The following is a 54,438-nucleotide window of genomic DNA, read 5'->3' as shown; positions in this document are numbered from 1 at the left end:
GTCGAGTACGCCGAGCTGGCGACCGTCCGCGCCACGGATGGGTGCGCAGTAGCAGACCCAGCCGTGCAGTGCGGCGACCAGGTGCTCGGCGGAGAACACCGTGTGCGGCTGTTCGGTGCGCAGCGCCAGCGAGAGCGCGTTCGTGCCCATGTGCGCCTCGTCCCAGCGACCGCCCGGCGCGAAGTTCACCTGTTCGGCGCGGCGGCGCATCACCGGACCACCGTGCGACCAGAGGATGGTTCCGGTCTCGTCGGTGATCGCCGCGACGTAGCCCGCGCCCTCGGTGATGTCGCGCAACTGATCGGTCAACTCGGATACCGGTGTGCGCAAAGAAGACGCGGCCCAGCGCGCGGTCACGTCGGCGTCGGCGACTGGCGCGTGCTCGCAGGACGGATCGACGGTGCGCAGCGACCGCAGCCATGATTGCGCCACCTCGCTGCGCAGCGCGGAATCACCCTGCGGTGTCCCGGCCGGTATCCATCGGGACCACTCTTGTTCCAGTGCAGCGCGCCGCTGCGAGAGGGAACTGCGCTGTGCCATCTCGCGGATCCTGTGTCTCGCTCCGATCGTCTCCGTGCCATCCCATCATGCCCCAGCGCACGGCCGGGCATTTGGTTTTGGCTCGCGGTCCACGGGGCTGGACGGCAACCATCGACGGTCGGATCGCCGCGTCCCCCTCGGCGAGTGGCGCGCGAGCGCACGCGCCAGGGAATCCCGGCGGTTCGACCGGCGATCGGTGTGCGGTCGCCCTGCGGCGGCCGCACACCGAACCGGCCGACTACGGCGTGGAGAAACCGATCAGCGCACCGATGCCCGCGCCGATCGGGATGGTGACCAGCGCGCCGACCCCGCCGAGGAAGAAGCCGAGCACGGCGCCGATCCCCGCGCCGATGAGGGCGCCGATCCCGGCGTTGTACTGCTTGCGGGCGAGCGTCTCGTCCTCACCGACGAACTGGTTGAGGCGCTCGGTGGTGGCGGGCGAACCCACCGGTGTCACCGTGAGGGTGCGGCCCGCGTCGGTGATCGCGGGGGCCAGCCCGTGGGTCGCGCCGGAGGCCTGGAACGCCAGCGGCAGCGTCGCGACGACCTGTCCCGTTTCGCTCCGCAGCTCGACCGCCGCGGCGTCGGCCGTCAACGCGAAGGTGCCCGCGTCGAGGGTGGTGACCACCCCTGTCCCGTCGGCGGCTGGAGCCGAGGTGAAACCGAGGCCCTGCTCGACACCGTGCACACTGACCTGCGCGGGCGTCGCGGGCTGGGCGTGCGCGACGCCCGTCGCAATTCCGGTGGCCCCGACCGCGAGTAGGGCGGTTGCGGCGAATCTATTGACTCTCATCGTATTTCCCCACTTAGTCGTGTCGGCCACGAGTGCCGACGAATCCCCAAGTTGCCGGTTCTCGGCCCCACCATTCTGGCCGCAGTGGATTCCCGAAGCAATCGTTCTGCGAATTCCGTGGAAAAATCCGTGCCGCGCTCGCGACGAATGCGCGCATGAATTATGCGGGGACACTGGTGGTTTCGTCGATACGATGCTGCCGATTGCCGAATATGTGCTATTGGCCTGCGGCGCAGCAAAATTGGTCAAGCGCGTGGGGCGATTTCAGCAAAAAGTCCTGGTTCCGAGAGCGATTCAGTCAATAGCGACAGCTGGGCGCTGCGGGGATGCTGCGTCAATGCCCCCACTGCACTCAGGTGAGCGGTGGCCGCGGCGCCGGTAGTGCGCCGGGTCCGGTGTCGTAGCCGGTGACCGGGTCCAGATGTGGTCGGCGAGATAGCGCCCGCGCTGCGGCCGCCAGCCGTCTCGCCCACGGCGGCAGATGATTCCGGTTCCGCGCTCGTGATGCCGCGCGGAGCCGGGATCACCTGGCCGACTGTGCGGATCGTTGGTCTCAGAACGCGCTACCGGAGCCGGGCAGCAGCCAGGCGATGCCGGGCCAGACGCCGAACGGGCTGCCCCAGTAGCCGAACGGGCTACCCCAGTAGCCGCCGTAGCCGCCCCATCCGCCGTAGCCACCCCAGCCGCCGTAGCCGCCGTGGCCCCACCCGCCGTGGCGGTGCCAGCCGCCGTGGATCTCGTCGGCCTGGGCCGTCTGTGTAACGGTCGGCTGCGCCACAGCGGGTGCGGCGACCGCGGGCACGGCGGCCGCGGCAACGGGGGTCAGTGCGAGCGCGGCGACCATCGCCACGCGGACAACCGCTCGCCGGGCGCGTCCGGTCTCGACGTCGTGAATCATCGGTACTTCCTCACTTCGGTACGTCATCGTCCGGTCGGTGACCGATTCGGAAGGTCATCGACCCAATCTCACCACCACGCATCGTACCGTTGAATAACGGTACGTTCAATGTGGTTCGGTCGTGCGAAAATTCGCGGCACGTATGTCGGCGCTCGTGCCGGGCGGTCACGCTGGGTACCGTCGGGTCAGCGGACACTCGAGAGGAGTCGACTGATGGCGACCAGTGCCGACGTGCTGACCGACGCTTACGAGCGGATCAGGGAGGTGGTGCACGAAGCGGTCGACGGACTGGGGGAGGACATCCTCGCTCACCGGATCGATGCCGGCGCCAACTCGATCGCGTGGTTGATCTGGCATCTGACTCGTGTGCAGGACGACCACATCGCGGATGTGGCCGGTATCGAGCAGGTCTGGACCGCCCATGGCTGGTACGACCGCTTCGGGCTACCCATCGACAAAGGCGCGACCGGCTACGGCGACCAGCCCGCCGACGTGGCGGCGGTCCGAGCGCCCGCCGAGTTGCTCACGGGGTATTACGACGCGGTGCACGAACAGACGCTGCGCTTCGTCCGGGGACTGGTGGACGGCGATCTGGACCGCGTCGTGGACACCCGATGGGATCCGCCGGTGACCCTGGGTGTGCGGCTGGTCAGCGTGATCTCGGACGATCTGCAGCATGCGGGTCAAGCGGCATTTCTGCGCGGCGTGCTGGAACGAACGAGATAACCGGCACCGGGAAGTCGCCGGCTCTGCGCGGCCCGCGCTGTGACGTAAGTTGATGCCGCGCAAGCCGAATGTTCACAGAGAGTGCCGCCGTGGTCGTGAAGAGTGTTCTGGTCGGTGTCGCCGTGCTCGTTCTCGTGGGAGTCGTCGTGCTCACGGTGGTCGGCGCGCACTGGTATATATGGCGGCGACTCGTGCGGGACACGACCACAGCGGGTTCCCGCACGCGTCGCGTCGGCACCGCCGTTGTTTTGGCAGGACCCTTGCTGCTGTTGGGCACGACGGTGGCGGAGTTGGCGTCCGCTCCGTTCGCGTTGATCCGGATCATCGCCTGGCCCGGCTACCTGTGGGGCGCGTTGTTCATATACCTGCTGCTCGCGCTGGTGGCCGGCGAGCCGATTCGAGCTTTGGCGCTGCGCTGGTCTGATCGAGGCCGGGTGCCACGCGAACCGAAGACACATGCGGAAACCGGGTTCGCGTCGGAGTCCGTGGCGGGAGCCGGGTTGGGACCGGGTTCCTCGGCGGGAGCCGTGCAGGAGTCGTTGGCGGGGGCCAGGTCTGAGCTGGAGTTCCCAGCGGGAGTCGGGCTGGGGCCCGAGTCGTCGGCGAGGCCGGAGTCGTTGGCGAGGGCCGGGTCTGAGCTGGAGCTCTCAGCGGGAGTCGGGCTGGGGCCCGAGTCGTCGGCGGGGGCGGGGTCTGGGGCGGAGGCCCCAGCGGGCCCGGAGTCGTTGGCGGGGCCCAAGTCTGGGCTGAAGCCGTCAGCGGGAGCTGGGTCAGCGCTGGATTCGTCGGTTGGAGCTGGGGCTGGGCTGGATTCGTCGGTTGGAGCTGGGGCTGGGCTGGATTCGTCGGTTGGAGCTGGGGCTGGGCTGGATTCGTCGGTTGGAGCTGGGGCTGGGCCGGAGTCGCTGGCGAGGGCCGGGTCTGAGCTGGAGTCTTCAGCGGAAAGCGGTTCCACCTCGGCGAGAACCGTCTCCGCTCCGGAGTCCCCGCGGGGCACGACCGCTCCGGCCGAGTCCTCGCTGACCCGGGTGCCGCGCCGTGTCTTCGTCGCGCGGGTGATGGGTGGCGCCGCCGTCGCGGCGGCCGCGACCACGGTCGGCATCGGCGCCCATGACGTGCTGGACGGACCCAGTGTGAAGCGGGTCGCCGTGCCGCTGGCGAAGTTGCCGCGCCGAGCGGACGGGTTCCGCATCGCGGTGGTGAGCGACGTGCATCTCGGCCCGACCCTGGGACGCGGCTTCGCCGAACGCGTGGTGCGCACCGTCAACGACACCCGGCCCGACCTCATCGCGGTCGTCGGCGACCTGGTGGACGGCAGCGTCGAACACCTCCGCTCGGCCGTCGAGCCGCTGGCCGGACTGCGTGCCCGCCACGGTGCGTTCTTCGTGACCGGGAACCACGAGTACTTCTCCGGCGCCGAGCAGTGGGTGGAGCATGTTCAGGAACTCGGCATGCACCTGCTCGCGAACGCCCGTACCGAACTGCCCGGCTTCGACCTGGCGGGCGTGAACGACGTGCAGGGCGAGCGAACCGGACAGGGCCCGGACTTCGGCAAGGCGCTCGGCGACCGCGACCGCACGCGCACCGCCGTGCTGCTGGCGCACCAGCCCGTGCTGATCGAGGACGCGGTGGCGCACGGCGTCGACCTGCAGCTGTCCGGCCACACCCACGGCGGCCAGCTCTGGCCGGGCAATTACCTTGCGGGCCTGGCGAATCCGACCGTCGCCGGGCTGGAACGGTACGGCGACACCCAGCTGTACGTCACGAGAGGGGCCGGGGCGTGGGGCCCGCCGGTGCGGGTCGGCGCACCGTCGGACATCACCGTCGTGGAACTCGTATCGCTCCAGGCTTGAACGCCGAACTCGCGGGTCAGCCGAACAGGCCGCCCAGCACACCGCCGCTCTGGCCGGCCTCCTGCCCGCCGCCGGTGCCTCCGACGAAACCGCCCGGCGGCAGCTCCGACGGCTGCACGATGACGAAGCCGCGTCCGGAGAACGACAGCGTCATCCCCTCGCCGGTGCTGCGGCCCATCAGCCTGCCCAGCCCGAACGAATCATTGCGTTTGATGCCGGTCTGCAGGCTCGACGACCACGCCACCGCCGCCTGCGGATCGGCGTAGGTCGGCTGGTCGACGTTGAGCACCACGGGCGTACCGTGCGTGGTGATGGCGATGCGGCCGCGGCCGGTGAAGACGCAGTTGAACAACCCGGCGTTGCTCGCGAATCCGGCGGCGCCCTGCACCATCCGGATGTCGTAGCGTAGGCCGGAATCGAAGGCGAGCACATTGGCGCCGTTGATGGTGAGGCCGTCGGTGCCGTCCAAATCAATGGTGTGCACGTCGGCGGCGCCGTTGGCGACGAACAGGTCGCCGCGCCCGGACACCTTCATCAGCGGAACGCCCTCACCGGTCAACCGCTGCTGGATCGCTCGGCCGATCCCGCCCGCGCCGAGCGCCTGGAACTGCAGATCGCCCTGGTAGGCGACCATCGATCCGGCCCGAGCCATGACCTCGCCGTTGACGGCCACCTTGATCATCTTGCCGCCCTGCTTCTGGATGCCCGCGCCGGTGACTTCGGCGTGGCTGGGGGCGAACAGTTCGCTCTGCATCGGCAGCGCTCCTTGCTGAGGTGAGGGCATCGGTGGTGGCGGCACCGCGGCGGCCGGCGCGGAATAGGCCGGTTGCGGTGGATAGGCGGGCGGGGGCGCGGGCTGGTACGCGGGAGGTGGCGCAGGTTGTTGTGCCGGGGGCGGCGCAGGTCGGTATGCCGGTGCGGGAGCGGGTGACGAGGTCGGCTGGGCCGGTTCATCATCGATGTTCACACCGAAAGCCGTTGCGATACCAGCCAAACCGTTGTCGTACCCCTGGCCGACCGCACGCACTTTCCATCCGCCGCCGCGGCGGTAGATCTCCACGCACACCACGGCGGTCTCGGTGCTCAAGCCCGTCATCGGAAAGGCGAGTGTGCTCGACGAAGACGCGATGGTCGCGCGCAGCGAGCCCGCGGCGGCGAAAGTCGGTGGCCCGCTGCCGTCGAGGCTCGCGGTGACCACGACGCGGTCCACGTCGCTGGGCAGCGCGCCGGTCTGGATGTCCACCACGTCGCCCCCGCCCTGGCCGTGCCGGTAGGTGACGCCAGGGGCGACCGGTTGATTGAAGAACACGAAATCGGCATCGGAGCGCACGCGCCCCGCCGAGTTCAGCAGCAGCGCCGATACGTCGACGGGAGCCGAGCAGGTGACGGTCACCGCCAGCCGGTCGCCGGGCGCGGGGCGGTTCTCACCGCGGGCGAGATCGGTCACGGCAGGCCGTCCGATCCGCGGCGGTGTCGGGTTGACATGCGATTCACGGGCTCCAGTGTGTCGTGCGCCCGCAACCCGCGCCACACGCGTACCCGAAATGGGCGGCCACCAGGCATTTTCTTGTCACGCAGCCCCATTCGCTCGGGCCGGGCTTGCTGGTCGGGTGCGGTACCGGCAACTGCTGCCGACCGGACCGAACAGGGACAACAGCGTCGCATGGCGCCCGCGTCGACGTGAGCCGGCGCGAGGTCGCCACGACGCGGGCGGATCGCCATCTGTGCGCGAGCGGCAGGGAACGTATCCGCGCCTTCATCGCGTGATGGGGGAGCGCGCGGTAGTGATCGAGCGGAGGTGCCGAATCCGCCTGGCTGCTACGGCGAATCCCCGTGACCCGGAAGAGCCCGGCCGGGTCTGCCGGGCTCGAGGCTGGTCAGAGGACTTCGGCGTACATGGTGCCGTCGAGGATGCCGAACTCGACCTGTCCGGGGAACAGGGGCAGCGCGCCGGTGGCGTGCTTGGTGTGGTTGAGGGCGATCGTTTCGGTGGCCCACCGGTGCAACGGCTCGGGTAGCCGCAGAACCCGGTGGTCGGTGCAGCGAACATAGGGATAGGTGATCTCGCCCGGCCGGGCGAGCGGGTTGTGGATGTCGAGCGCGGCGATGTCCAGGACCAGGCCGGTCTGCTTGGCGGAGGCGACGGTCGGTGGCTGCAGTTCGATGTCGTCCATGACCGAAGACGGTAGCTCGAAGGATGCCCAATGCGGGTGATTCCCACTGAATGTCCTTCGGATTTCATAGAAAATGGGGGACGGCGAGGTTCATCTATTCGGGTGAACCCCACCGCTACCACCAGCGATCGCGGCACGCTTGGGCGTGCGGTGCCGCGCCGGATGTCCCGGAGCCACCGGGACGGTGACGAGCCTAAGCGACGCTGAAGATTCGCGGAGGCGTTTCCGCGGATTCGGCAGGAGTTGCCGACCGGCCCGCATCCGGGGGCGACCGGTCGGTAACCGCCGTCGGAATGTCCGGTTTCCGGCAGCCAGGCTTACTATGCCAGCGGCGTGAAACAAGCTGTGCGCGTTGCTTATCCGGCACGGCTGCGTGCTGTTCGGTCTACTTCAGGAGGGTGGAAGACGTGCTCTATGTAGTCATCGCGGCAATTGTCGTGACCTTGTTGGCCGTGTCGGCCGTGGCGATGGTGTGGGATCCGCGCCGCCGTGCGGAGTCGGACGAATACGACTACGAGTACGACATGAACGAGGAGGACGCCCTGGCGGACGAGTACGCCCGCCCGCGCAATGTCGAATGGCCGCGCAAGGAGAGCGTCTGATCGGCGGCAGCGGCCGCCCCGCAGGCGGTGGCAACCCTGGCGCCCAGCCGAGTGTGGCTGGGCGCCATTCTTTTTCGGGGAACTCCGCGCGAAGGTCGGGATCCGGTCACGCCACGGTGAAGTCGCGCCACGACGCGTGCAGTCCCTGCCCGCGCAGCGATGTGCTGCGCCCGTCTTCGATCGGATGCAGGGTGATGATGCCGAAACCGATCTGCACCGTCTCCGGCAACTGCGGCGCGCGCGTGGTGTACACCGGGATGTCGTCGACGTACCAGCCTGCGGTGCCCGCGGCACGGTCGATGGTGACGCTGTAGCGGTGGAACTCGCCGGGTTTGATGTCGACCCCTGCCAAGGGAGCGTGCACGACGTGGGTGAACGCCTCCTCCGCGGGGACGACGCCCGGCACGAACAGCCGCTCGTGAATGGCGTACGCGTGCCTGCTCGTCGCGATGAGGTCGAAGACCTGGGCGCTGCTCATGTCGAGGACGTTGAACGCGGCGAAGCCGTCCCGGTAGTCCTCGCCGGTGACGCCGATGTTCTCCGCCGCCAGCTCGACCGCGAAGGTCCGTGGTCCGCCGGTGAGATCGAACGTTTCCGTCGACACCAGCAGATGCTTCGGGTTATCCAGAATCTGGACCTCGGCGTGGGATCGGGTGAAGGCGTCGATCCGGACCGATACCGCGCCCTCGCCGACCTCGCTGCGGGCGGCCGGGTCGGCGTAGCGCCACGTCTGGTCCGGTCCGAGGGGGACTTCGAGGAAGCGCCACCGGTCTTCGCGTAGATCCGGTCCGCTCAGGTCGTCGTATATCATCGCGGCAGTTACCTTTCAGCCGATTCGTTCGGGGGGATCCGATAGGTCGTCCTCGGTCGCCCGGCGGCGCAGGGGGGTCACGACGCCGTTCGACGATCCGGACTTGTAGCCGACGCCGCCGAGCAGCAGACGTTCCTCCGTCAGCCGCGGCCGCAGCGCGGGCCCCATCGGCCACCAGTCGTCGAGTTCGACCAGACCGGGCTCGATCAGTTCCAGATCGCCGAAGTACGAGGCGATCTGCTCCCGGGTGCGGTACCACCCGGAGCCCAGGCCCATTTCGGTGAAACGCCGTTGCAGCTCGATGGCCATCTCGTGCGCCTCGCCGCCGTCGGCGGGATCGTAGAAATGCGTGATCGCGACGTAGGAGCCGGCGGGCAGCGCATCGATGTACTGACGCATGATCCCCGCCGGATCGAGATCGTCGTCGACGTGGTGCAGGATGCCGCACAGGATCAGCGCCAGCGGTCGGGTGAGGTCGAGGTGCTGGGTCACCTCGGAGTTCGCCAGCAGGGTTTGCGGGGCGGTCAGATCCGCGGGCACGAAATGGGTGAACTCGTTGCGCTCGAGCAGTACGCGGCCGTGGATGTTGCACACCGGATCGTTGTCGACGTACACCACGCGCGCCGCGGGATTCTGCTGTTGCGCGATCTCGTGTGTGTTGCCGACGGTGGGCAGACCCGCGCCGATGTCGAGGAATTGGCCGATGCCGACGGTCCCGGCCAGATAGCGCACGACGCGGTGCAGCCAGCGGCGATTCATGCGGGCCACGTCGCTCTGCCGCGGTGCGACTTCGGCGACTCGGTCGCGTACGTAGCGGTCTACTTCGTAGTTGTCCTTGCCACCGAGGGTGGCGTCGTAGACGCGGGCGATGCTCGCGCGAGTCGTGTCCACGCCTACCGGCGCGCGGACACCGGTCTGGGGAGCGGGATCGGACATGGAGACCTCTCTCTAGTTTCCGTCGCCTGGCTCACCAGCCTAGGGACCGCCGAATCGGGGAGCAATCCGTGCGGATGCATTCGGCCAGTGCTGCTTTCGTGAACCCATGGTGGTCTTGCCGAGCGCGACCGAGCATGGGAACCGGTCGGTATTCATCGGTTGCGGGCGATGACTCAGGACGCGCCGGGCCGGTACAGCACTCGTCCGGGCAGCCACCCGCCCTGGACATGCGTCACGCGCCACCAGTCGATGTGCACCTCCACCGCCTCGATGGGCGTGGACAAGAACGGTTCGATCTGTGGCTCCTTCCGTAACAGCGTCCGGAACGTCTCCTCCCGTTCGCTCGCGCCGGTGCGGACCACGGCCGTGCCGAGGCCTTGTGCGAACGGGTTGAGGAATCCGGCGGGGACGACCTTGACTCCGATGCTGGGATTGGCGCGCAAGCAGTCCAACGTCCGTCCGCCCGACTCGAGCACGAGCGTCAAGCGGAACGGATCGCCGTTCAGTTCGGCGAAGAACGCGTTCGAGCACCAGTTCACGCCCGCTTTCGACGTGGCGAGGTCGATGCTGGTGAGGCCGAGGACACCGGTCAGCTTGTCCTGGATGTCCTGATCGGTGATCCGCACGTCGTTCGATGTCATGTCGGGCTCCGTGGTGGGGGGACGGGTTCAGGTTTTGCGGCCGACGCCGCCGAGCATGAGACGTTCATCCGGCCACGGCGTGCGCAGCGCTGGGCCGCCGGGCCACCATTCGTGCAACTCCACCAATCCCGGTGGAACCATCTCCAATCCGTCGAAGAAAGCCTGGATCTCCGCGCGGGTGCGCCAGCGTCCGGTGCCGAGGCCCCCGTCGTGCAGTGCTCGTTCGGCCAGTCTGGCCAGCGCGTGCAGTTGTTCGCTCTCGGCGGCCGGATCGAAGAAGTGGCTGATCATCACATAGGATCCAGGGGCGAGGCGATCGATATACCGCCGCATGATGCCCGCGGGGTCCCGATCGTCGTCGACGTGGTGCAAGGTGCCGCACTGCATCAGCAGCACCGGTCGGGTCAGATCGAGGTAGCCGTTGACCGCGGGGTCGTCGAGCACGTCGTCCGGCCGGGTCAGGTCCAGGTCGAGAAAGTGCGTGCGTTCGTTGGCTTCCAGCAGCTTGCGCCCGCGCGCGGCGCAGATCGGGTCGTTGTCCACGTAGACCACCGCGACCTCGGCGCCGAGTTCCTGGGCGACCTCGTGGGTGTTCTTCTGCGTGGGCAGCCCACTGCCCAGATCGAGAACCTGGTCGACGCCCGCCGACCGCGTGACGTACCGGACCACCCGCTCGAGCCAGCGCCGATTCGCGGCGCCGACGTCGTCCTGGTGCGGCACCGCCTTCTTCAAGCGCTGGTACACCTGCCGGTCGGACTCGAACCAGTCCGTCCCGCCGAGGGCATAGTCGTACACCCGCGCGATACTGGGTATCTCCGGGTCCACACCCGCTAGTCGGGTCGATCCCTCTGCCGACGTCATGGCGCTCCTCCTCCGCGTGGCCACCGTCGGGGGCGACTCTACGCACAGCCGTCTCGGCGCGCCGGGGAATCCGGCCCGGATATTGCGTTGGCGCTCTTGCGAATCCATTCGTGCGTATCCGATTCGCGGCGCGCGCTCGCGTCCGGGCCGGCGTTTGCGTGCGGCCGAGTAGGATCGTCAGCCGACGTTCCGACAGCTGTGATGGTGGAGGCACTACGCCGCGCGGTCTAACCCCCGATCGGCCGGAGGCATGCATGACCAACGACGAGGACAGTGGTGACAACGCCGAATTCCCTGCGGCAGAACGTGGTCCGACGGTACTGCGGATCGCGCTCGGCAGCCGGTTGCGTCAGCTGCGCGACGGCTGCGGAATCAGCAGGGAGGCGGCGGGCGACGCGATCCGTGGATCGCATGCCAAGATCAGCAGGCTGGAGCTGGGCCGGACCGGGTTCAAGGAACGCGATCTGCACGACCTGCTGAACCTCTACGGAGTTGTCGAGCCCGCTGAACGCGAAACGTACTTCGAACTGGCTCGGCGGGCCAACGACCGGGGTGGTGGCAGCACTACAGCGATCTGCTCCCGGCGTGGTTCGAGACCTACATCGGCCTCGAACAGGCCGCCACCACGATCCGCACCTACGAGGCGCAGTTCGTCCCCGGGCTGCTGCAGACCGCCGATTACGCACGGGCGGTGATCCAGCTGGGCAATACCGACGAGACCGAACGCCGCGTCGCCATCCGCATGCGCCGCCAGCAGATCCTCTACCGTGCCGCCGCTCCCACGCTATGGGCTGTCATCGACGAGAACGCGCTGCGCAGGCCGGTCGGCGGAGTGGAGGTGCTGCGCGAGCAGATCGAGCATCTGGTCGCGATGGCCGACCGTCCCAGCATCCGGATCCAGGTGCTGCCGTATGCGGCGGGTGGGCACTCCGCCGCGGGCGGCCCGTTCAGCATCCTCCGGTTTCCCGAGCCCGAGCTGCCCGACATCGTCTACACCGAGCAGCTCACCAGTTCCCTGTATTTCGACAAACAGCGCGATGTCGAGCTGTACATGTCGGTCATGAACCGGATCAGCGTGGAGGCGCTTTCCCCGGCCGAGAGCGTGCGCTTCCTGCGCGAGCTGCTCACCGAGCCGCAATCCGGCGAATAGGACTGACTCGATCGTCGTTTCCGAGTGCGGTATCCGTGCTCCACGTGTGTGCGCCCGGCTCGGCGCGGGAAGTTTGCCAAAAGGGTCGCGGGCGATCAAGGAGTCGCCGCGGCGTGCTGTCGATGGCGGGACGGCGTCGTGCGTTCGGAAACCGGTCGGTCGGCGCGGAGCGGCGGAGAGTAAAGGCTCCGAATCGAATCCTCGTTGCGTGACGTGAAATCCGTTGTCGTCGGCGAGAACTCGGTGAAATGCGATCGGCGGAAGGTAACAGTTCGATATCGGCGCATTGCATCCGATACTGATTCGTTATCGATCAGCCTGCGTTCACCTCGATTTTCGCGGTTTTCGAGACCGGTGGCGCCAATGCACATGCACGCGCGCATGTACGTACCGATGGACGATCACCGATGCGACGCGGCCGCCGTGGTGTGGCAGTATCCCTGTCGAGGTCGGGGTCTGAGGATCGGCTCGGGCACTGGCTGGTTCGGCCACGGCGACCCCAACGCGAGTTGGGGTCGCCGGCGGAGCCGTCGCGAACCGCTCCGATGTCCGGATTGCCGATAGTTCACGGCGTCAGCACGATCCGGATCGGATTGCCCTCCTTGCTTTCCAACGCGTGTACCGCTTTGTCCGCTTCGGACAGGGGGAGCACGGCACTCACCGACTTGGCGAAATCGAGCCGATGCGCGCGGCGCAGGCGCACGAGTTCGAGCACATGGTCGGGCTCGGAGCCGTAATGCCCGCGCAGCTGTTGTTGCCGAAAACTGAAGATGGTGCCGTTGGTGATCGTGATCGGCTTGTCGGTGAGCCCGACCAGCACCAAGCGTCCCTCGTCGGCGAGACATCCGACGGCTTGTTCGCGCACGGGCGCGAAGCCGGCGAAGTCGAACGCGGCATCGAGTCCCGCTCCCGCGGTGGCGGCGTACACCTTTTTCGCCAGTTCCGGGTCGGACGGATCGAGTGCGAGGTCCGCCCCGAATTCGAGCGCGCGCTGCCGGGCGGCGGGCAAGGGATCGACCGCGATGATCGGCGCGGCGCCGATCAGCCGGAGCAACTGCACCCCGTGCGCGCCGAGCCCGCCCACGCCCCACACGCCGGCCGACTCCGCGGCCCGCACCTGACCGGTACGGGTGATGGCGGCCCACGGCGTCGATACCGCGTCGGGGATGAAACAGGCCTGCTCGAACGGTAGGTCGTCGGGAATCGGCACCAGGGTGTCCGCGGTGGCCAGCGCGTATTCCGCCCAGCCGCCGTCGTAGTCCACACCGCGGGTGTAGGTTTTGCCGTCCCGGATCTCGCCCGCCTGCAACAATACCCGGTCGCCCGGCTGGGGACCCTGCACCTCGGGCCCGAGGGTGTGCACCGTACCCGCGACCTCGTGCCCGAGGGTGACCGCGTCGCCGGCCAGGTACATCGGCGACAGCACGCCCTCGATGAGGTGGACATCCGACAGGCAGACACCGGCGGCCGCCACCTCGATCAGTACCTGACCCCGGCCCGGGGTCGGCACCGGGACGTCCTCCAGGCGGAACCGATGCCCGTCGGCGGCACGCGGGAACAGTCGTCCAGCAAGCATGTTCAACTCCTCAGCAGGCCGATCGGTTGATGTGCGCCGCGCGTTCCGGGGCGATCGATCAGGGCGTCCATGTGAGGCGGCCGCCCTCGAAGTCCTGGGCTTTCCCGTTCTCGAAGTCGTACTCGTCGCTGGTGGGGTAGCCGTAACGCCCGGCTTCGCCCCCCGCGGCCTCCCAGTTCTCGCGGATGGATCCCCAGACGACATGGGCGCCGGTGCGCGGGGCGTAATAGATGGCGCCGCCGCCGAACAGGTTGTAGCGGCCGTTGCCCGCGCGGGCGGGGGATTCGTCGGTGATGGGGAACCCGAGCGGGCTGCTCTCCCAGCCGAAGGAACCCCACTTGTCGCGGATCACGCCGCCGATCTGATGCGCGGCGGTGCCGAGCGACCAATAGATCGACCCGTTCTGAAAGACGCTGTAGCTTCCCGGCTTCGATGGTGTCGCCACCTCCCGCGCCACGGGGTAGCCGAGCGCTCCGCCCTCGTAACCGAGATTGCCCCATTTGTCGCGGATGGCGCCACCGACCTGACGGGCACCGGTGTCGGGGTGCCAGTAGATGGACGAGCCGCGCTCGAACGCTTGGTAGCGGCCGCCGCGCGCGGCGGAGTCCTCGGGTGTGACGGGGTCGCCGAAAAACGCGGGCCCACCGGCCTCGTCGTACTCCGCTTCGATCGCCCCGCCCACGTCGTAGGGTCCGATCGGGCGCGCCGCCGCATCGGGGAGGATGCCTGCGAGCAGAATGCCGAGCGCGGCGACGATGGCGAGCGCGCCGCGGGTGCGCGAGTGGTTCGGGCGACGGTGCCGTGCCAAAGTGAACTCCTGTGCATCTCGGGTGGGTGCGGGATGGAGCTGAAGCTTTCGGTCGGCGTGCGGAGATCAAGTTACCTCGCCGGGTCGCGATGCGGAGCGATACGAGGTACTCGAATGCCCTGGTGTCGTGCGGTGCGGTGGACGGCGGCCATCCAACTCATCCTGGGCTCCGAACAAACTGGCGGTGCTACCGTGCCCACGGTCGCGCCTTCTCGGATACGGTGCCGCCGGGGCAGGGTGCTCGCACCCTGCCTCGGCGGTGTCATGAACGGAACATGTTGCCGGGCAAGGGGTAAGTCCGATTTCAGCGGAGGACGTTCGCCGCCTCGGCGGCGATGGTCGCGGCGACCGCACCGAGGGCGGGGGAGTCCAGACGCCACTGCTGCCAGTACAGCGGGACATCGATGACGACGCCGGGATCGATCGAGACCAAGCGGCCGTCGGCTCGGCCGTCGCGGGTCTGCAGATCGGGGAGCATCCCCCAGCCGAGCCCGAGCCGGACCGCCTCGGCGAATCCGGTGGACGACGGCACATAGTGGCGTGGCGGATTCAGCGGTTTGCGACCGCGCCTGCGCAGCAGGCGATCCTGCAGGTCGTCTTTGCGGTCGAACAGCACGACCGGAGCCGCGGCGTAGGACTTCGCCGTCGCACCGTCGGCGAACCAGTTGGCGGCGAATTCCGGGCTCGCCATCGGCCGGTAGCGAATCGCTCCGAGTCGATCGACCTTGCAGCCCTGCACCGGCTGGGCGGTCGAGGTGATCGCCGCCATCACGGTGCCGTCGCGCAGCAGACGCGTGGTGTGTTCCTCGTCCTCGCGATGGATCTCGAAGCACACGCCGCGCGGTGCGCGGGCCAGCGCGGGCAGCACCCAGGTCTCCAGGGAATCGGCGTTGACCGCGATGGGCACCCGGATCGGGCCGTCGGAGGGTTCGCCGCCGAGTTCGCGTGCGGTATCGCCCGTCAACAACTGGATCTGCCTGGCCAAGCGCAGGACGGCCAGCCCCGATTCGGTGGCGCGCACCGGCTTCGTGCGCTGCACGAGAATCCGGCCCGCGGCGTCCTCCAGCGCCTTGATCCGCTGACTGATCGCCGACGGCGTGACACTCAGCCGTCGGGCCGCGGCGTCGAAGGTCCCCTCGGTGATCACGGCGTCGAGTGCGCGGAGCTGGTCGAGCTGGAGATCCATATTAAGGAAGCGTAATGATAGATAAGAATCTTTAGCTTGTCTGGGTATGATCCGCGGCCTTAGCGTCGCTGGACGTGAGCGTTTCCTCGGCGGTGGTGGCGGCCGTGTCCGGTTTGGGCTTCGGCCTGTCGTTGATCGTGGCGATCGGTGCGCAGAATGCGTTCGTGCTGCGGCAAGGGATCAGTGGCAGGCACGTACTCGCGGTGGTGACGGTGTGCGCGGTGTCCGACATCGTGCTGATCGCGGCCGGGGTCGGCGGGTTCGGCGTGGTCGTGCAGTCGGCCCCGGAGGTGCTCGTGGTGGCGCGTTACGCCGGGGCGGCGTTCCTGATCGGCTATGCGGTGCTGGCGGCACGGCGGGCGTTCGGCTCCGCCGCGCTGAGCGCCGAATCCGGGCGGACCACCGCGGCGCTCGGCGCGACGGTGGTCACCTCCCTCGCGCTGACCTGGCTCAACCCGCACGTCTACCTGGACACCGTGGTGCTGCTCGGCTCCCTCGCCAGCACGTACGCGAGCCCGGATCGCTGGTTCCTCGGCGCGGGGGCGATGCTGGCCAGCGTGCTGTGGTTCACCGCACTGGGCTTCGGCGCGCGCCTGCTCGGCCCGCTGTTCGCCCGTCCGCGCGCGTGGCGCGTGCTGGATTCGGTGATCGCGGCGGTGCTGCTCGTCCTCGGGCTGGGACTGTTGTGCATCGGGTGAAGGCCGCGCTCACAACTGCTCCTTGATCTTCGCGGCGAACTCGTAGCCGGCCTGCCACTCCGGGCCGGGAAGGGCGAGGACGACGCGCGCCGCGCCCGCCTCCGCGTAGGCGGACATTTGCTCGGCGGCCTGACCGGGATCGGTGGCCAGCGGGGGCGCGACGACCGTCACAGTGAGCGGCGGACGGCCGTATTCCGCAGCGAGTGCGGACAATTCGGCTACGTGCGCGCCGATCTCGCTCGGCTCGAGTCCGATGGCGACCCAGCCTTCGGCATAGGCGGCGGCGCGCCGCCGCGCCCGTTCGGCGTCGCCCGCGACGAGCACCGGCGGCATGGTCGCACCTGGCGCCAAGGCGACCTCGGTGCCGTCCGGAAGGACGACCGGCCGCCCGGCGACCAGATCGGGCAGCAGACTCAACGCCTCGTCCGTGCGGCGGCCGCGCTCGGCGAAGGACGCGCCCGCGGCACGCCACCCGACATCCCCGTGCGCCGGGTTGCCGGTGCCGACACCGAGGATCAGCCGGTCACCGGAGACGTACTGCAGCGTGGCGATCTGCTTCGCGGCCCAGGCGACCGGCCGCAAGGCCAGCAGCATCACGCCGTACCCGATGCGGATGCGATCGGTCGCGGCGGCGGCGGTGGCCAGCACCACGGTGCTGTCCAGGATCGGCGCGCTGGCCACGAGATGATCGGTGGACCATACCGAGTCGAGGCCGCTCGCTTCGGCCAGGCGAGCGGCGGCTCGCACGTCGCCGAGGATGGGTTTCGCGGGGTCCGGCGTCGAGGTGGGCAGGATGATGCCGATTTCCAAGGTCATGCTTCCGACGCTACGAACACCTCGCGTCCGAGCCAATGTTCCGCTCGCTCGAGTCGATATCCCGGACGCTCACATCGATTCGGCTGCCGCGTAGCGAGTTTCGGCGACCGCCTCCGGTGCGGGCCGCAGGCGGGCACGGATGACGTGGGCCGACCGTATGTCGCGGACCGGCTGATGCGAGTCGGCGAGCAGTGTGGTCCGCGCGACATTCCGGATCGGTCGGACTCGCGGGAGGGCAGCGCATCGACCAGCGGGTCGGGACCGTAGCCCGGCCGAACGCGGTGTCGTGGCCGATATCGGCGTGGTCGCGGGCGTAGCGGGCATGACCGCGCTCGAGCGCGCTGGATCTGGAGCCGGACATTGGAGGCGAACGGCGGCTTCTTCCTCCGGTCGGAATCGCTGCGGCGGTGGTCGTCGGACACGAACCGACATCGGCGGGTGGCGCCCGCGCTCGAGGCTAGGGTGGGCGCATGGTCGAGTCGACGCGAATCGTGCTTGCTTCCCGGCCGGTGGGTGCGCCCACCGCGCAGAATTTCCGGACCGAGACCGCGGAACTCCCCGCTCCGGGCGAAGGCGAAGTTCTGCTGCGCACCCTGTACCTGTCGCTCGATCCGTACATGCGGGGCCGGATGAGTTCGGCGAAGTCCTACGCCGATCCGGTCGAGATCGGCGCGGTGATGGTCGGCGCGACCGTGGCCGAAGTGGTCGAATCCCGCGACCCGTCGCTGACGAAAGGCGATGTGGTCTTGGCCTATTCGGGGTGGCAGTCCCATGACGTCGTCCCGGCGCGCGGACTGCGCAAGCTCGACCCCGGCAGGGTTCCGGTCTCGACCGCCCTCGGCGTGCTCGGCATGCCCGGCTTCACCGCCTACGCCGGACTGCGCAAGATCGGCAGACCCCAGCCGGGCGAGACGCTCGTGGTCGCCGCGGCCACCGGACCGGTGGGCTCGGCCGTCGGCCAGATCGCCAAGATCGACGGCGCCCGCACGGTGGGGATCGCGGGCGGCCCGCGCAAGGTCGCATATCTGAACGAACTCGGATTCGATGTCGCACTCGACCACCGCGCTCCCGATTTCGCCGAGCAGCTCGCGGCGGCGGTCCCCGACGGCATCGATGTCTATTTCGAGAACGTCGGCGGCGCGGTGGCGGACGCGGTGTACCCGCTGCTGAACACCTACGCGCGTGTGCCCGTCTGCGGGCTGATCGCAAACTACAACGTCGCCGGCGCCCCGGAGGGCCCGGACCGGCTGCCCGCCTACTACAGCCGGATCCTGACCAAGAGCCTCACGGTGCGCGGGTTCATCCAGAGCGAATTCGTCCGTGAGCTGTATCCGGAATTCTTGCGCGAGATGGGCGAGTGGGTCGCCGACGGACGCGTGCGGTACCGCGAGGACGTCGTGTCCGGCTTGGCCGCCGCACCCGAGGCGTTCATCGGCATGCTCGAGGGCCGCAACTTCGGCAAGCTGGTGGTGCGGGTCGCCGACTGATCAGCTCGCCACCGCGCCGCCGCCGATTCCGAGGTAGACCACCATCAGCACGAACAGGAACCAACCCGCGCCCTGCCAGATGGGCCAGGTCCGGCCGCGGCGCCACTGCACGTAGGTTTCGACGAAGGCGCCGATGCCGCCGATCAGCAGCACCACCGACGGCCCGAGCACCACAGCGACCTGCGCGGCGGTATCGCACAGCAGGTTGTCCGCGTCCGCGCACTCGCGCTGCGCGGCCCACAGCACGGCCAGCAGGAAGACCAGCGCGGCGGTGGCGAGCACCGAAGCGACGTAGGTCGCGGCGCGCCGGAACCCGCGCGGATCGCGCCAGCGTTTCTCGACGTCTTCGACCATGTTCACCACCTCGCCGTCCCTGGCCGCCGGTTCCTCCGACGTGATTGCCGAACGGCGGCGGCTCAAACGCCGCTCAGGGTTTGCGTCCGACGCCGGCCAGGTACCAGGCGGACCGCGTCGCGGCCGGGGCGACATCCGTGTCCGGGCGCCACGCGTCCACCGGAACGATTCCCGGCTCGACGAGTTCCGTTCCGGCGAAGAAGGATTCGGTCTCCGCGTGGCTGCGCGGCTGGAACGCGATGCCGGCCTGCTGAGCGGCTGCCGCCGCGCGCGCCATCGGGCGCGGGTCGAAATCGCCGGTGAAGTGGGTGAGCACCAGATAGCTGCCGGACGGGGCCGCGTCCAGCAGTCGGCCGACGACACCGTACGGGTCGTCGCTGTCGCGGAAGAACATCATGACCGCGACCAGCAGGATCGCGATGGGCCGGTCCTGGTCGAAGGTATCGGCCAAGGCGGGTGCGTCCAGGATGGCGCTCGGATCGCGCAGATCCGCGTCCAGGAAGGCGATCCTGCCCTGCGGCGTGCTCGCCATCAGTGCTCTGGCGTGAGCGAGCACGAGCGGATCGTTGTCGACATAGACCACCCGCGCGGCCGGATCGGTGTGTTGGGCCACCTCGTGCGTGTTGCCCGCGGTGGGGAGACCGGGGCCGATGTCGAGGAACTGATCGATGCCCGCCTCGCAGGCCAGATGGCGCACCGCCCGGCCGAGGAACGCGCGGTTGGCGCGGGCCATGTCGCGGATACCGGGGATGTGCATGGCGACCGTGTCGCCGAGGGCGCGGTCGGCGGGGTAGTTGTCCTTGCCCCCGAGCCAGTAGTCGTACACCCGTGCCTCATGGGGGAGGCTCGTGTCGAGCTTGGTCGACGATCCGGCGCGCACTTGCGCGTGACCGTCCGGCATGGCGACTCCTTTCCCGGCGACGCAGGACCGGCGCCGCACCCCTGTCGCCTCCAAAGGCGACCTCGCGCTACGAATTACGCGTCAAGAATAGGGTGACGCATCCACAATGAGCGGTAATTCGGCCGATTGGTCCGTTTCCGGAGAGTCAGTCGGCGGCGGCGAATCTGGCCGCGATCTCCTGGGCGGTGACCTTCGCGAGTTCGACGAAGAACGGCACCCGTTCGGGAATCATCAGTGTCGTGGGGCCGCGCAGACCGAGTGCGAACCGGCAGCGGCCCGCCGGATCGAGGATGGGCAGGCCGATGGTGCGGAAGCCCGGATCGAGTTCCTCGTCGTTGTAGGCGTATCCGCGCTCCCGCGTGGTGACCAGCTCGGCGCGCAGTTCACCGGGGCCGGATACCGAGCGCTCGGTGCCCTCGTCGTAGGGGAGTTCGCGTAACTGCTCGTCGGTGGCCTCGGACCAGGCGAGCAGGGCCTTGCCGAGCGCGCTGGCGTGCAGGGGCAGCCGCACGCCCTGCAGTTTGTGCCCGTCGGTCTCCCGCCACCGGCTGGTGCCGAGCAGCACGGCGTGGATGCCGTGGCGGGTGGCGACCGAGCAGCTTGCCCCGGTGGTGCCCGCGAGCTGCTCCAGATACGGTTCGGCGAGGTAGATCCGGTGCTGGCGGTAGGCGATCTGCCCCCACTCGGCCAGCGCGCCGCCCATGCGGTATCGACTGGATTCGGCGTTCTTCTCCAGAAAACCCGCCTGCACCAGCGTGGTCAGCAGCCGGTGCGTGGTGCTGACCGCCAGACCCTGTTGCCGCGCGACCTCCGAGACGCCGCGCTCCCGGCCGTCACGGAAGCAGTCCAGCACGGAGAGGGCGCGGGTGACGGTCTGCACGCCGGAGGGTTCCACGACTGTGACGGTAACACAAGCATGCGGACCAGAGAGTTTGCTCTTTCCGTTATTTGGAAAACTCTCGTGTGAGCAGCGTGGACCGATCGGCGATGTCGGGGTCCGATCCACATTCACAGTCGCATTAAGTCCGGGCAGTACAGAGAGCTCGATATGTCAAGCTTTCCGATCTACGGAAAGCATTACCTCGTGACCCCGCGCTGCCGTCCCTACTCTCCGAGAGCATTGATCGACGATTCGGACAAGGAGTCCTCACGATGTGGCGGCAAGCCCTCATGCGCATCGCGCTGGCGATCGTTCCCCTAGTCGCACTCGTCGCCGCGTGTGGTTCGGACACCGACCGCGACACCGGCGCAGGCGCTTCCTTCGTGCTCAAGGTCGCCGACCCGGGGAACTCCGGGCCGCTGGCGGTCGGCAAGCGCGACGGCACCTTCGATGCCGCGCTGGCACCACTCGGCGCGAAGATCGAGTGGGTCAGCATCACCCCCGGCTTCAGCTCCAACCTGAAGTTGTTCAACACCAAAGAACTCGACGTCTCCGGCGCGGCGTTCAGCCCCGTCGTCGGCGCGCTGTCCAAGGACGTCGGTGTGCGGATCGTCGCGGTACAGGATCCAGCGGGCAAGGATCAGAGCGGCATCATCGTCACTCCGGAATCGGGCGTGCACTCGGTCGCCGAGTTGGTCGGCAGGCGCGTGGCGGTGAACCCGGCGGCCAAGGGCGAATACATCCTGCTCAAGGCGCTCGCGCAGGCAGGCGTCCCGGCCGACAAGGTGACCAGGGTTCCGTTGCAGCAGAAGGACGCCGCCTCGGCGTTCGCGACCGGCAAGGTGGACGGCTGGTCGTCGTTCCTGGTGCCCTACCAGGAGGCCAAGGCCAACGGCGGCGTCGAGATCGCCACGGAGAAGAGCATCGGCTCCAACGACAACTCGGTGGTGGTGTTCCGCACCGAGGTGCTCGATCAGCGTCCGGACATCGCGGCGAAATACCTCGAAGTGCTGCAGGACCTCACGGCGAAGCAGCGCGCCAACCCCGCCGAGTTCGAGAACGTCTTCGAGAAGACCGGCCCGCGCGCCCTGTCGGGCCAGCGGCTGTCGGACGCCTACCGGGTGGGGGCGGAGGCCACCGTGCCGCACCTGCCGAACGAGACCGACGCCACCGCGCTGGCCGACGTGGTGAACACCTTCTTCGACAACGGCGTCGTCACCCGCAAGGTCACCGCCGCCGACATCTTCTACGACCTGAAGTCGAAGCTGACGCCCGAGCAGCTGGCATCGGTGAAGGCGGGCAGCTGAGATGGCGGGCGTCGTGGCGGCCGGGCTGGGGCCGACCGAGCTCGCCCCGCCCCGCACGCGCGTCGGCAAGCGCAGGCCCGCATGGTTTTCCGTGCCGCTGCGGTTCCTGCTGCCGGCAGTGATCGTGGCAGGTTGGTGGGCGGGTTCCGCGAGCGGAGCGATCTCCGAGCGCGTGCTGGCGGGACCGCCCGCGGTGTGGACGGCGTTCACCGAATTGCTCGGCACCGGCCAGTTGTTCGACTTCGCGGTGGCGTCGTTCACCCGCGCCGCGTTCGGCGTCGGGATCGGCGTGGCCATCGGGCTGGCGCTGGGGTTGGTCTCCGGGTTGTCCGGTCTCGGTGAGGAACTGGTCGATTCGACCATGCAGATCCTGCGGGCGGTGCCGTTCCTTGCGCTGGTGCCGCTGTTCATCGCCTGGTTCGGCATCGATGAGCTGTACAAGGTACTGCTCATCGCCGTCGCGACGGTCGCGCCGATGTACGCCTACACCTATCTCGGCGTGCGCAACGTCGATCGCAAGATGGTCGAGGCCGCCCGCAGTTTCGGGCTGATCGGGCCGCGGCTGGTGCTGGAGGTCATCCTCCCCTCAGCGCTGCCCGGCGTGCTGATGGCGCTGCGCGTGTGCCTGTCGATCAGCATCACCGGTCTCATCGCGGCCGAGCAGGTCGGCACCAAGGAGGGCGTCGGCTACCTGGTCACCTTGGCCCAGGAGTACAACCGCACCGACTACATGGTGCTGTGCGTGGTGTTGTACGCACTGCTCGGCCTGGTCTTCGACGGGTTGGTGCGGCTGGCGGAGCGCTTCGCCATGCCATGGCGCGGACAGGTGGCGATCCGATGACCACCATTACCGAACCTGGAGCCGAGGTGGTCACCGCACCCGCCGGGGAGGAGCCGGTCGCCGTCTCGATCACCGGCCTGCGCAAGTCGTTCGGCGCCAAGACCGTGCTCGACGGCGTCGACCTCACCATCCGGCGCGGCGAGTTCGTCGTCCTGCTCGGGCCCAGCGGCACCGGCAAGACCACACTGCTGCGCCTGCTCACCGGACTGGAGGCGCCGGACGCGGGACAGGTGCTCGTCCCGGCGCGGCGCACCACCGTCTACCAGGAGCCGCGGCTGATCCCCTCGAAACGGGTGCTGGCGAACGTGATCGTCGGACAGCGGCGTTCCCGGCACAACCGCGAAGCCGGGTTACGCGCACTGGCCGAGGTCAACCTCGACGGCAAAGCCAGGCAATGGCCCGCCACGCTCTCCGGCGGCGAGGCGCAGCGCGCGGCGCTGGCACGCGCCCTGGTTCGCGAACCGGAACTGCTGCTGCTCGACGAGCCGTTCGCGGCGCTGGACGCGCTGACCCGCCTGCAGATGCAGGATCTGGTGGGCGATCTCGTGGCCCGGCACCGTCCCGCGGTGCTCATGGTGACCCACGACGTCGACGAGGCGATCCGCCTGGCCGACCGGGTACTGATCCTGGACAAAGGGCGCTTCGCCGTGGACGTCGACATCGACGTGGCCCGTCCGCGCGACCGCGCCGACCCCGAAACCCTGCATTTCCGATCACTTTTCCTCAGCCGGCTCGGCGTGGGTAGCACCACGTCCGCTCCAAGGAGTGCCTCATGACCGACACCCTCTGGTACACCCGCTGCCCGGTGCCCACCGCGAGCGGGCTCGCGCACAGCCTCGGCTGGCTCGGCGACGCCGCCACCCGGGCCGGGCTCGAGTTCGGCGTCCTGCAGGACGCCGGGCCGGAATTGGCCGGCCACCATTTCCTGCACGATCTGTCCGGGCTGATCCGCGAGGGCGGCAACGTTCCGGCCCTGGCGGCGCGCGCCCAGGGCTCGCCGACCCGGTTGATCGGACTGACCTGGATCGATGAGGCGCAAGCCATTCTGGTCGGTCCGGAATCCACCGTCGGGGGCCCCGCCGAGCTGGCCGGTCTGCGCATCGGCGTCCCGGCGTGGGCGCGGGACCAGCCGCGCAGCTTCCCCCGCGCGATGGCCTTGCACGGTTTCGCGAACGCGCTGCGTCTCGGTGGACATACCCTCGCCGACGTCCGCGTGACCGAGATCGGCGTCGAGCGGAACCCGCAGGTGCGCACGGAGGTCCAGGCGAATCGCCGCGTGGTCACCTGGGGCGTCGAGGAGTTGCTGCGCGGCGAGGTGGACGCCATCTATGTCAAGGGGGCCCGGGCGCAAGAGGTCGCCAGGGAGCACGGCCTGCGCGTCGCGGTGGACCTGGATGCCACCGAGGCCAAACGCTTCCGGGTCAACAACGGCACGCCACGCCCCATCACCGTGCACGAGGAGCTACTCCAGGCGCGTCCGGAGGTGGTCGTCGAGTTCCTCGCGCAGAGCCTGCGCGCGGCGGACTGGGCCGCGGGCGATCTGAGCGGAGTGCGGGACGTGCTCCAGCGGGAAACCCTGTCCGGTCCGGAGGGGGTCGTCGCGGCGTACGGCGAGAACTTCCACCGGGATCTGCACCCCTCGTTGTCGGACGAGCGGATCGAGCTGATCGGCGTGCAGAAGCAATTCCTCTACACGCATGGATTCCTCGCCGCCGACTTCGACCTGGATTCCTGGGTCGCGCCCGAGCCGCTGGCCCGGGCCAGGGAGATCGTCGAGTCCGGGAAGGTCCCCGCATGACAGAGTTCTTGTGGCGCTTGCCTTCCCGTGGAGACGGCCGCCACGCCCGCCCAGATCGACGCAATCGCGGCGGATTCGGCGGGCCCGCGCCGGTGACGCCGGTGACCGACCTGCGGCCGGGGCGGTTCGGTCCGTTCGACGACCTCGCCCAGATCGTCGACGCCGCCGAATTGGCCGGGCTGGACGGCGTGCTCGCGCCCTACGATCCGCACGGCGAGGAATCGTGGATCGTGGCTGGCGGCGCCCTGCGCGGCACGCGGTACTCGCGCGTCGTCGTCGAATTCCAGCCCGCTTTCGGCACTCCGGTCTATGCCGCGAAGATGTCGGCTACCCTGCAACGCATTTCGGGTGGTCGCCTGGCTTGGCAGCTGGCCATGGACACCGATACCGACGACGCGCGAGCACGCGGTGATCGCGTCACCGGTGACGACCGCTACGCCAGGGCCGCGGAGTTCCTGACCGTCGCCCGTGGCGTATGGAACGACGCTCCGGTGCCGTCGGCGGGATTCGCCGGTACCGGATTCCACTACGAAGGCACGTACTACGACGTGATCGACGGCGGTTTCCGCGGCATCCTCTCCGGGCTGCCGTTTCCGGCGGTCTACTTGTCCGGCGATTCCGCGGCGGCGCTCGAGCTGTCGGCCCAGCACGGGGACGTGCACGTCTTCACCGAGACCGCGGCGGGCGTGGATACCGCGATCGCCGCCCTGCGCGAACGCGCGACGGCGGCGGGACGCGCGGTCCGCGCCGGACTGGAGCTGCCGGTCGTCGCGCGGGAAACCGAGGACGAGGCGTGGGCCCGCGTCGAACGTCAGTGGCGCGAGGTGCGCCCGGACGGCACCGGCGCGCGGCAACACGATCTGGGCGACGGCCGCTGGGCGGGGTTCGCCGAACTCGGATACGCCGCGAACATCGGCCTCGTCGGCAGCTATGAGCAAGTAGCGCAACGTCTTTCGTCCTATGTGACGGCGGGCGTCGACAGCGTGGTGCTCTCGGGACACCCGCACATCGAGGAACTGCACCGCGCGGGCGAACACCTGTTGTTCCTCGCCGACCCGGCCGGCCGCACGCTGACCGCGCAGGAGGCAACCGCATGACCATCGACATCTACTGGCGCATCGGCATGGAAGGCGACCACGCATCGCTGCGCACGCCGCGCCGCTACAACCGCGGCCACGCCAACGGTTACGGGCCGGGCAATATCGCACCGGCCATCCGCGACGGCGCGCTCGACGGCTACGGCTACATCGACCACATGGCCGCGGTCGCGAAGGCTTCCGAATCGGCCGGATTCCTCGGCGGCCTGCTGCCGTCGTTCCCCGTGACCGACGACCCGTGGGCGGTCGCGGCGGCCCTGGCCAGGGAGACCACCACCTACCGGTTCATGGTCGCCTTCCAGCCCGGCTTCCTGCATCCGGTGCAGGCCGCGCGGATGTCGGCGAGCCTGCAGCGCGCGACCGGCGGCCGGTTGGTCTACAACATCATCAGCGGCGGCGGTGGTCCCGCCCAGCTGTGGTGGGGCGACAAGGTCGCCCACGACGACCGCTACGCCCGCACCAGCGAATTCCTCGACGTGCTGCGCGGCGTGTGGGATGGCGAGCCCTACGACCACGACGGCCGGTTCTTCCGCACCGAGGGTGCGGCGCTCGCGCCGGGCATCGCCGGTCAGCCTTTCCCCGAGGTGTACTTCTCGGGGTCGTCCGCCGCCGCGGTGCACGCCGCGGGCAGACACGCCGACTACTACCTGTCCTGGCTGGAGCCGTTCGCCGATCTGCGCGCCAAGTTCGACGGCGTCCGCGCGAACGCCGAAACCATCGGCCCTACACCGAAATTCGCCGTCCGCATCGACGTCCTGGCCCGGCACACCGAGGAAGCGGCGTGGGCGGAGATCGAGAAGGGCTGGGCTTTCGTCGACCGTGGCGCGGCCGAGCGCGCCGCCAAGGGCGATTCGGTCGGGGCCGCCCGCATCCAGGGCTGGGTGCCCGAGACCATCACCGGCTACCGGGACCTCGAGGTCGAACCCAACGTCTGGTGCGGATTCAGCCTGATCCGAGGCGGTCCCGCGTTCGGCCTGGTCGGCAGTTACGAACAGGTGGCGCAGCGGCTCGACGAGCTGATCGATCTCGGCGTCGACGCGTTCATCCTCGCGGGCAACCCGCATCTCGAGGAAGCCTACCGCGTCGGCGAAGAGGTGCTCCCGCTGCTCGGCCGATCCCGGCTCACCGCGTCCGCCGCCGCGGCATCCCTTTCCCCCGCTCGATAGATTCAGGAGAGACCATGACCACCACCGAGACCCGGTTGCCGGAGTCCGTCACCGCTTTCGTCGCCGCCGCTGTTCGCGACGCCGAGAAGGCATTCCGGGTGTTCCGGGAGACCGGCACCGTCGCGGGCAACGGCACCGTCAATTTCGTGGAGCGAGTGCCCGGCGAGGAGATCGCCGTCGCCCTGAACGAACCGGGCCCGTGGGCCGATGACCGCACCGTCGCGCCGGTGGTCGCCACCTTCGACGGCGAGGTGCTGTCCGGCACCGGCTCCGCGGGATTCGTCACCGGGTACGCGAAGGTGTTCCGCGCGCATCCGGAAATCACCTCCGTGGTGCACATCCACACACCGTGGCTCGGTGGATGGGCGCAGACCCATCGCACGCTGCCGATCCGCTACGCGGCCGCGCAGCGGCTGACCCTGTCCCGGACCGTTCCGCCGCACATCGATCGCAGCATCGGCGCGGGCGATTTCATCCTGTCCAAGCTGGTCGACGACCCGGATCTGGTCGCGATCTTCGAGGCCAACGGCGGCGCGAACGTCATCGGACGCTCGGGACTGCTGGAGCTGGCGAAGTTCGTGGTGCTGCTGGAGGAGGGCGCGCAATATCAGGCGATCGCCGAAACTCTCGGCGGCTCGGTCGAATTCGACCCGTCCAATCTCGCGGTGCAGTGGGGCCGCACCGGTCTCGCCGACGAGGCGCGCCGCCGCGGCCTGATCTGACCGGCCCCGCACATCGAGATCGAGGAGCGATCATGACCATTCGTGTCGGCTACTTCCCGCACAACAACTCCCTGTTCGTCCTGCGCCACCGTGGCATCCTGGAAAACCTGCTGCCCGATGTGGAATGGGTCGACCTGCGCGAGCTGCCGCGCCCGGCTCCGGTCGACCCCGCGCGCGGACTGCCGTCGCTGCATTCGGATCATCTGTTCGACGGCGGCTACGACTTCATCGGCACCGGCTTCACGCCGCCGGTGACCGCGCTCGCCAACGGCCGCGACATCGTCTACGTCGGTATCTCCGGGCCGCGGGTGGAGAACGGCCGCCTGGTCGCCAAGGCCGATTCCGGCATCGAGACGGTGCTCGATCTGAAGGGCAAGCGGGTCGGCATCGCGCACGGTTCCTGGCAGACCACGCTCGCGCTGTTCGCGCTGGACCAGGCGGGCCTGGCCTGGAAGGACATCGAGCCGGTGGACGTCGACGTGCACGACGGCGGCGCGGCTCTGCTGCGCGGCGACCTCGACGCGTGGGTCGGCGCGTATCCGGGTCTGGCCGCGGTCGAGGCGGCCGCCGACCTGCGCACTCTCGTGGACACCGAATCGCTGTTCAGCCACCCCTCGCTGTGGTTCACCCGCCGGGACTTCGCCGAAGGCAACCGCGAGGCGCTGACGGCGATCATCACGGCTCTGCAACAGTCGGACGCGTGGATCAAGGCGAATCCGCGCGCGGCCGCCCAGTACTTCGTGGACGACGTGGTGGCTCGCGGCGGGACGGCGAGCCTGGACGCGTGGGAAGCCGCGCTGCGTGGCAGGCCCTTCGGTGTCGAACCCGTTTCCGAGGACTTCCTGGACGAACAGCAGCATGCGGCCGATCTCCTGGCCGCCAACGGCCTGCTGCCGCGGACGGTGCGGGTCCGGGACGCGGTCGTGCCGTGGATCGGCGACACGGTGCGCGCCGAATCCGGCGTAACGGCGTAAATCGGAGGAAACGGGCGGGCCGGGGTGTCGCAGCGATCCCCGGCCCATTCGGCTGTCCGGGAAGGTCAGCGCGGCGAGATATCCGGACGGCCGCCGTGCCTTTCGGTGGAGCGCAGCTCGAACCAATAGGCTGCGACGACGGTGGCGTAACCGGCCACAACGGCCGTCGCCGTGACGATCAATAGTGTGATGAGCAGTGGAATCAAGAAAGTGGTGTGCATTGTGCCCTCCCCGCGGTCACGGTGATCTCAGCGGAAGGTTCGGCGCCGCACTGCACCGATGTCATATCAGCCCCTGCACCTAATGAAATCCTAGAGGTCGCAGCCTTGTCCGGCACGGGGAAGGGCTGTGAGTTGAATCATGCGCACGACGGTGTGTCGCGCGGAACACCCCTTCGCAATGCGGTCTAATCGATCTTGTCGCGCGTTTTTCGGCAATTATCCGGCAAACGGGATACGATCACGACGCGGAACCGCCGGAACGGCGGCCGTGGGCCTCGCAGTGCCCGTGGCCCGCCGAACGTCTCGGTAGCGCAGCTCTTTCTCTCGAATTGTCTCCGGCATCACCTCGGCATGCGAAAAGGAGCACGAACGTGAGCATGATTCTCGCCGCGCTGCACGACACAGTGATCGCGCAGCAATTCGATAATCCGACCGCCGAAGAGCCGCCGCTGGCGGACAAACTGATGCAGATGGGCCGCTACTTCACCTGGTTGGTGCAGCTGTCCGGCATCACGGCGATCACTTACGGCGGGGGCAGATTCGCGTGGGAGAAATGGAACGGCGGCACCCTGCAGTCGCCGAAGATGGTCGCCAGCGCGATGGCCGGTGGCGCGGTGGCCACGAGCGCGGGCACGATCATGAACTCGATCGTCGGCTGACCCCAACCGCGCGGGCCGCGAGGTCGCGCGCCTCGAGTGGCGTCGACCGCGTTCCCGCGGCGTGGCGCTCGGTGAAGGCGTGCTCGCCGAGCGCCACGGTGGCGCGGTTCGCCGGACGGTCGATGTCGGGGCGTTCGGCCGGAAGCAGCGCGATGCCGTTGGCCTCGCGCACCGCCGCCGCCGAGCCGAGCAGCTGTGCCGCGATCTCCGGCAGGCCCAGCTCGGTGAGCGCCGAGGCGAGCGCGGCCAGGGCGAAGGCGGTGTCGCGTGGTGCGCCGATGCGTTGCGCGCCGTCGAACGCGGTCAGATAGAGGTCGAAGGCGGTGCTCGGTTCGCCGCGCTGTTCCAGGATGTAGCCCAGCTCGACTTGCAGCATCGGCAGGAACAGCGGCGTCTCCGCACCCGCGGCCAGCGGGAGGGCGAGTAGTTCGCGCAGAATTCGCTCGGCGGCATCGGTTCGGCCGTCGCGGCGCGCGGTGAAAGCGAGCACGAGCGCGGCGAACAACCGGCCCGGCTCGTACCCGTGTTCGGCCGCGATGCGCTGTGCCTGTTCGCCGAGCGCCCGCGCCCGGCCGAAATCGGTGTGCTGCATGGCGATCCAGCCCAGCCAGCACAGATGGGTGCACGCCTGCCCCCACAGCTCCAGCTCCTGCGCCAAGCCGAGTGCTTCGGCGTGGATATCGGCGGCGGAGGTCAGATCGCCGGTGAGTTCGGCCAGGCCGCCGAGCCATTCGGCGGCCTGGAGCCTGCCCCAGCGGTCGTCGAGTTCGGCGAACAGCCGGGCGGCCGTGCGGGCGTGCCGCTCCAGCGCCGGGAGATCGACCCGATTGTGGGCTGCCTTGGCCAGCGCGACGTGCGCGGCGGCCACACCCCAGCGGTCGCCGAGATCGGTGCAGACCGGAAGAGCTTTGCGCAGCAGCGCTTCCAACTCCTGCACGTCACCGGAGTCCAGTGCGGAGAAGCCGAGGAAGAGTTCCGCGCGCGCCCGCCCGGCCGGATCGTCGACCATGTCGTACAGATCGAACACGGCGGCGCGCTTGGCCGAACCGTCCTCGAAATCGCCTTGTTGGAAAGCGAATCCGATGCTCCACGCCAGCGCTCGCGCCCGGTGCCGTGGCGAGCCGCCGAGCGCCAGCGCGGCGTCGAGCCAGCGCCGCGCCTCGGTCGGCCTGCCACGCAGCTGCCAGTACCAGGCGAGCGCGTTCACCAGCCGCAGGGCCTGATCCGCGTCGCCCGCGCGCACCAAACCGTCCAGCGCCGCGCGTAGATCGGCCGATTCGTCGTCCAGCCGACGCAACCAGCGACGCTGGTCGGCGCCGTACAGCTCGGGCTCGGCGCGCTCGGCCAGACCCAGGTGGTACCGATGGTGGGCGAGGTGCACCGCGTCGAACTCGCCCGCATCGGCCAGCCGGTCGAGGCTGAACGCGGCCACCGATTCCAGCAAGCGGTAGCGCTGTCCCGCCGGGTGCACCAACGACCGGTCGACCAGCCTGCCGATCACGTCGGCGACGAGCGACGCGTCCACCGCGGGCTCGGCGCCCGCCGAGCACACCGCCTCCGCGGCCGCCAGGGTGCAGCCGCCCGTGTGCACCGCGAGCCTGCGCAACACCGCCTGCTCGGTCGCGTCCAGCAGTCCCCAGCTCCAGTCGATCATCGCCGCCAGCGTCTGCTGCCGCGGCGGCACGCCGCGATGCCCGGTGGCCAGCAGCTTGAACCGGTCGTCGAGCCGGGCGACGATCTCGTGCACGCCCAGCGCGCGTACTCGGGTGGCGGCGAGTTCCAATGCCAGCGGTATGCCGTCGAGCCTGCGGCACAGCGTCGCGACCGACGTGGCGGCGTCGGCGTCGAGCGCGAAATCACGGGCGCCCGCGCGCGCTCGGGCTACGAACAGCCGCACCGCTCCCGCTCGGGCGATCTCGTCGAACGCCGCGTCCCGCGCGGGCACATCGAGGGGTCGCAGCGCGACGACGTCCTCACCGGGCAGCCGCAGCGGTTCCCGGCTGGTGGCCAGGATGCGCAGCCGGGGAGCCGCGCCGAGCAGCGTCTCGGCCAGATCGGCGGCGCGATCCACCACGTGCTCGCAATTGTCCAGGACGAGCAGCAGTTCCTGTTCGGCCAGCGCCTCGCACAACGACGCGGTGATGTCGGCGCCGTCGGCGGCGCGGATGCCGAGCACACCGGCCACGGCGTCGGCGAGGAACGTGGCGGCATCGGTCGCGGTCGGTTGCAGCGCGGCCAGTTCCACCAGCCAGGTGCCGTTGGCGAATCGCTGGGGCAGCACCGCCGCGGCGGCGAGCGACAAGCGCGTCTTGCCCACGCCGCCGGGCCCGGTGAGCGTGACCAGCCTGGCGTTCTCGACGGCGTCGCACAACTGCGCGAGGTCGCTGTCGCGGCCGATCAGCTCGGTGCGCTGCGCCGGAATGTTCGAGCTGCGCCGACGGGCGACCACGATCTCCGGCGGCGCGGCCTCCGGCAGATCCTGGGCCAGGAGCGCGCGCTGCAGCGCGACCAGCTCCGGGCTCGGGTCGATGCCGAGTTCGTCGGCGAGGTGCCTGCGCAGATCCTCGTAACCGTCCAGCGCCTCGGCCTGCCTTCCCGCGCCGTACAACGCGCGCAGGTGGGCCGCGCGCAGCCGCTCGCGCAGCGGATGCGCCGTCACGACTTCGCTGAGCTCGCCGGCCACTTCGCGGTACTCGCCCAGCGTCAGCCGCGCCTCCGCCAGTTCCTCCACCGCCACCAAGCGCTGCTCTTCGAGTTGCGCGATGGCGGGCTGGGCGAATGCCGCGTCCCGGAAATCGGCGAACGCGGGCCCGCGCCAGAGAGCGACCGCCGCGGCGAGCGCCCGGGCCCGCTCGGCGGTGTCGGTCGTCGCTCGCGCGGACGCCACCAGTGCGCGGAACTCCTGCGCGTCGGTGTCGGAGGCGGCCAGCCGATACCCGGGCGGCGGGGACACCACGAGGTCCCGGCCGCCGGGTTCGGCGTCTTCCAACGCCCTGCGCAGTTGCGAGGCCTTCGCCGCCAGCGTGCCCGCCGGATTGCCGGGCGGGTCGTCGGTCCAGATGTCGTCGATCAGCCGGTCGCCCGATACCGGTTGGCCGGGCGTGACCAGCAGGTCGGCCAGCAGTGCCCGCACCTTGGCCCCCGGAATCGGCACTACGGCGCCCGCATCCGTCCAGACCGTCAACGGACCCAGCACCCCGAAACGCATTGGGGCAGCCTATGCGAGCGGCGGCGGAAGGCGACCGCAAACAAATCGGAAGGTGGCGCGCCCACGATGAGAACGCCGAAGGCCGAACTCGTGGAAGGAAAGCACGATATGCCACTCATCGCGACTATCGCACGTCGAATCAGCGGTGGTGAGAGTCCTATCGAGGAGGCGTCTGCCTGTCTGAACAGACCGCGCGGGGACCGCAGGGTGCACCCGGTACCCGGACAGCGACGGGTGCCGGGCGACGCCGATCGACACACGAGGCCGGGAGCCGATGCGCCACCGGTGCGTGACGTGCGATGAGGGGACCCCGCCGGGTACGGGTGGCGCTGATCGTGGGCAGCACCCGCACAGGTCGCTTCGGCCCCACGGTGGCGGAGTGGTTCGCCGGGCGGCTGGGCCGCCGCCGCGATATCGACGTGGACCGGATCGATCTCGCGGAGACCGGGTTGCCCGATCGATTACCCGATCCCGACGAGCCGCTACCGCCCGCCGTCCGCGCGCTCGGCGAACGGCTGGCCGCCGCGGACGCGTTCGTCCTGGTCACTCCGGAGTACAACCGGAGCTTTCCGGCCGCGGTGAAGAATGCCGTCGACTGGTTCGACGCGGAGTGGGCCGGCAAACCGGTGACTGTGGTGGGATACGGCGGCGACGCCGACGGCGGTCACGCCGCCGCCCAGTTGCGTCCCGTCTTCGGCGAACTGAACGCGGTCCCCATCCGCCGCACGGTCACCGTGACCAAGGTCTGGCAGCGCTTCGCGAGCGACGGCAGCTGGCCGCGCCGCGACGCGGAACTCGACGAGGCCGTCGACGCCACGCTGGACCAGCTCATGTGGTGGGCCCGCGCCTTGCGCCAGGCGCGGGCCGAAACGCCGTTCGTGCGGTAGAAAGCAACCTCGAACACCGGTTCGCCCGAAACGACGGACCGACCGTAAACAAACCGTAAGGCGCGGCCAGCAGAGTCGTTGTCGACAGCGGCACCGGGCCGCACCCGGCGACCGCCGCACCCGATGAAAGGAAAAACATGGGAACCATCGCAGTCCACGAGTTCATCGCCCTCGACGGCGTGTACGAGGATCCGTCCTGGACCTTCGAGTACGGGTTCGACCCGAAGATGGGGGAGACCCTCGCGGCGATCACCTCGGCGTCCAAGGCGATCCTGTTGGGCCGCACCACTTTCGAGATGTTCGCACCGGCCTGGTCGACCCGCACCGTCGAGGACGACCCGGGGGCGCCGTTCTTCAACGACACGACGAAATACGTCGTCGGTGCGAGCGAGCCGCAGGTGGAGTGGGCCAACAGCACCCGCGTCGGCGCCTACGACCCGGAGGTCATCCGCAAGCTGAAGGACGAGATCGACGGCGTCATCTACATCAGCGGCAGCGGCACACTGGTGCGGGTGTTGCTCGCCGACGGCTTGATCGATGATCTGCACCTGTTCGTCTACCCGATCGCACTCGGGAAGGGCAAGCGCTTGTGGAGCGACGGCGTCGACGCGACCAAGCTCGCGCTCAAAGAGCACGAGGTCTACGCCAATGGCGTCGTCCACCTGTCCTACGGTCCGGCCGAGGGCTGATCGCACGCGGACGGGCGGCCCGTTCGGGCCGCCCGGGCGATCCGGCTCGCCGCCGGTATGGGTATCAACGCCCTCCGGTGCAGTAGCCCTCTGGGGTGTACTGGCACGGGCGCTCGTTGCGTCCTTGGTATCCGCCGTGGTTGCTGCTCCGGGCGCGCTCGCCCACTCCGGAACCGCGCTTGTCGGCGGGGTTGTGGGAGTACCGGTCGGCTGTGGTGGTCACCGTGGATTCGGGCGAAGCGACTGCCGCCGCCATGACGACCGCTCCGCCGATCAGCGCCGAGGCCACCACTCGACGCACTGTCACGCGCTTGCTGGTGTTGTGCATTAGTTCATCCCGTCGATTAACGTGCCGTCATATAACGATACATTCATCGGTGATTCACTGGATAGCGCGTTCCCAATGGTGGGAAGCTATGTGTCGCGAAACGGCTGTGAACTGCGGCTTTGATCAAGTTGTCCTCGCGGTCGAGGAAATCTCTACCCTGACCAACGTGCCGTTGTACGGGTCACTCAACGGTAGATCCATGCTGTCCTCGCGGACCGTAGAAGGCGGGCGTCACGCCCTCGCCCCGAAGGAATCGGCGACGGGCGGCGCCATGCCGGATCACTCGCCCGGCGGCCGTGGCGTGCCCATCTCGTGCGCTCGGCGCTTGTGCTTCCAGCGGTGCGGGTCGGCTTCCAGGGCGGCGCGGTCCCAGTGGCCCAGATCGGCGGCGGCCTCGTAGGTCGTCTCGAGGAATTCGAGCAGCGCGCGTTCCGGGGTGGGGGCGGTGCGAACGGCCTCGTACGGCAGGAGGAACTGGCCGTTCTCCCGGCTGTAGAAGGCTTCTCGCGGGCCGACCGGGTGTTCGGCGAATCCCGCGGGCTCCGGGTACGCGTAGGCGTAGAAGGCGCCCTCCGACCCGCCGCCAGGCCAGAAGCCGCAACTGCTCAGTTCGTGTGAGTAACCCTCGATCATGACCCAGTCGCCACAGTTCGGCGCGCCACCCGGGTGTCGCGGAGCCGCCCGCCCTGAGAAACGGGTGCACGCCAAGTCCATCGCGCCCCAGAAGAAGTGCACCGGACTCACTTTCCCGATGAAGCGCGCGCGGAACTCGTGCATGACCCGGTCGGCGGCCAGCAGTTGCCGCCAGAACAAGGTGGCGGCCGCGGCGTCGTAGGAGCGATGTTCGTAGTCGTCGGCGAACGGGATGGCGAGTTCGACCTCGTTGGGCTTGGCCTCGATTCGCACCGGAATCCCGAGTTCCTCTAGCGCCGAGACGGTTTCGGCGTAGAAAACGGCTACCGGTTTGGGTTCCAGCGCGACCTGCCTGCTACGGCCGTCGCTGGACCGGATGTGCAGTCGATGATCGAGGAAATCGAATTCGATGTCGAAGCATCCCGCCGGGTGCGGAATGGCGGAGGTGGTCAGCCCTCTCGGGCTGACGTAGAAGGTGACCTGCCACCAATGGTTGACCAGCGGGGTGTGTGAGAGCCTGATCTTGCCGATGATCTGCGTCCACATGTGCAGCGTCTCCCGTGTGGGAGTCCAGTCATCGACGCGCAACACCGGCCACGGCTCGGGCGCGGTTTCTGAGCCTGTCACTGCCGCACCTCCGTCGTCTCGGGATTCTCGGTGCCAGTGCCGCACGCGGACGCCTGCGAAGGCGCAGCGCAGCGCCCACCGTACCCGGTGCGCCTACGTCGTGAAGCAGAACATGCCAAACGGTTGGCAACTGTTTGGCAACATCGCGGGCTGTGGCGGCAGCTCGGACCGATCGGCTCGGCGGACCAGAAGGAACGGGTCGCGGCGGGGCGAAGCGTCAAGATCGCCGGGGCCACCTGTCGTGCGGCGATGGCATGCCCGCCAACGGCAGCGCTGCGCTCCGATCGGTCGCCCGGGCTTTCCGGCGGGGATTCGGATCCCACACCATCGCCGCGGCCGCACCGCCGAGCAGAACCACGACGATGGCAACGATCACCACCCACAGCAGTACCACCGCTATTTCTCCAGTCATCCCCGTCCGCTCCATATGGCGCGTTATCCCCAGGCGGACAATTACTTTCGTGATTGCGAGCATTCTTCACACGTCGCGTGCGCCTGCGCGAATCGACGCGCGGATTTCGTGGTGTGCCAGCACCCGGGCACACGGAATTTGGGATACGTCTGGTAACGCATAATGGCGCGACCGGACGCGCCCTCCCGCACCGCTCACCGCGGCGCGGCCCGGCCTCGAAACCGTCCCAGCAGAACCAGAATCCGTTCCTCAGAGTTCCAGTAGGTCGGCGGTTTCCTCGCCGAGGACGGGGCCGAGGGTCATGCCGCGACCGCCGGGTCCGGTGATCACCCAGACATGGCGTTCGGCTCGTACGCGGGTGACCGCGGCGCGGGGATCGGCGCTCTGGCTGTACACGCCTGCCCAGCGACGCACCACGGGTGGCAGTCTGCGGCCCAGCAACTCCTCGGTCACCGACGTCAGGTGCTCGTAAGGAGCGTCGTCCAGGTCGAATGCGAACGGCTCGGTGTACTCGTGGGTGTCGCCGATGGTCAATCCGCCGTCCAGGCGCTGGACGCACAGCAGTTGCATCGCGTGCTCTGCGGCGGTCGCGGTCTGCGATTGCTCCCGGTTCAGCGCGTCGACTTCGGGACCGGCGAAGCCGGGGTGGTAGCGGAAAGTGTCGCCGTCGGCGACGGCCGTGGGAAGCGGCTCACCCAGCGGAGCGGTTTGCATCATCTGTAGCCGGACCCGCCGCACGGGCAGCGCTCCGGCCAGTTCCCTGGCCAGGCCCGTGTGCGCGGCGCCGGGGCAGACGAGCGCGAGGTCGGCATCGAAGAAACGATTACGGTCGTCGCGCACCCGCACGCCGGAACCGGTGTCGGCGACTTCCCTGGCTTCCGTGCCGGAATGAAAGGTGTAGCGCCCGCTCGCGGTGAGATAGGCGCGCAACGCGGGCAGCGCCTGGCGCGACTCTACGGCCGCGTCGGTCGAACAATGCAGTCCGGCAAGGAATTTGCCCCGCAGAGCGGGATTGACGGCGCGGACGCGTTCGGGGTCGAGCAAGGCGAAGCCACGTGCCTCGGCTCCGGGGCCGGCCGCCGCGGCCTCGGCGACGGCCAATTCCTCCGGGGCGCGCACCAAGGTGAGCGAGCCCGAGGGCCGGAAACCGACGCCGGGCACTTTCCCGCCGATCTCCTCCCACAGCCTCCGCGCACGCAGAGCGAGATCCAGTTCCGCGGCCGACCGGCCCGACACCCAGACCAGGCCGAAGTTGCGCACGGTCGCACCGCGCGCTTCGAGTTCCCGTTCCAGCTGCACGACCTCGTGCCCGCGGCGGATCGCGGCCATGGCGTGTGCGGTGCCGAGGATGCCGCCCCCGATGATCGCCAATCGCATGGACCGAGGATGGCAAATGGTCTGGACCGATCGGTGTGGTCCGCGCGAACGTGAGGTTAACCACCGCGAGCCCGTCGAGCGCGTCCGGTCGCTCGCCCGTGGTGACGGGATCGCCTTCGAGGCCCGCCTCGCCAACTGATCGGCATGCGCCGATCCTGGTCGTAATCGTCTGTGTCGGGGCTACTTTCGTCGCGGCGTTCGGCGGTCCGCCTGCGCCGGGTCCGGTGTGCGGATGGATGCGGGTAGCTCTCTGTCGATCCGGTCGCGTCGCCGTTTCGTGACTCCCCAACGGAGTTCGTGGTTCTGGAACAAATCCGGCAGCATCTCGGCTGCAGGCCGCGCGCAGCTGGGTAGCCTGCGCGGCGGACTGGCGGAGCGCCGCTCCGCGGTGGCGCGGCTGTCGACCACGAGCGCGATCAGCCGTCGAGGTCGCCGCCGCGAGCGGCGGATCGTTCGCGGGCGGAGTTCAGCTCGCCTCGAAAGCGGTGGCGACCATGGAGCGCACCTGCTCCATGGTGGCCGCGCCGGATTCCCTGGCCACGGAGGACATATCGACGTCGGGGAGCCCGCACGCGACGGCCCAGTGCCATGGCTCGAGGTCGCCGTTCACATTGAGGGCGAAGCCGTGACTGGTGATCCCTCGGCTCTGGCGCATGCCGATGGAGACGATCTTGCGGCCGGTGTGCCGGGTCCACACGCCGGTGAGCAGTTCGGAGCCGGGCGGAGTGTCGCGGCGTTCGGCGGGCACGCCCAACCGGCCGAGTGCCTCGATCAGGCGGAACTCGACCTCGCGGATGTAGTCCACCACCCCTTCGCCGGAATCGAGCCGGACGATGAGATAGCCGACCAGCTGGCCGGGACCGTGATAGGTGAGCTGGCCCCCGCGGGTGGTCTGCACGACCGGGATGTCGTGTGCCGGGTCCGGCAGGTGCTCCTGCGGCGTCTTCCGCCCGATGGTGTAGACCGGCGGATGGCTCAGCAGCCACAGGGTGTCCGGCCGCGCGCCGCTGTGGCGTTCTTCGACCAGCTCTCCCATGCATTCCATGGCCTTGTCGTAGTCGACGAGGTCGTCCTGGATCAAAGTCAACGGCCGGGCTCGCATGCTCCGACGATAGCGCTCCCCGCCGCACCGGGAATTCGACCCCATCGCCTGTGCAGTCGTCCGCACCGAGCATCACTCCGGTATGGAGTTCTCGTTCGGCCGTCGAAGCACCGTCGGCAACCCGAACGGCCGGAACAATTCGTCGCCGAGGAAGACGGTGATGCGTTCTATGGCGGTATCCGTGGTGCCGAGAACGTGGATGGAGTGCGCGCGGTGGGTCCCGTCCGCGTCGCGCAGGTAATAGGCGACGGCGGGCTGGGTGTTGGCGGCTGTCGGCACGGCGCGCCAGGTGTCGCCGTCCCGGGCCGCCTTGGCCGCGAAGAAACCCACTACGTGGGCGCGGCCCGCGAACCACAACAGGGCGGGCGGCATTTCGAGCACCACGTCGTCGCGCAGCAGCTTGCTCAACTCGTCCATATCGCCGTTGCCGAAAGCGGTGACGTAGCGGTCGATCATCGCGCGCTCACCGGGGCTCAACGACTCGGACGTCCGATCGATCATGGGGGTGGCCTTCTCGAGCTGGGCGCGGGCGCGTTGCAGCGCGCTGTTGACCGCGGCGGGGGAGGTGCCGAGCAGGTCGGCGACCTCTGCGGCGGACCAGGCGAGCACGTCGCGCAGGATGAGCACCGCGCGCTGGCGGGCGGGCAGATATTGCAGCGCGGCGATGAAGGCCAGGCGGATGCCGCTGCGCGCGGCCACCACGGTCGCCGGATCATCGGCCGAGCCGCCGAGCAGCGCGTCGGGAATCGGTTCCAGCCAGGACACTTCGGGATGCCGGGCCGGCCGGGTCTGGAGAGTGGCGGCCGGTCCGTTCAGATCGGTGGGCAAGGCCCGCCTGCCACGCTGTTCGAGCGCGGTCAGGCAGGCATTGGTGGCGATCCGGTACAGCCAGGTGCGCAGCGAAGCCCGCTGCTCGTCGAACCGGTCGGCGGCACGCCAGGCCCGCACCAAGGTCTCCTGCACCAGGTCCTCGGCGTCGTGGACGGACCCGAGCATGCGGTAGCAGTGCGCGAGCAACTCCGGCCGGTAGGCCATCGTCTCGGCCGTGAAGTCGGCGCCGATCGTCATGGCCGCAACCTACCGAGCCGCGACCGGCTGCGCGTCGGAGCGTGCCGCGACGGGCGCGCCCGCGGGTAGCAGCAGCCCGAGCGCGGCGCCGATCAGCGCCAGCAGCGCCGCCGTGCCGATCGCCGCGGCGAATCCGGTACTGAACGCAGCGGCGGATCCGAGTCCACCGAATGTCGCGAAAACCGCTGCGGGCAAGGCGATCCCGAACGTGCTGCCGAGCTGGCGCAAGGTGTTGAACGTGCCCGACGCCGCACCGACCGCCGCCAAGGGCACCGAACGCAGCACGGCGCTCTGGGCGGCGGGAATGGCCATCGAGACGCCGACACCGCAGAGCGCGAACGGCGCGATCATGGCCGGGTAGGACAACTGCGGCCCGGCCGTCAGCGCGAGCCAGCCGTAGCCCGCGGCCTGCATCAGCAGTCCCACGACCACCAGCGGCCGTTCCCCGAAGCGGTTGACCTGCTTGCCCGCCACGGGAGCGACGAGGAACAAGGTGATCGTCCAGGGCGCCAGCCGCACTCCCGCGCCGAGCGGGCCGTGGTGCTGGACCGTCTGCAGGAACTGTGCGAAGAAGAACGCCCCGCTGAAGATCGATCCGAACAGCAGGAAGCCCACCGCGTTGCCGACCGAGAAGCCGCGCGCGGCGAACAGCCGCATCGGGATCAGCGGGGTCGCGGTGCGCAGCTCCCAGCGTACGAACGCGACCAGCGCGATCGCCGCGAGCAGGAACGCGGCGACGACTTCGCCGCTGCCCCAGCCCGCTTCGTCGCCGCGCAGCAGGCCCCACACCGAGCCCAGCGCGGCGGCGCAGGCCAGCCCGATGCCCAGGCGATCGAGTCCGCGTGCCTCGCCACGGCTCTCCGGCAGCCGGGTCAGCATCAGCGGCACGAGCAAGGCGGCGATCGGCAGGTTCAGCCAGAAGATCCACTGCCAGGTCGAGCCCTCCACCACCGCGCCACCGAGGAGCGGGCCGCCGAGCGTGGCCAGGCCGGTCACCGCCGCGAAAAGCCCGAGCGCGCGGGTGCGCTGCGCGGGCGGGAAGGCGGCCGACAGCAGCGCCATACCGACCGGCATGACGGCCGCCGAGCCGGCACCTTGCACCGCCCGGGCGGCGACCAGCCAGCCCAGGTTCGGCGCCGAGGCGCACGCGGCCGAGGCCGCCGAGAACAGCAGCACCCCCGCGACCAGTACGCGGCGCCGTCCATATCGCTCGCCGAGCGCCGCGCCCGCCATCAGCAGTACCGCGAAGCTCAAGGTGTAGGCGTTGACAGTCCACTCCAGTTCGGCCAGCGAGGCGCGCAGGTCGAGCTGGATCGCATGCAGGGCGGTGGTGACGACCAGCGCGTCCAGCATGATCATCAACGCGGCCACCGATGTCAGCGCGAGTACCCAGCGCTGTCCCGTGGTCGTTCTCATGGGCGAAAGTCCTCCTCCGATGGGTTCGCCGGTACATACCGGCGCCGCCGCCCCGATTCATCGCAGGTTCGGAGAAAACTTTGTTTCGTGCCGATCGCGGACGTACGAGCGGCCGGCAGGAGCCCCGCTTCGGAAGCGTCGTCCGGAGTTGCCGCCCCGGGTTCCACCGGGCTCGGCGGCGCCCGCGTCCGCCCCGGCCGACTAGGACGTGGCGAGGCGACCGGCGCGCCGACGTCGCACGGCAAGCGGCAACACCAGCATGTAGAGGCCGGAGAACAGCAGCAGAGCGAGCGGCAGCAGCGGCAGGTAGGACACCCAGACGATCGGTTCCTCCTGCGCCAAGGCGACGAAAGTGGCGAGAACGGTCGCGACGAAGCCGATACCCGACCAGCGATGCAGCTGCCGGACCCGCGGTGCGGGCACGACCCGCCGCGGCGAGGTGTTCCCGGCCGCCCGGCCGCGCCGCTCGGCGGACCACGACAGTCCGAATACGCCGAGACCGGAGAAGAGAAGCAAGGCGAGCGGGGGCAGAGGCACGTAGGAGACCCACACGGGCCCCTTCAGCGCCAAGGCGACGACCGTGACGACGACGGTCGCCGTGAATATGACGGCCAGCCACCGGTGCGTCTGCCTTATCCGTCTGTCCCAGTTCATGAGTCCTCCTCTGCGTGTGAACGGCTCGCGTCCCAACGCTAACGGCAGCGCGCTGACCAGCGCTTCTCGATTCCTGATCGTCTCACTCCGCACACCGCGCGGCCGGGTGAAGGGTTGACAGCGACCCGTCGGCGGATGTTATGCATGAGTCATGCATGATGCTCGCCTGGAGAACCTGCTCGGAGCAGCGGCGCTTGCGATCAACGACGTGATGCTCGCCGACGTGCACGGCGCCGGTGCGGTGAGCGGCAGTAGCGCGGCCGCCTTGGTGACGCTCATGGAATCGCCGGGCATCAGCGTCACCGACCTGGGCAAACGGGTCAGGCTGACGCAATCCGCGGCCGTTCGCATGGTCGATTCGCTCGCGGCCGCCGGACTGGTCGGCCGCTCTCCCGGCGCCGGACGGCTGGTCAGCGTGAACCTGACGCCGTCCGGCCGGGACACCGCGGACCGAATCCTCGCCGCCCGCGCCCGGTCGTTGGCCGAGCTGGTATCCGCACTCGACGACGCGGAGCGCGAAGCCATGACGAGCCTGCTTGCGAAACTGCTGGCCCGGCTGTACGGGGAGATCGGCGATTCGAATGTGCTGTGCAGATTGTGCGACCGCGCGGGCTGTACGCGATCCGCGGTGTGTCCGGTGGGGCAGGCCGAGCGCGACCGGAAGGCCTGATCATGGGGACGCTTCTGGCGCTGATGTCCGCGTTGAGCTATGGCCTGTCGGATTTCTGGGGTGGAACCGCGTCCCGCCGAGTCGGATTCGCACGCGTGGCGCTGCTCGGCCAACTCGGCGGGCTCGCCGTCACCGCGCTCGCAGGCCTGCTGGTATTTCCCGCCGGGCCCCATCCCGCCGATCTCGGCTGGGGAGCGCTGTCCGGAGTGGGCACCGGTATCGCGATGACGTTCCTGTTCCGCGGAATCAGCCGCGGCGCGATGTCCGTGGTCGTACCGATCAGCGCCGTGGGCGGCGCCGCACTGCCGGTTCTGCTCGGAACCGCTCTGCTCGGTGAGCGTCCGGCGGCGTCGGTATGGGCGGGTATCGCGATGGCTGTGCCCGCGCTCTGGCTCGTCGCGGGCGGTGCGACCGGCGCCGGTCCGAATGCCAGGGCCGCTGTCGGCGACGGGCTGATCGCCGGTGTCGGCATCGCCGTGCAATACCTCGCACTGGCTCGCGCCGCCCCGGCCTCCGGTATCTGGCCGGTGACCGCGGGCCGGGCGGCGGCCGTCGTTCTCGTCGCTGCGTTCGCATGGACGCTGGCATCCGGATCCTCGGATACCGCGCCAGGCCCTGAACATCGGACCGACCTCACAGCCGTGTTCTCCGGCATCCTCGCTGCCGCCGCGCTCGTGTCCTATCTCTTCGCCACGCGGACCGAGTACCTGGCCGTGGCGGTCGTGTTGTCCTCGCTCTACCCGATCGTCCCCGTGGTACTCGGCGTGACCGCGCTGCGGGAGCGATTGCACAGCAGCCAGATCATCGGGTTGGTCGCCGCCTCGGCCGCCAGCATTGTCATCGCCACATCGTGACGACGGACTCGCAACCTGGCTCTACGCCGTGCGCGGTCCCGTGGAGCTGTCCCGCATAGCGCCGCGCCGCTGAGTTCCGGGCAGCCGGGTCACGCCGTACCGGGTCGCAGTATCGCCGGTCCGTACCAGTGACAGACGAGCAGTGCGAGCTCGACGTCCAGCCGGTCTTCGGCGATGGGCTTGCCGCGTCGCGAAACCGCCCGGCCCACCCGGTATTTCACCGAGTTCGAGTGGAGGTCGAGCTCCGCGGCGGCTGCCTTGTAGCTCGATCCGGTGCGCAGGAAGACCTGGAGCGTGTCGCGCAGCCGCGCGTCGTTGTCGGTGTCGGAGGCCAGGTCGCCCAGCACGTCGCCGACCCATTCCCGGACTTCCGCGATGCTCTCACCGAGCAGGGCCGCGACCGACAATCCGGGGTCTTCGGCCGCGACCACCCGGTGTTCGGCGTCCGCCCCCGCCAGCGCTACGGTGCGTGCGTCCTGAGCCAGGCGATGAGATCGGCGGAACCCGGACAGGCCCGGGACCATCGTGCCGATCGCCACGTTCGGGGCGTCGCGTTGCGCGGCCGCGAATGCACGGATATCGGCGACTGCATCGGGTCGCGCCGAACGGTAGGGCAGCCACGCCCAGCCGCTCAGCTGATCGTCGGCGACGAAGAGGGGCTGCCCGGAGGTTCCCGTGGTCTCGGCCGACCCACGAACGAACCGTTGCAGCTCGGCCAGTTCGTCACCGTGGGCTTCCGTGTCGGGATACCAGACGATGAGCGCCAGGTGATGCCAACGCAGGGGATAACGGATCTGCTCGGTGGCGCTGTCGACGTCGACGGACTCCTTCCCCTTCAGTAGCTCGCGCACACAGAGCGCTCGCACACTGTTGCGGGTGTCCAACCACTGCTCCCGCTCTCCTTCATAGACCGCGACGACCTCCCGGATCACCTGGTCGAGGTAGGTGAAGAGCCGGGTGGCGATGGCCCGGCCGACGACGAATCGATCGACCGGCCCGACGTCGGCGGCCTGCAACTCGGCGAAGATCAGTTCGGTCGCCCGCCGTTGTCCGATGTGATAGGCGCGCACCAGGGCGTTGAGCGGGACGTCGCGCTGCGCCAGACGCTTCGTGTACTCCGTGCCCGCCGACGGCAGGTGGATGCGGGTGGCGGGGATGTCGTGACGCAGCGCGTACAGCAGGGTGTCGACGTTTCCCTGCACACTGGCCCCGAGCAGTTCGACGGTGTGGACATCCGCGCGCAGCTCGGGTATCTCTTCCTCGAGCGCGCTGTGGATGCTCGCGCTGATGTCCGTCACCCGCTCGTTCATGCGGGCGGCGATCGTCGCGACACAACGGTCGACCTCGGCTTCATCGTTGCGACGAGAACTCGTCACGAGCCGATCGTATTACCTCGCCGTGCGCGCGGCGGCGGATCTCGCCGGTCGATATTGTCTCCAGGCGACAAGACAGGCGACGAATTTGATCCTTGCGCGACGGTGGCGAGAGGAGCTCCGCTTCCTACCGTTGTTATCGAACAACTACGCCGTTGCCGAGGACATCGCATGATGCTTTCCACTCTTCCGGACCGTCGCGCCGCAGCCGCCCCGCAGGCACCAGCCCTTGCCGCTGACGGCATCGAACTGAACAACAGCGAGTTCCTGTCCGCCGTCCAGCGTGCCGCGTCCCGCCTGCGCGCCGCGGGCGTCACGACCGGCGACGTCGTCGCGACCATGCTGCCCGGCGCCGTCGACCTGGTGGTGTCGCTGTTCGCGATCTGGCGCCTGGGCGCCACGGCCGCCGTGATCGACCCGACGGCGTCCGACGAGGAGGTGAGTCAGCGGATAATCGACGCGGACCCCGAGGTCCTCATCGTCATCGAGCATCCGTCGGCGATCGACGCTCCGGTCCGGGTCCTGCCCGCCGCGGCGCTCGGCGCGGCGGAACGCGACCCGACACCGGCGGTGCGGCCCGGCGGGGAGGCGCTGGCGCTGATCACCTACGGCGGCGGCATCCGGGCGATGCTCGATCACCGGAACCTGGAGGCCATGTGCCGATTCGTGATCGAGGTCTTCGCCCTCACCGATGCCGACCACAGCCTGTCGACGCTGCCGATGCGGCAGCTCTGCGGCATCTTGCTCGGCGCCCTGTCGCCGTTGGTCGCGGGAGGTCGCACTACCTTGGCAGGCCCGCTGGACCCGGAATCGTTCCTGGAACGGGTCGAGCGAATCCGGCCCACCTACTCCTCCGCCTTCCCGAGCCTGTACGCGGCACTGACCGATCTGCCCGGCCGGGCGCGGTGGGACACCTCGTCGGTGCGTTTCGCCCTGTGCTGTGCGGCACCGGCCGGAAGTGAACTACGAAGCAGGTTCGAACACCGCTTTGGTGTACCCATCGTCAACGGATACGGGCTGAAGGAGGTCATCGCGCGGGCCCACGCGATCCGTTCACCGGCGGCAGGGGAGTCGAACCGCGCGTCCGTCGTGTCTTGACCCGCCACGGGTGAGCACCGCACGACCGACGTTCGGCTACCAGGGCAGGGCGCCGTCGGCGTCGAAGTATCCCCCCGTGGGGCCGTCCTGGCCCAGCCGCGCCATCCGCACGATGATCTCGGCGCCTTGCTCGACGCTCTGCAGGCCGGTGTTCCCGTTCAGATCGGTCTGGGTGAAGCCGGGCTCCACCGCGTTGATCCGGATGTTCGGAAACGCTTTCGCATACTGCACGGTGATCGCGTTGACCGCGGTTTTCGATGCCGGGTATGCGACGCCCGGGTAGGCGTACGCCCGGCTGCCGGGATCGCTGACCCGGGTCAGCGAGGCCAGCCCGCTGCTGACGTTCACCACGACCGGGGCGGTGGAACGTTGTAGCAGAGGGAGGAACGCGTGCAGGACGCGCACCGTGCCGAAGACGTTCGTCTCGAAGGTCTGGCGCATGAGGTCCGCGGTCACGTCCGCGGCGCCGATCACGGTGTTGGTCGCGGTCCATTCCGTGGCGATCCCCGCGTTGTTGACCAGCACGTCCAGGCCGCCGTCGGCTTCGATGGCCGCGACGGCGGCCGCTACGGACGCGTCGTGGGTGACGTCGAGCTGGACTGTCCGTCCCCCCAACTGTTCGGCGGCCCGGCGTCCGCGCTCGACGTCCCGGCTTCCGAGGTAGACGGTGTGGCCCGCGGCGATGAGCCGGCGGGCGGCCTCGAAACCGAGACCTTTGTTCGCTCCGGTGATCAATGTTGTCGTCATGATCACGGACGCTAAATTCTAGAGCGTGCTCGAAGTCAAGCCGCAGCCGGAATCCGGTCCGCCACAGCAAGGTATGAGCATCGCCGAGGCCGCCCGGCGGACGGGGGTCAGCGTGCACACCTTGCGCTACTACGAACGCGCGGGCCTGGTCGTCACCCCGGTCGATCGCGCGGCCGGTGGCTGGCGGCGCTACCAGCAGTTGGACCTGGACTGGATCACCGTCTGCACCAAGCTGCGGGCCACCGGCATGCCCATCAAAACCATCCGCCGCTACGCCGAACTCGTCGCCGCCGGGCGCGGCAACGAATACGAGCGGCTCGCCCTCATGGAGGCGCATCGCGCCGAGGTGGCAGCCAAGATCGCCGAGTTGCACGAGAACCTCGACCTCATCGACCACAAGATCGACGTCTACCGCGGCAGGCTCGCCGTTGGCGACGCCGATCGGTTGTGGGCGCCCGACCGCCGAGCCGACGCACGCTGAGCAATCGGCTCCGAAATGCTTGCACCACAAGCCTAGTGGTCGAGCTGGGACAGGGCGAAGGCGGTGAGGAACCCGGCCACCGTGATCATTCCGACCCACAGATGGGCGTCCTCGAAGGCCTCCGGGATCATCGTGTCGGTGATCATGGCCAGGATCGCGCCCGCGGCCAGTGCGGTGATCGCGGCCAGCGCGGCGGGCGCGGCGTCACCGAGCAGTCCGTAGCCCGCCATGGCGGCCACACCGCTGATCACCGCTATCCCAGCCCACAAGCTGAACACGTAGCGCGGGCTGCGGTTCGCGCGGCGCATACCGGCCGCGCTGGACAGCCCTTCGGGAATATTGCTGATGAACACCGCGGCCACGGTGACCGCGCTGACGGTTTCGCCGCCGAGCAAACTCGCCCCGATGACGATGGACTCCGGTACACCGTCGAGCAGCGCGCCCAACGCGATGGCCGTGCCCGAGCCGGACTGCTCGGATTCGCTGGGTTGCTGGTCTCCCGAGCGCTTGCGGTGGCGAGCGCCGCGGCGGGCGAGGGCGACATTCGCCAGGGTGTAGATCCCCGCGCCGCCCACCGCGCCGAGGGCGGTGGGCGGCAGTCCGGCCTTCTCGTGCGCCTCGGCGATCAACTCGAACGACACCGCCGAAAGCAGTACTCCGCTACCGAATCCCATCACGCTGGCCACGATCTTCGTGGGAACGCGCGCCCAGAATCCCACGAGAGCGCCTATCAGCAGGGCGGATCCGGCCAGTAATCCCCATCCGCCCGCAGCCCACAACCCCGACACTCAACCGTCTCCTCACCGCTCGGAACGCGTCGACCAGCGCGGATCATCGCCGGCCACCTGTCCGAGCTACCCGCACCCGCCGGGACGGAAACGAAGCCCAGGAACAGCGGGGGAAGGGGCGGCGCATCGGGTCAGGGTGTGGCGGTGCGCGTCGCGGTGATCGCCACCGTCGTGTAGGGCAGGGTGAAACTCCCGCCCATCGCATCGATCGCCGCGCCGACACCGTCGAGCACTTGTGTCAGTTTGTCCTCCGGGAGGCGGGTCATGGAGCCGTGCGTCGGAAGTTGATCGAGCCACTCGTCGCGGGTGTAGGTGCGCTCCCACTGGAAACTCGATTCCAGTGGATCTTCGAATCGACCGGTCTCCCGGATGCCTTCGGCCGCTTTGTCCAGCATCTGCCGGTACACCTCCAAGGCTCGCGTGCCCGGCTGGAGGGTGAACGGCGAGTCGGGCGCCACCCGCCGGTACACCACGCCATACGCTTCCGCCACCTCGGTCGGGAGATGGAACACATGCCAGAATGCGGAGAGCACGCCTCGGGGACGCAGAACCTCCGCCGCTTTCGCCGCCCCCGCGACCGGATCGACCCAGTGCCAAGCCGTTCCCGCGATGACCGCATCGAAGACGCGGCCTGCGCCGTCCCAGGTTTCGAAGGTCGCCACGTCGACCTCCAACCCTCGGCCCCGTGCGAATTCCGCCATCCGCGGATCCGGTTCGACCCCCAGCACCGTGCAACCGGCCGCCTGGAACTGCCGGGCTTCGACACCGGTGCCGCAGCCGACATTCAGGACCGCGCGCCCGGGACTGATGGAAACGATGTGCTCTATCAGGGCTTCGGGATAGCTGGGCCTGGTCCGGTCGTAGCGTTCGGCATTCACCCCGAAGGACTCCGCGATCTGCCGGTGCCGGTGCGGCGTTTCCTCCGGCGAAGGTATAGTGGGCATGCGCCCACTTTAAATGGGCATGCGCCCACTCGGCAACGGGTGGGCCCGATCCGAACGGAAAGAGGCACCCGTATGCCCACCGGAGTCGCCCTCCGCGACGTGCGCGAGCAGTTGTTCGACGCCGCCGACCGGATCCTGCTCCGCGCCGGGCCGAGCGCGCTGACCAGCCGGGCGGTCACCGCGGAGGCGGGCTGCGCCAAAGGCGTTCTGCACCGGCACTTCACCGACTTCGACGACTTCCTCGCCGAATTGGTGACCGCCCGTATCGTCGAGATCGAGCGACGGGCCGCCGCTCTGCGGGAATCCGCCGGGAGTGGCGCCGTGGTCGAGCACCTCACCACCGCGCTGACGGACGTGTTCGGCCCGGTCACCACGGCCATCGTCGGCTTGATCACGTTCCGGGACGAATTGCGCGCACGCCTGCGCCGCGACCGGCCGACCGGCGTCCCCGTCCTTGCGGAAGCGACCGCCATGATCGCCGGGTACCTCACCGCCGAACGCGACCTCGGCCGGATCGCCGCGACCGCCGACGTCGACTCGCTCGCCCCCATGCTGATCGGGACCGCGCACCTGTTGTTCGCCGATCGGGACGCCGGTCCGCCCTCGCGTGAGGCGGTCGGCGGCGCGGTGAGCGCGGTCGTCGTGGGGGTGCTGTCCGGCTAGTGCGAGCGCCGAGGTGAAGTCTCCGGCCCGGTGCTCGGCGTCGGGGCTCGGTCAGTGCGCGCCGAGCGCGTCGAGGATCATCGGACGCGCGGTCGCGAGTGCTTGCTGCCAGTAGGGCCAGGTGTGTGTCCCGTCGACGGTGTCGACGCGGGCGGTCATCCCGAGTTCCGCGAGCCGATCACGGAACATCTGGGCGGCGATCGTCGTCATCGACTCGAGGCCCATCGCGTTGACCGTGTTCCCGACTCCGAACGGCACGTCGAGCGGGCCGGGCAGCCCGTTGCCGGTCGAGACGTATATCGGCAGTCCGCGCAGCAATTCGGCCTGTTCGGTGGCGTCGTTGCGGCTCCAGGCAGGGTCCCCGACCGGCCCCCACATGTCGTCCACATTGAAATTGCCTTCGTCCCGCATGGCGGCGCGCATCGCTTCGTTCCAGAGCGGGAACGTCGGGTGCAGGAACCCGGAGAACGATCCGGCGAACTTGAACTGGTTGCGATGGTATCCGGCCAGGATCAGCGCGGCGTTGCCGCCCATGGAGGCGCCGACGACGGCATCGTTGGTTCGCGACACGCCGAACCGCTGGAGGTAGGCGGGCAGTTCCTGGGTGAGGAAGGTCTCCCATTTGTACGTCGTCTCTTGGCCGTTCGTGCTGCTCGGCTGGTACCAGTCGGTGTAGAAGCTCGAGTGGCCACCGACCGGCAACACCAGGGTGACGTTGTCGTCCGCGAATTGGGCCAAGGCGTCGGTATCGGTCGTCCACTGACTGTGGTCGGCGGGCGCGCGCAGGCCGTCGAGCAGGTAGAGCGCCGCGCTTCCGCCGCGGGCCGCCCATTGGACCTGGACTTTGATCGGTCCCATGCTGGACGGCACGGAGAGCTCGCTGAAACCGCGCGCCGGTGCGCGCAATATCGGCGCGTGGATCGGCGCGGCGGTAGCGACGGCTCCCCCGAGGGACGACATGAGCACGGCTGTTGCCATGACAGCGCCGGTCTTCCTCATTCGACCGCGAATACCCCGCTGTTTTCCGGACCGCGCCGCTGCGCCCACCCGCATACCTCCTACCCGTTCCTCGCTCGAAAACGAGATCCAATTCATTTGTAGTTCAGTACGATTCGCTTTCCCGGCATGCGCCTCCGCGCCCATGATCGCGAATTCATCCTACGTTGCGCCGTATTGGCTACCGGATCCATTCCAGTCAAACCTGGGAAGTCCGGGCTGCCCACCGGTGCGAGTGGTGTGGGCAGCGCACCGACGTCGGCCGGCTGCTGTGGCCCGGTCGGGCGACGAATCGCCGGTCGGGGAAACGCTGGTGAGCGCCTCGCTCTAATGGTAGCTCGACAGTTGCTATGCGACGGACCTTCGGCGTGTTCGAAATGCGGCGTGTCGCGACCGGGAGCCCAGTCGTCGGGATCCCGCAGTAGGACCGGGCCGTTGCGCGCTGCCGATCCGGTGCGGGGCGAGAATGGTCGCATGGCGATCTCGCTCGACCAGGCAGACTCGGTCCTCGCCGCGGCCCGCGAGGCGGCGACCGGACTCGGCGAGGCCGTGTCGCTGGCAGTGGTGGAACCCGGCGGAATCGTGGTGGCCGTCGCGCGGATGGACGGTGCGCCTGCGCGGGCGAGCGAAATCGCGAAACACAAGGCGGAGGCGGCCATCGCGCTGGGGTTCGACACCGTGCACGTGACCACCGCGCCGCGAGAACAGTCGCTGTTCGGCGAACCTCGGCGACCGGACGCCCACGCATTGGTGCCCAACGGCGGTGGCGTCCTCATCCGGATCCGCGGTACGGTCCTCGGTGCGCTCGGAGTATCCGGCGCGGCCTCCTCGATCACCGATCACAAGATCGGCGCAATCGCTGTCGCTCAACTGAATTGATCGCTCACTGCCCTCCATCCGGTGACACGGGCGCGTTCTTCGGCGGCAGCCCACCGGAAGCGATCGGACGGGGCTTGTCCTGCGCGCCTTCGAGGCCGCTGCGACCGAGGCGGGCATGCCCAGCGGTCAGGCGTCGAGCGCGCGCGGCTGCCGTCGCACCACCGGTGGCTCGGTGGACCACGGGAAATTGATCCAACGGTCGGTGCGCCGCCACACGTATTCGCTGTCGACTTCCGACCACGGCTTCTGGTAGATCACCGCACAGCGCACCTCGGCGACCTTGCCGGAACAGAAGTCGCGCACCAGCTTCAGGGTGGCGCCGGTGTCGGCGACGTCATCGGCGACCAGCACGGTGGCGCCTGCCAGATCCACCGCCTGCGGCACCGGCGGCAGCATCACCGGCAACTCCAGGCGCTGGTCGACGCCGGTGTAGAACTCGACGTTCATCACGTGCAGGTTCTTCACGTCCAGGGCGTAGCCGAGTGCGCCCGCCACGAACAGCCCGCCCCGCGCGATCGAGAGGATCAGATCGGGCTCGAAGCCGTCAGCGGCGATGGTCGCGGCGAGTTCCCGGCTCGCGGAACCGAACGACTCCCAGGTCAGTACTTCGCGATCCGTCACAGGCTCTCCCATCTCGCTGGCGCGACGCAGCGAGCATACGAGTGGCCGCGCAGGTTTCCCGGGCGGTTGCTCACTGCCATGGGAAGCCGGAGGCAAGATGGCCGGAAATCTCGATATCACGTCCGTATCTCTCGTCCGGCCTGTGTGTTCGCCGCCATACGCTCGAGCGCATGGACAGCCACTACGACGTGCTCGTCATCGGTTCCGGCTTCGGCGGCAGCGTCGCCGCGCTGCGCGCGACCGAGAAGGGATACCGGGTCGGCGTGCTCGAGGCGGGCCGGCGGTTCGCCGACCACGAGTACGCGAAGAACTCCTGGCATCTGCGCGAGTATCTCTGGGCGCCGAAACTCGGCTGCTACGGCATCCAGCGGATGACCCTGCTCAACGACACGTTCATCATGAGCGGGTCGGGAGTCGGCGGCGGGTCGCTGGTGTACGCCAACACGCTGTACGAGCCGCCGGAGAAGTTCTACCGCGACCAGCAGTGGGCGCACATCACCGACTGGCGTTCCGAGCTGGCGCCGTACTACGACCAGGCGAGGCGAATGCTCGGTGTGACCGAGAATCCGGCGACCACTCCGACCGATCGAATCCTGCGCGAAGTCGCGCAGGACATGGGCATCGGCGACACTTATCGCCGCACGCCGGTAGGGGTTCTGTTCGCGGACAACGGTTCTCGGCCGGGAAAGCAGGTCGCCGACCCGTTCTTCGGCGGCGTCGGGCCGGCGCGCTCGACCTGCACCCACTGCGGCGAGTGCATGACCGGCTGTCGGCACGGCGCGAAGAACACATTGGTGAAGAATTATCTCTACCTGGCCGAAAAGGCCGGAGCCACGGTGCATCCGCTGACGACGGTGACGGACGTGCGGCCGCGACCGGAGGGCGGCTACGAAGTGCGGACGGTGCGGACCGGGCGGTGGGCGCGCAAGGGCGAGCGGACGTTCATCGCGGACCAGGTGATCTTCGCGGCCGCCGCGCTCGGCACCCAGAAACTGCTGCACCGGTTACGCGAGAACGGCAGTCTGCCGCACGTCTCGTCGCGGTTGGGGCATCTGGCCCGCACCAATTCCGAAGCCGTGCTGGCCGCGCGGTCGCTGCGCAAGGACACCGACTTCACCAAGGGCGTGGCGATCACCTCGTCCATCCACCCCAACGAGCACACCCACATCGAGCCGGTCCGCTACGGCAAGGGCAGCAATGCGATGAGTTTGCTGGCCACCGTGCTCGTGGACGGGCATGAGGGCAGGGCGCGCTGGTGGCTGGGCGTGCGGGAGTTGATCGCGCACCGTCGCCACCTCGTCCGGCTGCACAGCCCGCGCCGCTGGTCCGAGCGCAGCATCGGCGTGCTCGTCATGCAGAACGTCGACAACTCGATCGTCACCTACACCAAGCGCGGCTTGTTCGGCAGGCGCATGACGACCAAGCCGGGCGACGGCGCCGCACCGCCGACCTGGATTCCGGAAGGACACGAGGTGACCAGGCGCATCGCGGAGAAGATCGGCGGCCTGCCGCAGGGTGGCTGGACCGAACTGATGAACATCCCGATCACCGGCCATTTCATCGGCGGCTGCGCCATCGGCGACTCGGCCGAGTCGGGCGTCGTCGACGCCTACCACCGGGTCTACGGACACCCCGGCCTGCACATCACCGACGGCTCGACCATCTCGGCGAACCTGGGCGTGAATCCATCCCTGACCATCACCGCCCAAGCCGAACGCGCCATGTCGTTGTGGCCGAACAAAGGCGAGGACGACCTGCGTCCACCTCTCGGTACGGCCTACCGCAGGCTCGCGCCGATCGAGCCGAAGAACCCGGTGGTTCCGGTCGCCGCGCCCGGCGCGTTGCGCCTGCCGATCACCCCGGTCTGAGCGGGTGGAAAACCGGTCGCGTGCGGCCGGTCCCGGTGCCAGGATCGGCGCATGCCCCGCCATGTCGTCCTCGAACCGCTCGACGAAGCGTTGCTCACCGATCTGCTGCACACCGCGGTGGCCGACGCGGATCCGGGCGAGGTCATGCCGGTGGAAGCGCCGGACGCGAGCTGGAATGCCGACCGAGCGGCGGATTTCCGAGCCTTCCACCGCGGCCGCGCGCTGGCGGAGCAGCCCGTCGAGTCGACCTACGGCATACGGGTGGACGGCGAGGTGGTCGGCGCGGCACGACTGTGCCGGTTGCCCGCCTCGGACGGCGCAGCCGAGGCGGGAGTCTGGCTCGGCCGCTCCCGCCGAGGCACGGGAATCGGCACCGCCGTGTTCGCCGCATTGATCGAGCGGGCAACCGCCGAGGGCTACTCGGGGCTGTTCGTGAGCACGACGCCGGACAACATTCCCGTACTCCGCCTGTTGACCGCACGCGGAATCGACTACGCCCTGAACGGCAACGAGGCCACCGCTTGGATTCGCTGCGGCTGAAGCCAGTGTCTCCGCGACTGAGTGAAGCGAGACCGAGCA

At 69.1% G+C, this 54,438-nt stretch carries 58 protein-coding genes (1 of these 58 cut by a window edge); 26 read left to right on the top strand and 32 right to left on the bottom strand.

Annotated features, from left to right (window positions below):
• From ACIHAX_RS24890 to ACIHAX_RS24880, 3 genes are all read right to left on the bottom strand, one after another.
• Positions 1-540: the beginning of a transcriptional regulator gene (locus ACIHAX_RS24890; protein WP_397279821.1), read on the bottom strand. 663 nt of this gene lie to the left of the window's left edge; 540 of the gene's 1,203 nt are visible here — the first part of the coding sequence; the start codon lies at positions 538-540; its stop codon lies beyond the left edge, outside the window.
• 238 nt (positions 541-778) lie between these two features.
• Complete coding sequence (locus tag ACIHAX_RS24885; RefSeq protein WP_364433457.1) at positions 779-1,333, bottom strand: hypothetical protein; 555 nt, start codon at positions 1,331-1,333, stop codon at positions 779-781.
• 553 nt (positions 1,334-1,886) lie between these two features.
• On the bottom strand, positions 1,887-2,231 hold the full coding sequence (locus ACIHAX_RS24880) for a hypothetical protein (protein WP_364433454.1): 345 nt from the start codon (positions 2,229-2,231) through the stop codon (positions 1,887-1,889).
• Positions 2,232-2,444: 213 nt separating this feature from the next.
• On the opposite strand from ACIHAX_RS24880, the gene ACIHAX_RS24875 reads away from it, so the two are divergent.
• Together ACIHAX_RS24875 and ACIHAX_RS24870 are read left to right on the top strand one after the other, a co-directional pair.
• On the top strand, positions 2,445-2,957 hold the full coding sequence (locus ACIHAX_RS24875) for a DUF664 domain-containing protein (protein ID WP_355076339.1): 513 nt from the start codon (positions 2,445-2,447) through the stop codon (positions 2,955-2,957).
• Between the two features lie 1,028 nt (positions 2,958-3,985).
• Positions 3,986-4,810, top strand: a complete 825-nt coding sequence (locus ACIHAX_RS24870; protein WP_397279818.1) for a metallophosphoesterase — start codon at positions 3,986-3,988, stop codon at positions 4,808-4,810.
• A 16-nt stretch (positions 4,811-4,826) separates the two neighbouring features.
• Here ACIHAX_RS24870 and ACIHAX_RS24865 read toward each other — a convergent pair whose 3' ends face one another.
• Positions 4,827-6,257 carry an AIM24 family protein gene (locus tag ACIHAX_RS24865; protein WP_397279816.1) on the bottom strand — a complete coding sequence of 477 codons (1,431 nt, stop codon included), beginning with the start codon at positions 6,255-6,257 and terminating at the stop codon, positions 4,827-4,829.
• A 430-nt stretch (positions 6,258-6,687) separates the two neighbouring features.
• Positions 6,688-6,984, bottom strand: coding sequence for a hypothetical protein (locus tag ACIHAX_RS24860; RefSeq protein ID WP_355076333.1), 297 nt, complete (start codon positions 6,982-6,984; stop codon positions 6,688-6,690).
• Between the two features lie 407 nt (positions 6,985-7,391).
• Here ACIHAX_RS24860 and ACIHAX_RS24855 point away from each other — a divergent pair, with 407 nt between their 5' ends.
• Complete coding sequence (locus ACIHAX_RS24855; RefSeq protein WP_356965312.1) at positions 7,392-7,586, top strand: hypothetical protein; 195 nt, start codon at positions 7,392-7,394, stop codon at positions 7,584-7,586.
• Between the two features lie 106 nt (positions 7,587-7,692).
• On the opposite strand, the gene ACIHAX_RS24850 is transcribed toward ACIHAX_RS24855, so the two are convergent.
• The 4 genes from ACIHAX_RS24850 to ACIHAX_RS24835 all read right to left on the bottom strand — a co-directional run bounded on the left by ACIHAX_RS24850 (position 7,693) and on the right by ACIHAX_RS24835 (position 10,835).
• Entirely contained in the window at positions 7,693-8,397 is a 705-nt protein-coding gene (locus ACIHAX_RS24850) for a DUF6081 family protein (protein WP_397279814.1), read from the bottom strand.
• A gap of 15 nt (positions 8,398-8,412) precedes the next feature.
• On the bottom strand, positions 8,413-9,333 hold the full coding sequence (locus tag ACIHAX_RS24845) for an SAM-dependent methyltransferase (RefSeq protein WP_356965310.1): 921 nt from the start codon (positions 9,331-9,333) through the stop codon (positions 8,413-8,415).
• Positions 9,334-9,506: 173 nt separating this feature from the next.
• A complete protein-coding gene (locus ACIHAX_RS24840; RefSeq protein ID WP_397279812.1) occupies positions 9,507-9,974 on the bottom strand; it encodes a hypothetical protein in 468 nt (155 codons plus the stop codon).
• Between the two features lie 27 nt (positions 9,975-10,001).
• On the bottom strand, positions 10,002-10,835 hold the full coding sequence (locus ACIHAX_RS24835) for an SAM-dependent methyltransferase (RefSeq protein WP_355080513.1): 834 nt from the start codon (positions 10,833-10,835) through the stop codon (positions 10,002-10,004).
• A 254-nt stretch (positions 10,836-11,089) separates the two neighbouring features.
• On the opposite strand from ACIHAX_RS24835, the gene ACIHAX_RS24830 reads away from it, so the two are divergent.
• Both ACIHAX_RS24830 and ACIHAX_RS24825 read left to right on the top strand, forming a co-directional pair.
• Positions 11,090-11,530, top strand: a complete 441-nt coding sequence (locus ACIHAX_RS24830) for a helix-turn-helix domain-containing protein (RefSeq protein ID WP_397279810.1) — start codon at positions 11,090-11,092, stop codon at positions 11,528-11,530.
• Complete coding sequence (locus ACIHAX_RS24825; protein WP_397279927.1) at positions 11,437-11,985, top strand: DUF5753 domain-containing protein; 549 nt, start codon at positions 11,437-11,439, stop codon at positions 11,983-11,985. Before ACIHAX_RS24830 ends, ACIHAX_RS24825 begins: the two co-directional genes overlap by 94 nt.
• A gap of 565 nt (positions 11,986-12,550) precedes the next feature.
• On the opposite strand, the gene ACIHAX_RS24820 is transcribed toward ACIHAX_RS24825, so the two are convergent.
• The 3 genes from ACIHAX_RS24820 to ACIHAX_RS24810 form a co-directional block, all read right to left on the bottom strand.
• Positions 12,551-13,561 carry a zinc-binding dehydrogenase gene (locus tag ACIHAX_RS24820; RefSeq protein ID WP_355080509.1) on the bottom strand — a complete coding sequence of 337 codons (1,011 nt, stop codon included), beginning with the start codon at positions 13,559-13,561 and terminating at the stop codon, positions 12,551-12,553.
• Positions 13,562-13,619: 58 nt separating this feature from the next.
• Positions 13,620-14,369, bottom strand: a complete 750-nt coding sequence (locus ACIHAX_RS24815; RefSeq protein WP_355080507.1) for a hypothetical protein — start codon at positions 14,367-14,369, stop codon at positions 13,620-13,622.
• A 304-nt stretch (positions 14,370-14,673) separates the two neighbouring features.
• Positions 14,674-15,555 (bottom strand): LysR family transcriptional regulator ArgP, encoded by an 882-nt coding sequence (locus ACIHAX_RS24810; RefSeq protein WP_397279807.1) that lies wholly within the window; start codon positions 15,553-15,555, stop codon positions 14,674-14,676.
• Positions 15,556-15,629: 74 nt separating this feature from the next.
• On the opposite strand from ACIHAX_RS24810, the gene ACIHAX_RS24805 reads away from it, so the two are divergent.
• Positions 15,630-16,253, top strand: coding sequence for a LysE/ArgO family amino acid transporter (locus ACIHAX_RS24805; protein ID WP_364433433.1), 624 nt, complete (start codon positions 15,630-15,632; stop codon positions 16,251-16,253).
• 9 nt (positions 16,254-16,262) lie between these two features.
• Here ACIHAX_RS24805 and ACIHAX_RS24800 read toward each other — a convergent pair whose 3' ends face one another.
• Positions 16,263-17,069, bottom strand: a complete 807-nt coding sequence (locus tag ACIHAX_RS24800; RefSeq protein WP_397279804.1) for an LLM class flavin-dependent oxidoreductase — start codon at positions 17,067-17,069, stop codon at positions 16,263-16,265.
• A 470-nt stretch (positions 17,070-17,539) separates the two neighbouring features.
• Between ACIHAX_RS24800 and ACIHAX_RS24795 the strand changes: the two genes are divergently transcribed.
• Complete coding sequence (locus tag ACIHAX_RS24795) at positions 17,540-18,556, top strand: NADP-dependent oxidoreductase (protein WP_364433429.1); 1,017 nt, start codon at positions 17,540-17,542, stop codon at positions 18,554-18,556.
• Here the strand turns inward: ACIHAX_RS24795 and ACIHAX_RS24790 are convergent, their stop codons facing one another.
• The 3 genes from ACIHAX_RS24790 to ACIHAX_RS24780 all read right to left on the bottom strand — a co-directional run bounded on the left by ACIHAX_RS24790 (position 18,557) and on the right by ACIHAX_RS24780 (position 20,706).
• A complete protein-coding gene (locus ACIHAX_RS24790) occupies positions 18,557-18,910 on the bottom strand; it encodes a hypothetical protein (protein WP_355080497.1) in 354 nt (117 codons plus the stop codon).
• A gap of 73 nt (positions 18,911-18,983) precedes the next feature.
• Positions 18,984-19,811 (bottom strand): SAM-dependent methyltransferase, encoded by an 828-nt coding sequence (locus ACIHAX_RS24785; protein WP_364433425.1) that lies wholly within the window; start codon positions 19,809-19,811, stop codon positions 18,984-18,986.
• A gap of 145 nt (positions 19,812-19,956) precedes the next feature.
• A complete protein-coding gene (locus ACIHAX_RS24780) occupies positions 19,957-20,706 on the bottom strand; it encodes an IclR family transcriptional regulator (protein ID WP_355080493.1) in 750 nt (249 codons plus the stop codon).
• Positions 20,707-20,963: 257 nt separating this feature from the next.
• Between ACIHAX_RS24780 and ACIHAX_RS24775 the strand changes: the two genes are divergently transcribed.
• From ACIHAX_RS24775 to ACIHAX_RS24740, 8 genes are read left to right on the top strand one after another with little or no spacing between them, the layout of a single operon-like run.
• Complete coding sequence (locus ACIHAX_RS24775) at positions 20,964-21,998, top strand: NrtA/SsuA/CpmA family ABC transporter substrate-binding protein (RefSeq protein ID WP_397279801.1); 1,035 nt, start codon at positions 20,964-20,966, stop codon at positions 21,996-21,998.
• A gap of 1 nt (position 21,999) precedes the next feature.
• Positions 22,000-22,839: an ABC transporter permease gene (locus ACIHAX_RS24770; RefSeq protein WP_397279799.1), complete on the top strand. Its 840-nt coding sequence runs from the start codon at positions 22,000-22,002 to the stop codon at positions 22,837-22,839.
• The gene (locus ACIHAX_RS24765; protein WP_356965291.1) at positions 22,836-23,615 is read left to right on the top strand and encodes an ATP-binding cassette domain-containing protein; all 780 of its coding nucleotides are present in this window, start codon (positions 22,836-22,838) and stop codon (positions 23,613-23,615) included. Before ACIHAX_RS24770 ends, ACIHAX_RS24765 begins: the two co-directional genes overlap by 4 nt.
• Positions 23,612-24,637 (top strand): ABC transporter substrate-binding protein, encoded by a 1,026-nt coding sequence (locus tag ACIHAX_RS24760; RefSeq protein ID WP_355080486.1) that lies wholly within the window; start codon positions 23,612-23,614, stop codon positions 24,635-24,637. The genes ACIHAX_RS24765 and ACIHAX_RS24760 overlap by 4 nt, the downstream gene beginning before the upstream one ends.
• Positions 24,634-25,734 (top strand): LLM class flavin-dependent oxidoreductase, encoded by a 1,101-nt coding sequence (locus tag ACIHAX_RS24755; RefSeq protein ID WP_397279796.1) that lies wholly within the window; start codon positions 24,634-24,636, stop codon positions 25,732-25,734. Before ACIHAX_RS24760 ends, ACIHAX_RS24755 begins: the two co-directional genes overlap by 4 nt.
• Positions 25,731-26,900: an LLM class flavin-dependent oxidoreductase gene (locus ACIHAX_RS24750; protein ID WP_397279794.1), complete on the top strand. Its 1,170-nt coding sequence runs from the start codon at positions 25,731-25,733 to the stop codon at positions 26,898-26,900. Before ACIHAX_RS24755 ends, ACIHAX_RS24750 begins: the two co-directional genes overlap by 4 nt.
• A 14-nt stretch (positions 26,901-26,914) precedes the next feature.
• Entirely contained in the window at positions 26,915-27,622 is a 708-nt protein-coding gene (locus ACIHAX_RS24745; protein ID WP_397279792.1) for a class II aldolase/adducin family protein, read from the top strand.
• Between the two features lie 32 nt (positions 27,623-27,654).
• A complete protein-coding gene (locus ACIHAX_RS24740; protein WP_397279790.1) occupies positions 27,655-28,596 on the top strand; it encodes an ABC transporter substrate-binding protein in 942 nt (313 codons plus the stop codon).
• Positions 28,597-28,661: 65 nt separating this feature from the next.
• Here ACIHAX_RS24740 and ACIHAX_RS24735 read toward each other — a convergent pair whose 3' ends face one another.
• Positions 28,662-28,817, bottom strand: a complete 156-nt coding sequence (locus ACIHAX_RS24735; protein WP_397279788.1) for a hypothetical protein — start codon at positions 28,815-28,817, stop codon at positions 28,662-28,664.
• Positions 28,818-29,194: 377 nt separating this feature from the next.
• Here ACIHAX_RS24735 and ACIHAX_RS24730 point away from each other — a divergent pair, with 377 nt between their 5' ends.
• Complete coding sequence (locus ACIHAX_RS24730; protein WP_355080518.1) at positions 29,195-29,476, top strand: hypothetical protein; 282 nt, start codon at positions 29,195-29,197, stop codon at positions 29,474-29,476.
• Here the strand turns inward: ACIHAX_RS24730 and ACIHAX_RS24725 are convergent.
• Positions 29,454-32,684 (bottom strand): BTAD domain-containing putative transcriptional regulator, encoded by a 3,231-nt coding sequence (locus ACIHAX_RS24725; protein WP_397279785.1) that lies wholly within the window; start codon positions 32,682-32,684, stop codon positions 29,454-29,456. The genes ACIHAX_RS24730 and ACIHAX_RS24725 overlap by 23 nt on opposite strands.
• A gap of 299 nt (positions 32,685-32,983) precedes the next feature.
• On the opposite strand from ACIHAX_RS24725, the gene ACIHAX_RS24720 reads away from it, so the two are divergent.
• Together ACIHAX_RS24720 and ACIHAX_RS24715 are read left to right on the top strand one after the other, a co-directional pair.
• Positions 32,984-33,571 (top strand): NAD(P)H-dependent oxidoreductase, encoded by a 588-nt coding sequence (locus tag ACIHAX_RS24720; protein WP_356965285.1) that lies wholly within the window; start codon positions 32,984-32,986, stop codon positions 33,569-33,571.
• A gap of 137 nt (positions 33,572-33,708) precedes the next feature.
• A complete protein-coding gene (locus ACIHAX_RS24715; RefSeq protein WP_397279783.1) occupies positions 33,709-34,260 on the top strand; it encodes a dihydrofolate reductase family protein in 552 nt (183 codons plus the stop codon).
• 64 nt (positions 34,261-34,324) lie between these two features.
• Here the strand turns inward: ACIHAX_RS24715 and ACIHAX_RS24710 are convergent, their stop codons facing one another.
• From ACIHAX_RS24710 to ACIHAX_RS24675, 8 genes are all read right to left on the bottom strand, one after another.
• Positions 34,325-34,567: a hypothetical protein gene (locus tag ACIHAX_RS24710; protein ID WP_355080471.1), complete on the bottom strand. Its 243-nt coding sequence runs from the start codon at positions 34,565-34,567 to the stop codon at positions 34,325-34,327.
• A gap of 300 nt (positions 34,568-34,867) precedes the next feature.
• Positions 34,868-35,848, bottom strand: a complete 981-nt coding sequence (locus ACIHAX_RS24705) for a DUF5996 family protein (protein WP_364433393.1) — start codon at positions 35,846-35,848, stop codon at positions 34,868-34,870.
• 217 nt (positions 35,849-36,065) lie between these two features.
• Positions 36,066-36,260, bottom strand: coding sequence for a hypothetical protein (locus ACIHAX_RS24700; protein WP_355080467.1), 195 nt, complete (start codon positions 36,258-36,260; stop codon positions 36,066-36,068).
• A gap of 249 nt (positions 36,261-36,509) precedes the next feature.
• Positions 36,510-37,637 carry a TIGR03364 family FAD-dependent oxidoreductase gene (locus ACIHAX_RS24695; protein ID WP_397279780.1) on the bottom strand — a complete coding sequence of 376 codons (1,128 nt, stop codon included), beginning with the start codon at positions 37,635-37,637 and terminating at the stop codon, positions 36,510-36,512.
• 466 nt (positions 37,638-38,103) lie between these two features.
• Positions 38,104-38,739: a lipoyl(octanoyl) transferase LipB gene (gene lipB, locus ACIHAX_RS24690; protein WP_397279778.1), complete on the bottom strand. Its 636-nt coding sequence runs from the start codon at positions 38,737-38,739 to the stop codon at positions 38,104-38,106.
• 72 nt (positions 38,740-38,811) lie between these two features.
• The gene (locus ACIHAX_RS24685; RefSeq protein ID WP_397279776.1) at positions 38,812-39,807 is read right to left on the bottom strand and encodes a sigma-70 family RNA polymerase sigma factor; all 996 of its coding nucleotides are present in this window, start codon (positions 39,805-39,807) and stop codon (positions 38,812-38,814) included.
• Between the two features lie 9 nt (positions 39,808-39,816).
• On the bottom strand, positions 39,817-41,223 hold the full coding sequence (locus ACIHAX_RS24680) for an MFS transporter (protein ID WP_397279774.1): 1,407 nt from the start codon (positions 41,221-41,223) through the stop codon (positions 39,817-39,819).
• 201 nt (positions 41,224-41,424) lie between these two features.
• On the bottom strand, positions 41,425-41,877 hold the full coding sequence (locus ACIHAX_RS24675; protein ID WP_355080459.1) for a hypothetical protein: 453 nt from the start codon (positions 41,875-41,877) through the stop codon (positions 41,425-41,427).
• A gap of 151 nt (positions 41,878-42,028) precedes the next feature.
• Between ACIHAX_RS24675 and ACIHAX_RS24670 the strand changes: the two genes are divergently transcribed.
• Together ACIHAX_RS24670 and ACIHAX_RS24665 are read left to right on the top strand one after the other, a co-directional pair.
• A complete protein-coding gene (locus tag ACIHAX_RS24670) occupies positions 42,029-42,547 on the top strand; it encodes a MarR family transcriptional regulator (RefSeq protein WP_364433376.1) in 519 nt (172 codons plus the stop codon).
• Between the two features lie 2 nt (positions 42,548-42,549).
• The gene (locus ACIHAX_RS24665; protein WP_397279772.1) at positions 42,550-43,401 is read left to right on the top strand and encodes an EamA family transporter; all 852 of its coding nucleotides are present in this window, start codon (positions 42,550-42,552) and stop codon (positions 43,399-43,401) included.
• Between the two features lie 89 nt (positions 43,402-43,490).
• Here the strand turns inward: ACIHAX_RS24665 and ACIHAX_RS24660 are convergent, their stop codons facing one another.
• On the bottom strand, positions 43,491-44,777 hold the full coding sequence (locus ACIHAX_RS24660; RefSeq protein WP_364433370.1) for a helix-turn-helix domain-containing protein: 1,287 nt from the start codon (positions 44,775-44,777) through the stop codon (positions 43,491-43,493).
• Between the two features lie 168 nt (positions 44,778-44,945).
• On the opposite strand from ACIHAX_RS24660, the gene ACIHAX_RS24655 reads away from it, so the two are divergent.
• Complete coding sequence (locus tag ACIHAX_RS24655; RefSeq protein ID WP_397279771.1) at positions 44,946-45,872, top strand: class I adenylate-forming enzyme family protein; 927 nt, start codon at positions 44,946-44,948, stop codon at positions 45,870-45,872.
• A gap of 36 nt (positions 45,873-45,908) precedes the next feature.
• Here ACIHAX_RS24655 and ACIHAX_RS24650 read toward each other — a convergent pair whose 3' ends face one another.
• On the bottom strand, positions 45,909-46,619 hold the full coding sequence (locus ACIHAX_RS24650; RefSeq protein ID WP_397279769.1) for an SDR family NAD(P)-dependent oxidoreductase: 711 nt from the start codon (positions 46,617-46,619) through the stop codon (positions 45,909-45,911).
• Positions 46,620-46,644: 25 nt separating this feature from the next.
• On the opposite strand from ACIHAX_RS24650, the gene ACIHAX_RS24645 reads away from it, so the two are divergent.
• Positions 46,645-47,100 carry a MerR family transcriptional regulator gene (locus ACIHAX_RS24645; RefSeq protein ID WP_364433361.1) on the top strand — a complete coding sequence of 152 codons (456 nt, stop codon included), beginning with the start codon at positions 46,645-46,647 and terminating at the stop codon, positions 47,098-47,100.
• A 32-nt stretch (positions 47,101-47,132) separates the two neighbouring features.
• On the opposite strand, the gene ACIHAX_RS24640 is transcribed toward ACIHAX_RS24645, so the two are convergent.
• Together ACIHAX_RS24640 and ACIHAX_RS24635 are read right to left on the bottom strand one after the other, a co-directional pair.
• Complete coding sequence (locus ACIHAX_RS24640) at positions 47,133-47,888, bottom strand: ZIP family zinc transporter (RefSeq protein ID WP_355080446.1); 756 nt, start codon at positions 47,886-47,888, stop codon at positions 47,133-47,135.
• A 131-nt stretch (positions 47,889-48,019) separates the two neighbouring features.
• Positions 48,020-48,832 (bottom strand): class I SAM-dependent methyltransferase, encoded by an 813-nt coding sequence (locus tag ACIHAX_RS24635; RefSeq protein WP_364433357.1) that lies wholly within the window; start codon positions 48,830-48,832, stop codon positions 48,020-48,022.
• Between the two features lie 72 nt (positions 48,833-48,904).
• Here ACIHAX_RS24635 and ACIHAX_RS24630 point away from each other — a divergent pair, with 72 nt between their 5' ends.
• A complete protein-coding gene (locus ACIHAX_RS24630; RefSeq protein ID WP_397279765.1) occupies positions 48,905-49,495 on the top strand; it encodes a TetR/AcrR family transcriptional regulator in 591 nt (196 codons plus the stop codon).
• Positions 49,496-49,546: 51 nt separating this feature from the next.
• Here ACIHAX_RS24630 and ACIHAX_RS24625 read toward each other — a convergent pair whose 3' ends face one another.
• Positions 49,547-50,473, bottom strand: a complete 927-nt coding sequence (locus tag ACIHAX_RS24625) for an alpha/beta hydrolase family protein (protein ID WP_355080442.1) — start codon at positions 50,471-50,473, stop codon at positions 49,547-49,549.
• A 492-nt stretch (positions 50,474-50,965) separates the two neighbouring features.
• Here ACIHAX_RS24625 and ACIHAX_RS24620 point away from each other — a divergent pair, with 492 nt between their 5' ends.
• Positions 50,966-51,370: a heme-binding protein gene (locus ACIHAX_RS24620; RefSeq protein ID WP_355080440.1), complete on the top strand. Its 405-nt coding sequence runs from the start codon at positions 50,966-50,968 to the stop codon at positions 51,368-51,370.
• Positions 51,371-51,496: 126 nt separating this feature from the next.
• On the opposite strand, the gene ACIHAX_RS24615 is transcribed toward ACIHAX_RS24620, so the two are convergent.
• The gene (locus ACIHAX_RS24615; protein WP_355080438.1) at positions 51,497-52,003 is read right to left on the bottom strand and encodes a phosphoribosyltransferase; all 507 of its coding nucleotides are present in this window, start codon (positions 52,001-52,003) and stop codon (positions 51,497-51,499) included.
• Between the two features lie 158 nt (positions 52,004-52,161).
• On the opposite strand from ACIHAX_RS24615, the gene ACIHAX_RS24610 reads away from it, so the two are divergent.
• The gene (locus tag ACIHAX_RS24610; RefSeq protein WP_397279762.1) at positions 52,162-53,859 is read left to right on the top strand and encodes a GMC family oxidoreductase N-terminal domain-containing protein; all 1,698 of its coding nucleotides are present in this window, start codon (positions 52,162-52,164) and stop codon (positions 53,857-53,859) included.
• Positions 53,860-53,910: 51 nt separating this feature from the next.
• Positions 53,911-54,399 (top strand): GNAT family N-acetyltransferase, encoded by a 489-nt coding sequence (locus tag ACIHAX_RS24605; RefSeq protein WP_397279760.1) that lies wholly within the window; start codon positions 53,911-53,913, stop codon positions 54,397-54,399.
• Positions 54,400-54,438: the final 39 nt, after the last annotated feature.

The sequence above is a fragment of the Nocardia sp. NPDC051929 genome (genome assembly GCF_044548645.1).
Lineage (GTDB): Bacteria > Actinomycetota > Actinomycetes > Mycobacteriales > Mycobacteriaceae > Nocardia > Nocardia sichangensis.
Note: the sequence above shows the minus strand (reverse complement) of the source record. Positions and strands in the feature narration are given on the sequence as shown.

Excerpts from the sequence above, each read along its gene's own strand:
- ACIHAX_RS24885 (WP_364433457.1), bottom strand. The coding sequence starts at position 1,333 with ATGAGAGTCAATAGATTCGCCGCAACCGCCCTACTCGCGGTCGGGGCC.
- ACIHAX_RS24880 (WP_364433454.1), bottom strand. The coding sequence starts at position 2,231 with ATGATTCACGACGTCGAGACCGGACGCGCCCGGCGAGCGGTTGTCCGC.
- ACIHAX_RS24875 (WP_355076339.1), top strand. The coding sequence starts at position 2,445 with ATGGCGACCAGTGCCGACGTGCTGACCGACGCTTACGAGCGGATCAGG.
- ACIHAX_RS24860 (WP_355076333.1), bottom strand. The coding sequence starts at position 6,984 with ATGGACGACATCGAACTGCAGCCACCGACCGTCGCCTCCGCCAAGCAG.
- ACIHAX_RS24850 (WP_397279814.1), bottom strand. The coding sequence starts at position 8,397 with ATGATATACGACGACCTGAGCGGACCGGATCTACGCGAAGACCGGTGG.
- ACIHAX_RS24845 (WP_356965310.1), bottom strand. The coding sequence starts at position 9,333 with ATGTCCGATCCCGCTCCCCAGACCGGTGTCCGCGCGCCGGTAGGCGTG.
- ACIHAX_RS24840 (WP_397279812.1), bottom strand. The coding sequence starts at position 9,974 with ATGACATCGAACGACGTGCGGATCACCGATCAGGACATCCAGGACAAG.
- ACIHAX_RS24835 (WP_355080513.1), bottom strand. The coding sequence starts at position 10,835 with ATGACGTCGGCAGAGGGATCGACCCGACTAGCGGGTGTGGACCCGGAG.
- ACIHAX_RS24830 (WP_397279810.1), top strand. The coding sequence starts at position 11,090 with ATGACCAACGACGAGGACAGTGGTGACAACGCCGAATTCCCTGCGGCA.
- ACIHAX_RS24820 (WP_355080509.1), bottom strand. The coding sequence starts at position 13,561 with ATGCTTGCTGGACGACTGTTCCCGCGTGCCGCCGACGGGCATCGGTTC.
- ACIHAX_RS24810 (WP_397279807.1), bottom strand. The coding sequence starts at position 15,555 with ATGGATCTCCAGCTCGACCAGCTCCGCGCACTCGACGCCGTGATCACC.
- ACIHAX_RS24800 (WP_397279804.1), bottom strand. The coding sequence starts at position 17,069 with ATGACCTTGGAAATCGGCATCATCCTGCCCACCTCGACGCCGGACCCC.
- ACIHAX_RS24795 (WP_364433429.1), top strand. The coding sequence starts at position 17,540 with ATGGTCGAGTCGACGCGAATCGTGCTTGCTTCCCGGCCGGTGGGTGCG.
- ACIHAX_RS24790 (WP_355080497.1), bottom strand. The coding sequence starts at position 18,910 with ATGGTCGAAGACGTCGAGAAACGCTGGCGCGATCCGCGCGGGTTCCGG.
- ACIHAX_RS24785 (WP_364433425.1), bottom strand. The coding sequence starts at position 19,811 with ATGCCGGACGGTCACGCGCAAGTGCGCGCCGGATCGTCGACCAAGCTC.
- ACIHAX_RS24775 (WP_397279801.1), top strand. The coding sequence starts at position 20,964 with ATGTGGCGGCAAGCCCTCATGCGCATCGCGCTGGCGATCGTTCCCCTA.
- ACIHAX_RS24770 (WP_397279799.1), top strand. The coding sequence starts at position 22,000 with ATGGCGGGCGTCGTGGCGGCCGGGCTGGGGCCGACCGAGCTCGCCCCG.
- ACIHAX_RS24765 (WP_356965291.1), top strand. The coding sequence starts at position 22,836 with ATGACCACCATTACCGAACCTGGAGCCGAGGTGGTCACCGCACCCGCC.
- ACIHAX_RS24760 (WP_355080486.1), top strand. The coding sequence starts at position 23,612 with ATGACCGACACCCTCTGGTACACCCGCTGCCCGGTGCCCACCGCGAGC.
- ACIHAX_RS24755 (WP_397279796.1), top strand. The coding sequence starts at position 24,634 with ATGACAGAGTTCTTGTGGCGCTTGCCTTCCCGTGGAGACGGCCGCCAC.
- ACIHAX_RS24750 (WP_397279794.1), top strand. The coding sequence starts at position 25,731 with ATGACCATCGACATCTACTGGCGCATCGGCATGGAAGGCGACCACGCA.
- ACIHAX_RS24745 (WP_397279792.1), top strand. The coding sequence starts at position 26,915 with ATGACCACCACCGAGACCCGGTTGCCGGAGTCCGTCACCGCTTTCGTC.
- ACIHAX_RS24740 (WP_397279790.1), top strand. The coding sequence starts at position 27,655 with ATGACCATTCGTGTCGGCTACTTCCCGCACAACAACTCCCTGTTCGTC.
- ACIHAX_RS24735 (WP_397279788.1), bottom strand. The coding sequence starts at position 28,817 with ATGCACACCACTTTCTTGATTCCACTGCTCATCACACTATTGATCGTC.
- ACIHAX_RS24730 (WP_355080518.1), top strand. The coding sequence starts at position 29,195 with ATGATTCTCGCCGCGCTGCACGACACAGTGATCGCGCAGCAATTCGAT.
- ACIHAX_RS24725 (WP_397279785.1), bottom strand. The coding sequence starts at position 32,684 with ATGCGTTTCGGGGTGCTGGGTCCGTTGACGGTCTGGACGGATGCGGGC.
- ACIHAX_RS24720 (WP_356965285.1), top strand. The coding sequence starts at position 32,984 with ATGAGGGGACCCCGCCGGGTACGGGTGGCGCTGATCGTGGGCAGCACC.
- ACIHAX_RS24715 (WP_397279783.1), top strand. The coding sequence starts at position 33,709 with ATGGGAACCATCGCAGTCCACGAGTTCATCGCCCTCGACGGCGTGTAC.
- ACIHAX_RS24700 (WP_355080467.1), bottom strand. The coding sequence starts at position 36,260 with ATGACTGGAGAAATAGCGGTGGTACTGCTGTGGGTGGTGATCGTTGCC.
- ACIHAX_RS24695 (WP_397279780.1), bottom strand. The coding sequence starts at position 37,637 with ATGCGATTGGCGATCATCGGGGGCGGCATCCTCGGCACCGCACACGCC.
- lipB (WP_397279778.1), bottom strand. The coding sequence starts at position 38,739 with ATGCGAGCCCGGCCGTTGACTTTGATCCAGGACGACCTCGTCGACTAC.
- ACIHAX_RS24685 (WP_397279776.1), bottom strand. The coding sequence starts at position 39,807 with ATGACGATCGGCGCCGACTTCACGGCCGAGACGATGGCCTACCGGCCG.
- ACIHAX_RS24680 (WP_397279774.1), bottom strand. The coding sequence starts at position 41,223 with ATGAGAACGACCACGGGACAGCGCTGGGTACTCGCGCTGACATCGGTG.
- ACIHAX_RS24675 (WP_355080459.1), bottom strand. The coding sequence starts at position 41,877 with ATGAACTGGGACAGACGGATAAGGCAGACGCACCGGTGGCTGGCCGTC.
- ACIHAX_RS24670 (WP_364433376.1), top strand. The coding sequence starts at position 42,029 with ATGCATGATGCTCGCCTGGAGAACCTGCTCGGAGCAGCGGCGCTTGCG.
- ACIHAX_RS24665 (WP_397279772.1), top strand. The coding sequence starts at position 42,550 with ATGGGGACGCTTCTGGCGCTGATGTCCGCGTTGAGCTATGGCCTGTCG.
- ACIHAX_RS24655 (WP_397279771.1), top strand. The coding sequence starts at position 44,946 with ATGATGCTTTCCACTCTTCCGGACCGTCGCGCCGCAGCCGCCCCGCAG.
- ACIHAX_RS24650 (WP_397279769.1), bottom strand. The coding sequence starts at position 46,619 with ATGACGACAACATTGATCACCGGAGCGAACAAAGGTCTCGGTTTCGAG.
- ACIHAX_RS24635 (WP_364433357.1), bottom strand. The coding sequence starts at position 48,832 with ATGCCCACTATACCTTCGCCGGAGGAAACGCCGCACCGGCACCGGCAG.
- ACIHAX_RS24630 (WP_397279765.1), top strand. The coding sequence starts at position 48,905 with ATGCCCACCGGAGTCGCCCTCCGCGACGTGCGCGAGCAGTTGTTCGAC.
- ACIHAX_RS24625 (WP_355080442.1), bottom strand. The coding sequence starts at position 50,473 with ATGGCAACAGCCGTGCTCATGTCGTCCCTCGGGGGAGCCGTCGCTACC.
- ACIHAX_RS24620 (WP_355080440.1), top strand. The coding sequence starts at position 50,966 with ATGGCGATCTCGCTCGACCAGGCAGACTCGGTCCTCGCCGCGGCCCGC.
- ACIHAX_RS24615 (WP_355080438.1), bottom strand. The coding sequence starts at position 52,003 with ATGGGAGAGCCTGTGACGGATCGCGAAGTACTGACCTGGGAGTCGTTC.
- ACIHAX_RS24610 (WP_397279762.1), top strand. The coding sequence starts at position 52,162 with ATGGACAGCCACTACGACGTGCTCGTCATCGGTTCCGGCTTCGGCGGC.
- ACIHAX_RS24605 (WP_397279760.1), top strand. The coding sequence starts at position 53,911 with ATGCCCCGCCATGTCGTCCTCGAACCGCTCGACGAAGCGTTGCTCACC.